At 69.3% G+C, this 57,671-nt stretch carries 40 protein-coding genes and 1 pseudogene (2 of these 41 cut by a window edge); 20 read left to right on the top strand and 21 right to left on the bottom strand.

Going from position 1 to position 57,671, the window contains the following annotated elements; translation table 11 throughout:
* The 4 genes in view from G406_RS0115190 to G406_RS0115175 are tightly spaced (at most 48 nt apart) and all read left to right on the top strand, a layout consistent with a single transcriptional unit that may run on beyond the window.
* Positions 1-131, top strand: the 3' end of a protein-coding gene (locus G406_RS0115190) for a 2,3-dihydro-2,3-dihydroxybenzoate dehydrogenase (protein ID WP_028934518.1). The gene continues 643 nt to the left of window position 1, outside the view; 131 of the gene's 774 nt are visible here — the last part of the coding sequence; its start codon lies beyond the left edge, outside the window; its stop codon occupies positions 129-131.
* Positions 132-179: 48 nt separating this feature from the next.
* Complete coding sequence (locus G406_RS0115185) at positions 180-806, top strand: isochorismatase family protein (protein WP_028934517.1); 627 nt, start codon at positions 180-182, stop codon at positions 804-806.
* Positions 800-2,704 (top strand): anthranilate synthase family protein, encoded by a 1,905-nt coding sequence (locus tag G406_RS0115180; protein ID WP_245607121.1) that lies wholly within the window; start codon positions 800-802, stop codon positions 2,702-2,704. Before G406_RS0115185 ends, G406_RS0115180 begins: the two co-directional genes overlap by 7 nt.
* 13 nt (positions 2,705-2,717) lie before the next feature.
* Positions 2,718-4,328 (top strand): class I adenylate-forming enzyme family protein, encoded by a 1,611-nt coding sequence (locus G406_RS0115175; RefSeq protein WP_028934515.1) that lies wholly within the window; start codon positions 2,718-2,720, stop codon positions 4,326-4,328.
* A 144-nt stretch (positions 4,329-4,472) separates the two neighbouring features.
* Here the strand turns inward: G406_RS0115175 and G406_RS0115170 are convergent, their stop codons facing one another.
* From G406_RS0115170 to G406_RS0115145, 6 genes are all read right to left on the bottom strand, one after another.
* Positions 4,473-4,829 carry a hypothetical protein gene (locus G406_RS0115170; protein ID WP_028934514.1) on the bottom strand — a complete coding sequence of 119 codons (357 nt, stop codon included), beginning with the start codon at positions 4,827-4,829 and terminating at the stop codon, positions 4,473-4,475.
* On the bottom strand, positions 4,822-5,568 hold the full coding sequence (locus G406_RS0115165; protein ID WP_169736701.1) for an SDR family NAD(P)-dependent oxidoreductase: 747 nt from the start codon (positions 5,566-5,568) through the stop codon (positions 4,822-4,824). The genes G406_RS0115170 and G406_RS0115165 overlap by 8 nt, the downstream gene beginning before the upstream one ends.
* 233 nt (positions 5,569-5,801) lie before the next feature.
* Positions 5,802-6,956, bottom strand: coding sequence for a uroporphyrinogen decarboxylase/cobalamine-independent methonine synthase family protein (locus G406_RS0115160; protein ID WP_028934512.1), 1,155 nt, complete (start codon positions 6,954-6,956; stop codon positions 5,802-5,804).
* Positions 6,957-7,002: 46 nt separating this feature from the next.
* Positions 7,003-7,875: a TSUP family transporter gene (locus G406_RS47030; RefSeq protein WP_245607120.1), complete on the bottom strand. Its 873-nt coding sequence runs from the start codon at positions 7,873-7,875 to the stop codon at positions 7,003-7,005.
* A gap of 121 nt (positions 7,876-7,996) precedes the next feature.
* Positions 7,997-8,695, bottom strand: coding sequence for a FadR/GntR family transcriptional regulator (locus tag G406_RS0115150; protein ID WP_028934511.1), 699 nt, complete (start codon positions 8,693-8,695; stop codon positions 7,997-7,999).
* 145 nt (positions 8,696-8,840) lie between these two features.
* On the bottom strand, positions 8,841-9,533 hold the full coding sequence (locus G406_RS0115145; protein WP_281172435.1) for a 7-cyano-7-deazaguanine synthase: 693 nt from the start codon (positions 9,531-9,533) through the stop codon (positions 8,841-8,843).
* A gap of 112 nt (positions 9,534-9,645) precedes the next feature.
* Between G406_RS0115145 and G406_RS47025 the strand changes: the two genes are divergently transcribed.
* Complete coding sequence (locus G406_RS47025) at positions 9,646-10,404, top strand: FadR/GntR family transcriptional regulator (protein WP_169736700.1); 759 nt, start codon at positions 9,646-9,648, stop codon at positions 10,402-10,404.
* Here G406_RS47025 and G406_RS55660 read toward each other — a convergent pair.
* Positions 10,305-10,868 (bottom strand): PPC domain-containing DNA-binding protein, encoded by a 564-nt coding sequence (locus G406_RS55660; protein WP_028934509.1) that lies wholly within the window; start codon positions 10,866-10,868, stop codon positions 10,305-10,307. The genes G406_RS47025 and G406_RS55660 overlap by 100 nt on opposite strands.
* Here G406_RS55660 and G406_RS57795 point away from each other — a divergent pair.
* The gene (locus G406_RS57795) at positions 10,867-11,043 is read left to right on the top strand and encodes a hypothetical protein (RefSeq protein ID WP_169736699.1); all 177 of its coding nucleotides are present in this window, start codon (positions 10,867-10,869) and stop codon (positions 11,041-11,043) included. The genes G406_RS55660 and G406_RS57795 overlap by 2 nt on opposite strands.
* Positions 11,044-11,258: 215 nt before the next feature.
* On the opposite strand, the gene G406_RS0115125 is transcribed toward G406_RS57795, so the two are convergent.
* A complete protein-coding gene (locus G406_RS0115125) occupies positions 11,259-12,728 on the bottom strand; it encodes a SigE family RNA polymerase sigma factor (protein WP_156934889.1) in 1,470 nt (489 codons plus the stop codon).
* Between the two features lie 308 nt (positions 12,729-13,036).
* The gene (locus G406_RS47020; RefSeq protein WP_169736698.1) at positions 13,037-14,356 is read right to left on the bottom strand and encodes an MFS transporter; all 1,320 of its coding nucleotides are present in this window, start codon (positions 14,354-14,356) and stop codon (positions 13,037-13,039) included.
* A 253-nt stretch (positions 14,357-14,609) separates the two neighbouring features.
* Here G406_RS47020 and G406_RS47015 point away from each other — a divergent pair, with 253 nt between their 5' ends.
* The 9 genes from G406_RS47015 to G406_RS0115080 all read left to right on the top strand — a co-directional run bounded on the left by G406_RS47015 (position 14,610) and on the right by G406_RS0115080 (position 32,992).
* Positions 14,610-15,401 carry a phytanoyl-CoA dioxygenase family protein gene (locus G406_RS47015; protein WP_169736697.1) on the top strand — a complete coding sequence of 264 codons (792 nt, stop codon included), beginning with the start codon at positions 14,610-14,612 and terminating at the stop codon, positions 15,399-15,401.
* A gap of 85 nt (positions 15,402-15,486) precedes the next feature.
* Positions 15,487-16,320 (top strand): class I SAM-dependent methyltransferase, encoded by an 834-nt coding sequence (locus G406_RS54030; RefSeq protein ID WP_028934507.1) that lies wholly within the window; start codon positions 15,487-15,489, stop codon positions 16,318-16,320.
* Complete coding sequence (locus G406_RS0115105; RefSeq protein WP_028934506.1) at positions 16,317-18,035, top strand: AprA-related methyltransferase; 1,719 nt, start codon at positions 16,317-16,319, stop codon at positions 18,033-18,035. Before G406_RS54030 ends, G406_RS0115105 begins: the two co-directional genes overlap by 4 nt.
* Before the next feature lie 7 nt (positions 18,036-18,042).
* Complete coding sequence (locus tag G406_RS0115100; RefSeq protein ID WP_028934505.1) at positions 18,043-20,619, top strand: non-ribosomal peptide synthetase; 2,577 nt, start codon at positions 18,043-18,045, stop codon at positions 20,617-20,619.
* Positions 20,616-21,944 carry a beta-ketoacyl synthase N-terminal-like domain-containing protein gene (locus tag G406_RS54025; protein ID WP_051342132.1) on the top strand — a complete coding sequence of 443 codons (1,329 nt, stop codon included), beginning with the start codon at positions 20,616-20,618 and terminating at the stop codon, positions 21,942-21,944. Before G406_RS0115100 ends, G406_RS54025 begins: the two co-directional genes overlap by 4 nt.
* Positions 21,941-26,161, top strand: a complete 4,221-nt coding sequence (locus tag G406_RS54020; RefSeq protein ID WP_169736696.1) for a MupA/Atu3671 family FMN-dependent luciferase-like monooxygenase — start codon at positions 21,941-21,943, stop codon at positions 26,159-26,161. Before G406_RS54025 ends, G406_RS54020 begins: the two co-directional genes overlap by 4 nt.
* Complete coding sequence (locus tag G406_RS0115090) at positions 26,154-30,404, top strand: non-ribosomal peptide synthetase (protein WP_028934504.1); 4,251 nt, start codon at positions 26,154-26,156, stop codon at positions 30,402-30,404. The genes G406_RS54020 and G406_RS0115090 overlap by 8 nt, the downstream gene beginning before the upstream one ends.
* Before the next feature lie 182 nt (positions 30,405-30,586).
* Positions 30,587-32,062 carry a ketol-acid reductoisomerase gene (locus G406_RS0115085; protein ID WP_037076725.1) on the top strand — a complete coding sequence of 492 codons (1,476 nt, stop codon included), beginning with the start codon at positions 30,587-30,589 and terminating at the stop codon, positions 32,060-32,062.
* Between the two features lie 84 nt (positions 32,063-32,146).
* Entirely contained in the window at positions 32,147-32,992 is an 846-nt protein-coding gene (locus tag G406_RS0115080; protein ID WP_051342140.1) for an aldo/keto reductase, read from the top strand.
* A gap of 120 nt (positions 32,993-33,112) precedes the next feature.
* Here the strand turns inward: G406_RS0115080 and G406_RS0115075 are convergent, their stop codons facing one another.
* From G406_RS0115075 to G406_RS0115060, 4 genes are read right to left on the bottom strand one after another with little or no spacing between them, the layout of a single operon-like run.
* Positions 33,113-33,484, bottom strand: coding sequence for a nuclear transport factor 2 family protein (locus tag G406_RS0115075; protein ID WP_211241158.1), 372 nt, complete (start codon positions 33,482-33,484; stop codon positions 33,113-33,115).
* Positions 33,485-33,509: 25 nt separating this feature from the next.
* Positions 33,510-34,259, bottom strand: coding sequence for an HD domain-containing protein (locus G406_RS47000; protein WP_156934888.1), 750 nt, complete (start codon positions 34,257-34,259; stop codon positions 33,510-33,512).
* The gene (locus G406_RS0115065) at positions 34,256-35,005 is read right to left on the bottom strand and encodes an SDR family NAD(P)-dependent oxidoreductase (protein ID WP_028934500.1); all 750 of its coding nucleotides are present in this window, start codon (positions 35,003-35,005) and stop codon (positions 34,256-34,258) included. Before G406_RS0115065 ends, G406_RS47000 begins: the two co-directional genes overlap by 4 nt.
* Positions 35,005-35,985, bottom strand: coding sequence for a Gfo/Idh/MocA family protein (locus G406_RS0115060; protein WP_028934499.1), 981 nt, complete (start codon positions 35,983-35,985; stop codon positions 35,005-35,007). The genes G406_RS0115065 and G406_RS0115060 overlap by 1 nt, the downstream gene beginning before the upstream one ends.
* A gap of 166 nt (positions 35,986-36,151) precedes the next feature.
* Here G406_RS0115060 and G406_RS46995 point away from each other — a divergent pair, with 166 nt between their 5' ends.
* Positions 36,152-37,636: an MFS transporter gene (locus G406_RS46995; protein WP_211241157.1), complete on the top strand. Its 1,485-nt coding sequence runs from the start codon at positions 36,152-36,154 to the stop codon at positions 37,634-37,636.
* Positions 37,637-37,709: 73 nt separating this feature from the next.
* Positions 37,710-38,750, top strand: a complete 1,041-nt coding sequence (locus G406_RS46990) for a serine hydrolase domain-containing protein (protein ID WP_245607119.1) — start codon at positions 37,710-37,712, stop codon at positions 38,748-38,750.
* Positions 38,751-38,773: 23 nt separating this feature from the next.
* Here the strand turns inward: G406_RS46990 and G406_RS54015 are convergent, their stop codons facing one another.
* The 6 genes from G406_RS54015 to G406_RS0115020 all read right to left on the bottom strand — a co-directional run bounded on the left by G406_RS54015 (position 38,774) and on the right by G406_RS0115020 (position 47,077).
* Positions 38,774-39,964 (bottom strand): glycosyltransferase, encoded by a 1,191-nt coding sequence (locus tag G406_RS54015; protein WP_051342128.1) that lies wholly within the window; start codon positions 39,962-39,964, stop codon positions 38,774-38,776.
* A 285-nt stretch (positions 39,965-40,249) separates the two neighbouring features.
* Positions 40,250-40,507 carry a hypothetical protein gene (locus tag G406_RS0115040; RefSeq protein WP_028934498.1) on the bottom strand — a complete coding sequence of 86 codons (258 nt, stop codon included), beginning with the start codon at positions 40,505-40,507 and terminating at the stop codon, positions 40,250-40,252.
* A 37-nt stretch (positions 40,508-40,544) separates the two neighbouring features.
* Positions 40,545-41,684, bottom strand: a complete 1,140-nt coding sequence (locus G406_RS0115035; protein ID WP_084216081.1) for a radical SAM protein — start codon at positions 41,682-41,684, stop codon at positions 40,545-40,547.
* A gap of 148 nt (positions 41,685-41,832) precedes the next feature.
* Positions 41,833-43,095: a condensation domain-containing protein gene (locus tag G406_RS0115030; protein WP_028934496.1), complete on the bottom strand. Its 1,263-nt coding sequence runs from the start codon at positions 43,093-43,095 to the stop codon at positions 41,833-41,835.
* Complete coding sequence (locus G406_RS0115025) at positions 43,092-46,220, bottom strand: non-ribosomal peptide synthetase (RefSeq protein WP_028934495.1); 3,129 nt, start codon at positions 46,218-46,220, stop codon at positions 43,092-43,094. Before G406_RS0115025 ends, G406_RS0115030 begins: the two co-directional genes overlap by 4 nt.
* On the bottom strand, positions 46,217-47,077 hold the full coding sequence (locus G406_RS0115020; protein WP_169736695.1) for an alpha/beta fold hydrolase: 861 nt from the start codon (positions 47,075-47,077) through the stop codon (positions 46,217-46,219). The genes G406_RS0115025 and G406_RS0115020 overlap by 4 nt, the downstream gene beginning before the upstream one ends.
* Positions 47,078-47,442: 365 nt before the next feature.
* On the opposite strand from G406_RS0115020, the gene G406_RS0115015 reads away from it, so the two are divergent.
* The 3 genes and pseudogenes from G406_RS0115015 to G406_RS46980 all read left to right on the top strand — a co-directional run.
* A complete protein-coding gene (locus G406_RS0115015) occupies positions 47,443-49,008 on the top strand; it encodes an amino acid adenylation domain-containing protein (RefSeq protein WP_169736694.1) in 1,566 nt (521 codons plus the stop codon).
* The gene (locus G406_RS0115010) at positions 49,008-50,132 is read left to right on the top strand and encodes an FAD-dependent monooxygenase (RefSeq protein ID WP_028934492.1); all 1,125 of its coding nucleotides are present in this window, start codon (positions 49,008-49,010) and stop codon (positions 50,130-50,132) included. Before G406_RS0115015 ends, G406_RS0115010 begins: the two co-directional genes overlap by 1 nt.
* 105 nt (positions 50,133-50,237) lie before the next feature.
* Positions 50,238-54,149: pseudogene (locus tag G406_RS46980) on the top strand (type I polyketide synthase); the annotation flags it as partial.
* A gap of 237 nt (positions 54,150-54,386) precedes the next feature.
* Here G406_RS46980 and G406_RS0115000 read toward each other — a convergent pair.
* On the bottom strand, positions 54,387-55,574 hold the full coding sequence (locus tag G406_RS0115000) for an acyl-CoA dehydrogenase family protein (RefSeq protein ID WP_037076720.1): 1,188 nt from the start codon (positions 55,572-55,574) through the stop codon (positions 54,387-54,389).
* Between the two features lie 36 nt (positions 55,575-55,610).
* Positions 55,611-57,671, bottom strand: partial view of a non-ribosomal peptide synthetase gene (locus G406_RS0114995; protein WP_084216077.1) — the 3' portion only. 1,665 nt of this gene lie beyond the right edge of the window; the window shows 2,061 of its 3,726 coding nt (coding positions 1,666-3,726); its start codon lies beyond the right edge, outside the window; the stop codon is at positions 55,611-55,613.

Below are 57,671 nucleotides of genomic sequence, written 5' to 3'. Positions count from 1 at the left end.
TTCCGTTGCGGAAGCTGGCCCAGCCCCGGGACATCGCCGAGGCTGTGGTCTTCCTGCTCGACGACCGGGCCGCGCACATCACCATGCACTCGCTCACCGTCGACGGCGGCGCGAGCCTAGGAGTGTGCTGACGAGGCCCCGTCAGTCTCACACCGAACCGAGCGACCAAGGTGAGGTCCGTGACCGGAATTCCCGTTATCGATCCCTATTCGATGCCGACCAGCGCCGATCTGCCCGCAAACACCGCGCGGTGGAAAGCGGATCCGGATCGGGCGGTGCTACTCATCCACGATATGCAGAAGTACTTCCTGCGCCCCTTGGCCACGACATTGCGCGACGAGCTCGTGGCCAATACCGCCGAACTGCGCGATGGTTGCGTGTCGCGCGGAATTCCGGTCGCCTACACCGCGCAGCCAGGTGGTATGACACCACAACAGCGCGGGCTGCTCGCCGAGTTCTGGGGCGCCGGCATGCGAGTGGCCCCAGCCGACCGGCAAGTAGTGAGCCGGCTCGCGCCCGGCGAGAACGACTGGGAGTTCACCAAATGGCGTTACAGTGCATTCTTCCGCTCTACTCTCCTCGAACGAATGCGAGCGACCGGCCGGGACCAGCTGATCGTCTGCGGAGTCTACGCACATGTCGGAGTGCTGATGACCGCGGTCGAGGCGTTCACCAATGACATCGAGACATTCCTGATCGCCGACGCGGTCGCCGACTTCTCCAAGGAATTCCACCAGTTGGCCATCGACTACGCGTCCGGACGGTGCGCGGTGGTCACCACCGTCAAAGAGATATTCACGTGCTGACGGCAGGTAGCCAGGACATCGCGGCGGAGAAGCTGCTGGATCGGGTGCTGGCGCCGAACCCACCCGCGTTCGCGCTGATCCAGCGACCTCGGGCCACCGGCCCAGCGGTACTCGACCTGCTCGTCGGCACTGTGTCCACCCCGGCGACCATCGCTGAGATCGCGCTGGGCAGGGAGACCGAGGAGGACACCACCAGACCTCGACACGAGGTGCTGGCGATCATCCCGTACCGACAGATCGCCGAGCGCGGCATGGCCTGCGTCGACGACGGCTCACCACTGCTCGCCATGACCATCACCGATCAGGGCACGCTACCCGTCGCGCAGGCCTTGGCCCGGCTACCGGGGGATCCCGTCACGCTGACCGACGCGCGGTTCGACGTCGAGGACGACGCCTATGCCGACATCGTCCGTAGGGTCGTCGCCGACGAGATCGGCACCGGCGAAGGCTCGAACTTCGTCGTCAAACGCACCTTCACCGCCACCATCACCGACTACTCGGCTGCCAGCGCGCTGGCCTTCGCCCGCCGTCTTCTGGAACAGGAGTCCGGTGCCTACTGGACGTTCGTCGTACACACCGGGAATCGCACATTCGTCGGAGCGACTCCGGAACGCCATGTGAGTCTGCACGATGGCGTGGCTGTCATGAATCCGATCAGCGGCACCTATCGCTATCCGCCGGCAGGCCCCACCGTCCCCGGGGTCCTCGACTTCCTCGCCGACCGTAAAGAGGTTGACGAGCTGTACATGGTGCTGGACGAGGAACTCAAGATGATGGCCCGGATCTGCGGTGCGGGTGGTCGGATCGTTGGCCCATACCTCAAGGAGATGACCCGGCTCGCCCACACCGAGTACTTCATCGAAGGGCATACCTCCCGCGATCCGCGCGAGATCCTGCGCGAGACGATGTTCTCGCCCGCGGTGACCGGAAGCCCGCTGGCGAGTGCCTGCCGAGTGATCACCCGCTACGAGCCGGAGGGCCGGGGCTATTACAGCGGCGTCCTCGCTCTCATCGGCCGTGACGGGCACGGCGGCGCCACGATGGACTCCGCCATTCTCATCCGCACCGCTGACATCGATCACGCGGGCAGGATGCGAATCGGTGTCGGCGCCACACTCGTGCGTCACTCCGAACCATCCGACGAGGTGGCCGAAACCGAAGCCAAGGCAGCCGGTCTGCGCGCGGCATTGGCATCGGGAACGAAGACGCGGCTGAGTGACCATCCGTCCGTGGACGCCGCGCTGCGGGCGCGTAACGGCGGTCTCGCTGAATTCTGGCTGGCTGAGAACGACGCCGAGGACGAGCCACGCACAACGCTGTCCGGTCGCACTGCCCTGGTCGTCGACGCCGAGGACTCCTTCACCGCGATGATCGGCCATCAGTTGCGCTCCCTGGGGCTGGTGGTGACGATGCACCGGTTCGATCAGGAGCACTCGTTCGACGACCACGACCTCATCGTCATGGGCCCGGGGCCCGGCGATCCGCGCGACGTGGACGACCCTCGGATCAACCGCGTGCGGACGGACCTGCGCACCCTGCTTGCCAGACGGAAACCGCTGCTCGCGGTATGTCTGAGCCATCAGCTGCTCAGCCTGGAACTCGGCTTCCCCGTGCTGCGCAGAACCACCCCGAACCAGGGTGTGCAGCGCAAGATCGACCTGTTCGGCTCACGAGAGCTGGTCGGCTTCTACAACACCTTCGCCTGCACCAGCGGGCTGGACCAGGTCGCCTGCGCCGGTGTAGGTGCGGTCGAGGTGAGCAGAGACACCCGGTCAGGAGAGGTACACGCGATGCGTGGCCCGAACTTCGCCTCGGTGCAGTTCCACGCGGAGTCGGTACTCACCCAACACGGTGTGCGGATTCTCAACTCGCTCATCGTGGACATACTCAACGGCTGAACGAGGTGCACGCATGATTCTTCAGCGCATCGGAAACCGGGGAATCCAGCTGGGCTCCCTCTTCGACAAGGCGGCCTCCCGGTACCCGGCAGGCGTCGTCGTCCTCGATCATGACCTGCACATCGTCCCCGAGCTGGGCCGCACGCTGATCATGTCGAGTCTGGCCGATCTGGTCGATGACTTCGCCTCCCGGCTGTGGGCCGCGGAAGTCCGACCCGGTGATCACGTGGTCATCTACAAATCGGACAGCTTCGACATCCTGCTGCTCGCGGTCGCCGTCGCGCGGATAGGCGCGATCCCGGTGCTGTTGTCGCCGAAGCTCGACGGTGCGACGGTCGCCGGACTGCTGCCCCGCACCGGGCGGCCGTACCTGCTCAGCGACCAGGAGAAACTCGACGCCGAGCTGCCCGCCTCGGTATTCGATCTCGCCGAGACCGTCCTGCTCGCATCGGGCAGCCACCCGAACGCCATCGAGCTAGCCGGTCTCGCCGGGGTCACGCGGGTCGACCCGGTGCTGATGCCGCCGGACCACCCGACACTGGTGACACACACGTCCGGCACCACCGGAACCCCCAAGCTCGCGGTGCACACCGGGCGCAGTCTCCAAGCGCGCTACCGCCCGCAGGCCTCGGCGTTCGCCCTGTTGCGCCGCCGCGAGACCGTGGCCATGCACGTGTCCTTCGTGCACTCTCGGATCATCACGGCGACGGCCATCGCGCTGTACCGAGGCCTCCCGCTCCTCGTCCTCGCTGACGACGATCCAGACCACGTCGCCGGCATCTTCGCCGCGCTGCGCCCCGGCGTCATCGAAGCGCATCCGAACTCGTTCATGCGCTGGGAGGAACTCGCCGACGATCCGCGTCGGCCGCTGGCGAACGTGAAACTGTTCAGCAGCACCTTCGACGCGATCCATCCGCGTACCGTGCAACGGCTGCTCCGGGCCACGGAGCGCAGAGCACCGCTGTTCGGGCAGCTCTACGGACAGAGCGAGACCGGTCCGATCGTGCTCCGCACCTACAGCAGGCGCCGGTCGCCGGACGCGGACGGCCGCTGCGTCGGGTTTCCCTTCCCCGGCATGACCGGTATCCGGATCACCAGCAGGGACGGCCGACCGACCGGCAAGTCCTCTCCTGGCTACATCGAGGTGCGCAGCGACGGTCGAGCGGTGACGTTCCTAGGTGAGCCCGCGCGGTACGCCGAGCAGGCGAATGGCTCGTGGTGGCGGATGGGTGACCTGGGTTACCGCTCCAGATGGGGATGCCTGCATCTGCTCGACCGGGAGGTCGACGAGATCCCGGGATTCGGCAGTACCCTCGCGGCCGAGGATCTGCTGCTCTCGAAGCTGGCGGACCTCGCGGAGGTGGTGATCATCCCCGGTCCGGACGGCAGCGTACTGCCGGTGATCTCCACCAAGGACGATGCACCGCTCGACCCGGCAGCATGGCGGGCCGCCGCCGTCGACCTGCCGCCCATGGCGGACCCGGTGCACAAGCCTCTCGCCGAGCTGCCGCACACCGCCACGACGAAGATCAAGCGGCTCGAGCTGGCCCGCACGCTGGCAGACGAGTTCGCGCGGTCATCGAGCCCGACCGAGCGTGCTCATCCTTCGCCTCGGAGCACCTAGTGGTCACGACCGGACGAACCTCCGGTCGCAACCACTCACACCGCCCAAACCGTTGCCGCGACGCCGCGACGTCACATGAAAAGCTGCCGGGCGCAGCCAGCGCACCGCCGGTCACAGCGGCAGGACCAGCGCCGATTCAGGACACTAGCCCGTCATTCGGGCCGCAGCCGCAGCCGCTGACAGAACCCAGCTCACTTCACGCCGCTCGTCGGCCGCGTCCGGTAGCTCGGACACCACGTAGTACTCGCCATCGCCGAAAGCGAGGACGAGGTGGTCGGCTTCCTCCACCGGTGGGCTTCGGCGCGAGGACAGGACGCACCCGTACCGCCGTGCGGTGACAGTGATCAACTCCCGGGCCGAGCTCAGCACGGCCGCGGGTGGCGAACCGGGGAGGGCCGCGACGAATCCGCAGACTCCTTCCAGTGAGCGCACCGCACGTCGACGCCGGTTGATCAGCGTCAGTACTTCGTCGTAGTTCGTGCTCTTGGTCATGTCACTCATACCTGTTGAGGGTCAGTGTCTGGCCGGTGGTTCCGGTCGGAGGCAGGTCCAGCAGAAAGCCCGCTGCCGCCGCGACGTCCTCGGCCGTCTTGATCCATTCTCGGCCGAACGCCTTTCCGATGCCGCTGAGCAGGCTCGCCGCCACGCTGTCCTCACGACCGCCGAGCAGGGAGGTATTGGTGGGGCCGGGGCGCAGCTCGTTGACGGCGATTGCCTCTTTGTCCAACTCGCGACTCAGTGTGCGCATCAACGAGTGCAGCGCGGCCTTCGTCGCGTTGTAGGCGGCGAAGCCGGTCGGTGACCGGACCGAGGCATTGGATCCGATCAGCAGGATGTGACCGCCTGCCGGATTCGCGGCCAGGTGTGGGATGCAGCCGCGAATCAGCTGGGCAGGCGCGACGACGTTGATCGTGAGCGCTTCCGTCCACTCCGCCGTGGCCAGCTTGGCCACGGGCGCCTCCGCGCCGTGCACACCCGCGCAGGCCACCACCGCGTCGAGCCGCCCGCACCTGGTCAGTACCTGGTCACCGACGGCGCCCATCGAGTCCGGCTCCGCGCTGTCGGCGAGCACCGTCGTGATCCGTCCGCCCCCGTGGGCGACCGTGTCCGCGAGACTGGCTTCGGTCCGACCGACCGCGACCACGTGCCTGCCCCGGCCGACCTGATCGAGGGTGATCGCCCGGCCGATCCCCCGGCTCGCGCCGGTGACGACGACGACCCGCTCGCGCTGCTCAGGCATGGTCACTGTCGACACTCCTCATGGGTTCGTCCTCGACCACGTTGGCGGTCTGACTGCCCTGCGCATTCGGCATCGGCGCACACCGGGGTAGTGGCGGGTACCGATGGTGTCGGTGAGATCGCGCCCATCGTGGCGACCCGATCGTCGACCACGAGTCGATGCTCCCTCGTACCGCGGGAGGTGACACGAACGTAGCACAGAGTTCGGCAATGGTAATACCATAGTGCAGCTGATCAGGCCCACACCTCCTCAGCGATCCGGCAGACGAGTTCCAGCTTGCGCCACTGGACGTCCTCGCTGAGGACGTTGCCCGGTGCCGAGGACGCGAACCCGCACTGCGGGGCGATACCGAGCTGGGAGATGTCGAGGTAGGCGCTCGCCTCCTCGATCTTGCGCAACAACGCGGAGCGGGTCTCGAGCTCGGGGTCCTTGCTGCTGACGATGCCGAGCAGGACCGTTGGACCTGGCGGCACGTGGCGCAGGGCAGAGAAATCGCCTTCCCTGGAGGCGTCCTCCCATTCGACGAGGAACCGGTTGTAGGGCAGGTTGAAGACCTGCTCCGCCACCGGTTCGAGCGAGCCCTCCCAGATCCAGCGGGACTTGTAGTTCCCCCGGCAGATGTGCAGTGCCGTGGTCACCCCCTCGGGCAGGCCGGTCAGGATGTCGCGGTCGGCCCGCAGGCAGCGGGCCACCATCGTGGCGATGTCGATGCCCTGGCCCTCCAGGCGCCGCCGCCAGGTCTCGTCGCCGACCACGACGTAGGGCGGGAAGTCGAACTGGACGTGTCCTGCGCCACTGGCGATCGTCTCGGTGATCAACGACTTCTGGATGGCGTGGACGTCGGCGACGAACTCCTCGCGGTCCGGGTACGCCGAGGTCGTGGTGCCCTCGACGTATCCGAACGGGCCGGGCCACCACGATCCAGCCGGGAAGCTGACCTTCGGGGCGCGCGCGGTGATCGACGTCAGGAATTCGATCTCAGCCTTGGCCGGATTGCCGATCCGGCGGAGCCTACCGATGACCTCCGGAATTCCCGGGTAGTAGATGTCCTCGCCTCGGCCGGTCGGGTCCGGATACGGAATCGGTGCCGTCGGTGGACCGGTTCCCTCGACGGCGTCGTAAACCGAGTTGAGGAACAGCATGCGGCGCAGTTCGCCGTCGGTCACCAGTTCGATGCCCGCGGTTTCCTGTTGGGTGACCACCTCGCGGATGCAGGTGTCCTCCACCTCGTGCAATTCGGTGAGATCGAGGGTTCGTTCGTGTTCGAGCATGCTGGTATGGCCAGGTGCGTAGACCTTGTCCAGCGCCGTCTTGAGGGAGCTGGGTCGTAGCAGGCTGCCGACGTGTTCGGCACGGGGCAGTCCGAACGGGTCGCGAGGCAGACTCATGCGTCATTCTCCTGAGTGGGTATGCGGCGGTGGACTGGGCCGCCGATCATCGGTCGGCGCCCGTCGTGGAACTCTCCGCATGGTTCTGCACCGATGCGGCCCGGTCGGCTCGGATCATCGACACGATCTCCCGGATGCCCATCGCGAGGGCGAACGTACCGAACACGACTCCGAGGACGACGCTGTCGAGCGCGAGGGCGAGCAGCGCACCCGCGATGGCGCCGGGGACGGCGCCGACGCTCAACAGCCGGCCCAGCCGGGCGGATGCAGTGCCCTTGCGCAGGTGCATGTAGCCGCCGACGATCGAGTTGGGCACGAACATCAGCAGCGAGGTTCCCGCCGCGGTGTGCAGGTCCGCGCCGAACAGCAGGACCAGGGCAGGCACGGCGAGCAGTCCGCCGCCGAGGCCGAGCGCGGCGGCCCATGCCCCGATGATCACCCCCGTGACGATGGTTACCGGGAGCACGAACCACAGACTGGCGAGCAGGCCGGGGGAGACGGCCGCCTTGCCGTAGAGCGGGTCGAGGCCCGCCGCATCGAGGTAGAGCTTCGCGGCGGTGATCAGGACGATGGCGATGAACAGGATCCGCAGGATCCGCTCCGGGATGCGCGAGATGATCCCGGCTCCGAAGAAGCCGCCGATGATGCCGCCGATGATGAGCCCGGAGCCTGCCCGCAGGTCGATCGCACCGCCCGCCAGCGCGTAGACCGCGGCGCCGATCGCGCACACGGCGATGTTGGCGACGGTCGACGTGCCGTGCAGCACCTTGCGCGGCAGTCCGGCGAACCGGTCGAGCGCGGGGACGAAGAAGACGCCGCTGCCGCCGCCGAGCAGGCCGCCGACCGCGCCGCCGGTGACCCCGATCGCCAGTGCCCCTCCTGTGCTGAGCCGGTCCGCTGTTCCCGGATCGTTGATCACCGTGCACACTCCTTTCGTCGGACGTCTGATGAATCGGCCCAGTCGTGACCGCTGGTGGCCTCCGCTCCGGAGATCTCGGCACGCTGACTTCGGCATCGTGGATCCCGGACCCATCCGAGGGTCACCGGTCCAGCTCCGGTTCCTCGGCGCGCAGCTGCCGCATCGTCTGCTCCAGGTTGGCCACCGTGGCCGCGATCGCGGCGGCCTCGTCGCGCTGCTCGAGAGCGGTGACGAGGTCGTCGTGCGCTTGATCGGTGTCGAGCAGCGGACCGTCATGGGCGATCCGGTCGATCAAGGTCGCCTGGATGATCGGGCGTGCGTAGGCGAAGAGCTCGGCCAGCACGGAGTTGCCCGAGAGCGCCACGATGGCCTGGTGGAAGTCCAGGTCGGTCGCGACGAAGCTCGCGGGGTCGTCGGCATTGGCCGCACGCTCGGCGAGCTGCGCGCGCAGCTCGGTCAGGTCCTCCGGTCGGGCCCGCTGTGCGGCCAGCCGGGAGGCTTCGACCTCCAGCGACCGCCGGACCTCGTAGATCTCCAGCAGCCGGGCCCGGCGCAGGAGCTGGGCCACGGTTGCGGACGGCGCGCCGGGCTCGGCAACGAAGGTGCCGGAACCGTGGTGCACGGCGAGCAGACCTTCCCGGTGCAGCAGCCGGACCGCCTCGCGCACCGAGGAACGGCCAACGCCAATCTCGGCCGCCAGTGCACTTTCGCTTGGCAACTTCTCGCCCGGTGCCCAGCCGCCGGTCCGCAGGCGCTCTCTGAGCAACGCCTCGACCTGCGGGACGACTGGCCCGCGTTCGAGCTTCCGCCATGTCGGCACGCATGTCCTCCCCGCCGCGGGCAGAGTGACCGCAAGTCGTCTGAGGTCTGAGGTCTGCCTCGCGCAGCGTATCGGAAGACCCGATCGATCGGTACTACCATTTGGCGTACTGCTCAGTCCGGCGTTACTCGCCGGCCGCCCCCGGTCACCGGCGCGGCAGCGCCGGATCCGGTGCGCCCGCCGCGGCGAAGGCCGCGGCACGGGCGGTGCAGTCGCGGCAGGTCAGGCAGGGCGACGGCCCCTCGGTCCGGCAGCTCCAGGTAGCGGCGAAGTCGACCCCGAGTTCGAGCCCGGCGCGGATCACGTCCATGGCCGACCAGTCGCGGAACGGCAGCTCGAAGGAGAACGGCTCATCCGGGGTGACGGTGCCGACCGTGCAGCGCACAACCTCCTGCAGCGCGATCATCGAGTCTGCCAACGCGGGCTTGGTCGCCAGGTCGTCGCCGTGCAGTCCGACGAGCAGCGACCGGCCGCCCGCGAGCACGACCCGAACCGCGGTGATCAGCAGGCTCGTGTTGAAGCTGGTCATCGCCGCCAGGTTGACGAGTTCGGGCTGCTCTCGCAGAGTGTGCAGTTCCACATCGAACGGGTAGGGGTCGGCGGTCGGGCGGAATACGGCGCCGAGGTCGACGACCTCCAGCCCGATCCCCAGACCGTCGGTGATCGCACGCGCGCAGCGCAGCTCCTGTGCGCTGTTTCGTTCCCGCGCGCTGATGAACAACCCGCGCTGGTGGTAGCCCTCCCGGGCAGCCCACGCCGCGAGCGTTGCGGAGTCGGCGCCGCCGGAGATCAGCGTCCCGACCGGGCCCCGCACCACGTCTCGCATCGCTCTCCGCACGGATGAGGGCAACGGACGGGTCCGCCGACGGTCGCGGGGCGGCCACACTACCCGCGCGTATGGTAACACCACTGCGGCCCGGAGCGTCGCGGCCAGCTGAGGGGTGGAGACCGTGGTTCCGGACGATCAGGAGTTGCAGTCCCCCTACGGCTCCGACCCGATCGTCGAGCAACTCGCCGAGGTCATACGCGAGGCCGGGCCCGGCGGCAGATTGCCGAGCGAGCGGCAGCTCGCTCTCATGCTCGGCGTCAGCCGCACCGCCCTGCGCGACCGGTTGCAGCAGGTAGAGGCGCTCGGGGTGCTGCGGCGCACCGTCGGAGCCGGCACCTACGCCCAGGACATAGACCCGGCCGGGCTGGCGGTCGGGCTCAGCGTGGCCGTCACGACCTCACAGTTGACGCTGCGCTCGCTGCACAGCGTCAGGATCGCACTCGAGCGCCAGGCCGCCATCGAGGCCGCCCGGCTCGCCGATCCCGTCTTGCTGGGCTATCTGGCGCGCGCCGCGCAGCGCATCGACGAGGCAGACGAAGGTGAGGACCTCATCCGTGCCGACGCCGAGTTCCACGAGGCACTACTGCGGGCCGCGCACAACACGGCGATCAATTTCTTCGCGGTAGCGCTCAGCGGGCCGCTGCGCACGTCAGTCGTGCGGCGGCAGGAGCAACTCAGCACGATCATCGGCTGGCGTGACTTCATGACCATGGTCCATCGCGACATTCACCTGGCCGTCGCCTCGGGCGACGTGGTGGCGGCGGCACGGAGCGTGGATGATCACTTCGCCGCCTTCGAGGCGGCCACCGACGGGGTGTTGACGCCCGGGGCCGCCGGAGGCAGCAGCACGAGGTCGAGCTCTCGGCCGGTCAGCGAGTAGGCGGGTACCGGGTCCAGTACGGGCAGCCCAGGATGACGCGGATCGGTACTGATCGTGCGCCGCCAGCCCACGTCGGACGGGCAGAGCAAGCCGATCTCGATCGTGACCAGCACCGTGGCGGAGTGAACGTGCCCGGCGACGACTCGTCCGTCGGCGGCGGCGAATACACCATGCAGATGGATCTGCGGCTCGTCGTCGTCGGTGCGGCCCAGGTGGCCCTGTAGCGAGGCGATCTCGATCAGTCCGCGCTCGGTCCGTGCGGGTGAGTAGGTGGGTCGGCCGGCCTGGTCGGTCTCCGCGTAGGAGTAGCGAAGCTCCGACAGACTCCCGATGGCGGAGGCCAGCACCGCCGAAGGCCAGCCGGACCGCGTCATGAGATCGGTCAGCGAGCTGTGGAGGTGTTCGCCCGGATGGAGCCGGACGAGGGTGACCGCTGTGCCCGAGCGGCTCTGCTCTGCGTGCATGGAATCCAGTGATCTTTCGTTTGCTCGAGCTGTCGCACTCGGGGTGACCGGCTCGGGACTCGCACGCATCGCCGATCGTGTCTCCGACGCGCGTGACGGGCAGTGGATCGTGCGGGTGATCGAATGGGGACTTCATCGAATCAACCACGGCGGCGGCCGTCGCGCAACGGAATGATCGCGGCCCTGGTCTCTGCCGCCGCGGTCGTCGGGTCCGCTGTGCCAGCCTGCCGGCAAGCGGTCGGTGACAATTCGGGTGACACCGCGCACCGGACGTCCACGGCGCTTGATGTGCACATGGCGCGGCGTGAACGTGCGGTGCGCGGTGTCGAGCCGAAGGTGCGCGTTCCGGCTCCACCGTCACGACGGCCGCGGCTTCAGCGGAGGACACGCTCACCAGGCCGGATCGCCTGTGTGGGTCGGTTCCGCACGATCAAGGTCCTGTGGTGCTTGGCTCGGCTGATCAACGGATCGGTGCTCTGAGCCACTCGGCACGGTGCGCGACCCGGAGGCCCACTCGTGGTCGTTGACGCCGTTCGGTGTCGACCACGGAGCCTGGTAGGGATCGGAGCGATGGTACGGGTCTGCGGGCTGGTCCAGGTCAGCCACGGGTCCGGGCGGGCTAGTAGGGGCCGGTTCGGGTGCCACTGCCTGCTCGGTGCTCGACGGCTGGACGCTGGTGAACCGGGATTGCGGGTAGTCATCGGGCGCTGACGGGTAATGCCGACGCTCCGGTTCGCGGGGGTAGCCGTAGGTCGAATCGCGCGACACATCCGCATGCCGCTGTTCCTCGATGACACGGGACCGACGCCAGTCGTCCGGCTCCGGATGATCGCTTGGGGAATCGTGGTCGTTGGGGTGGTTCGATTCCGAGTGCGCCCGGTCGGAATGGCTGTGGGTCGGCGTCGAGGGTTTGCGCGCTGGGGTCCGCTCGGTTCCGGCAGTTGGTCGCTCACCGCTGGAGGGCGCCCTGGACCGAGCAGGGGCCTGGGCGACCGGCGCCTGGGTCGCTGCGGGAACGGCCGAATTCGGGGCAGCGGGAACGGGTGCGGACGGGACTACCGCGGGGGGTGCTGGAAGGGCCGTCCGAGAAGTGGGGATGGTGGCGCTCAGCCTGGGCGGAGCGCTCGGGGCGTAGCTCGACGCGCCCAGCTGGGTGGTGACGCCGATCCCAATGGTGACTACCGCGAGCACCCCGGCAACCACTCCGATCGTGGCATTCGTCGACCACCGTCGGTGGGACACCGTCGGGATCGGCTCGGTTCCCGGGGTAGGTCTCAGCTGGTACGCCAGGTGGCTCAGCTGTCGATGGGCCCAATCGTTGATCTCGGTGGTTGCCCAAGGCTCGGAGCTGACCTCGCCCCGTTCCGCGCTGTCGTAGTTGAGCCGGTGCCCCAGTGCTGCTGTGCCATAGGCCAACCGGCTCAGGACCGTGGCGTGGTTGATGTGCTCTTCGAGCGCCAGCTGATCCACGGACAACCGCCCGAGGTGGATGAAGATGAGCGCGCGCCGCTGAACATCCGGCAAGCTCAGCAAGGCGTCGAGCACTGCGATGTCGGACCCCGGCTGGGCTGGTGACGATGTACTGGTGCGTCTTCCGGCGAGGTTGCGGATCAAGCTCAGCCGGGCTTGCCGACGAATGGTGGCGTTGGCCCGCTGCCGTACCCAGCTGGCCGGGTTGGCCAGCTCGCCGACCTCGTTCCAGCGCCGTGCAGCGTGACGCAACGCCAGGTAGGCGGCACGGTGCGCCTCCTCGCGATTACCGAGGACGGCGTGCAGCTGGATGGCGAGTGGCGGATAAGTGGCACGGAAGAAGTTTTCGTAGGCGCGTTGCGAAGCCAGCAGCCGCTGGTCGGCGCTCATCGGGTCGATCTGCGGTCGCTGTTCCGGCGGCACGGGGGGCCTGTCGGCATATGTCTGGTGAAGCATCGCGACGACCCTTCTCCGTACGTCAGCAACAATGCACGCGACGTGGATTTAGCATTTCATTAGCATTCGCCTCAGTGCACCTCGCAGTCCGCTGAGATTACTCTAATCAGCGCGCTGGTCACGGTCCGGGCAATATGAATAGCATCCACTGTTGCGAACGAATATATTTGATTCGATGTGCAGACAATGAGTCAAGGGGGCTGATTGTGACAAGTGGGGATGATGGTCGACGAGTCGTCGAGCTACCGGAGGTCGTCGGGTCCGCTGTGGCGGCCTGCCAGCAGTACGGCTGAGGCGGCGACTGTGATCAGGCACGCGCCTACTCCGTAACCGGCCACGCCGGTCGTGCCGAGGGTGGCGAACAGGGCGGTGGTGACGAAGGGCGCGGGTCCGGATGCGATCAGACCGGCTGTGTTGATCACGACGGAACCACCGCTGTAACGCCACGCCGGTGCGAACGCGAGTCCGAAGATCGCGCCCTGGTTGGCGAACATCATCGAGTACGTCGTGAGGCTGACCAGTATGAGCAACACGGTGCCGAGCTCATTGCCCGCGTTGAAGACCGGGAAGTAGCAGAGGCACACGAGCGCGGCCGCCACCGCGCCCGCCACGGCCACCCGCAGGTGGCCGAGGAGGTCACCGAGCATTCCGAACAGTGGTGTCGCGAGGCCGAGGACGGCCGCGCCGATCGCCACCGAGAGCAACAGGAAGCTCTGGTCGTACCCCACGGTCGGGCCGTACGCGAGGATGAACACCGTGAACAGGTAATAGACGACCATGTCGCCGCACTTGAGCAGCGTGCACAGAACGACCGTCGCGGGCTGGTGCCGGACCAGGTCCAGCAGCGGCCACCGGGATGTCGTCCCGGCCTGGACCATCCCGGTGAACGTGGCGGTCTCCTCCACCCGCAGCCGCAACCACATGCCCAGGGTGATCAGCGCGGCGCTGAGCAGGAACGCGATCCGCCAGCCCCAGGCGAAGAAGTCCATGTCTGGCAGCAGGCGCAGCACCAGCAGGACGAGGGTGGCGGCGCTCATTCCGAGTAGGTTCGCGGCCTGCGGGAAACCGGTCCGATAGCCGACCTCTCGGCGCGAGCCCGACTCCATCGCCAGCAGCGCGGCGCCGGTCCACTCGCCGCCGAGTGCCAGCCCTTGACACACGCGCAGCGCCACCAGCGCCACCGGCGCGGCGGCGCCGATCTGGTCGTGGCCGGGCACGAGCCCGATGCCGGCGGTGCCGACCCCCATGAGCAGGAGCGTCGTGAGCAGCGCGCGCTTGCGCCCGTGACGGTCGCCGATATGGCCGAAGAACAGTCCACCCACCGGCCGCGCCACGAAGGCGACGAAGTAGGTGGCGAACGACAGCAGCACACCTGAGGTCGTGCTCTGGCCAGGGAAGAAGACCGAGGGCAGGACGACGGTCGCCATCAGCGCGTACAGGATGAAGTCGTAGGACTCGATGACGTTGCCGACGGTGCTGGCGAACACCGCACGGTTGAGTCGCCGGGGCGGGGGACCGGTCGAGACGGCTGCCGGTATCCCGTGCGCTGTGGGGTCGGCCATGGTGTCCTCTTTTGACGAGAGTGGTAGTACCAATAGCGGAAAGCTTGTCCGGCTGACTCGGAGATGGCAAGCGGCGGGCGCGCGGCGACGTCGCGGAGAGTCGACCGGACAGCAGCGTTCGCGCCAGGAAAATGCCTGGTCAGTGACCAGATTTGGATATGTTCGGACGGTTGACGCTCCCAGGGGACCGCTGCTACCGTTCAACGGTAGGACCATTACCTTATTTGGTAGTATCAATGTGGTAGGGGACACCGTGCCGGACTCTGTCAGGGTCGATCAGGCTGGAATCGATCAAGCCTTGGTCGACCGGTACGTCATCGAGGGCTATGTCGTCATCGATCCGGTGATCGGCACCGAGGAGATCGACACCCTGCGCCGCGCGGCCGTCGATGCCGCCGGCGCCCGGCCGGAAGCCACCCTGTGCAACACCGGGGACGGCTCGCTCCGCATCGTCTACGGCGTGCACGACCGTGCGCCGGTGTATGCCCGCTTGACCAGGATGCCGAGGATCCTCGCGCTGGCGCGGCGACTACTGGGCGGTGACGTTTACGTACACCAGACCAAGGTCACCCTGAACACGCCGATGGCAGGCGAGGGCTGGCCCTGGCACCAGGACTACGCCTTCTGGAGCAGACGCGATCACCTGCCACGCCCGGATGTGCTCAGCGCCGCGGTCCTGCTCGACGACATGCTGGCCGTGAACGGGCCACTGCTGATGGTTCCCGGTAGCCACCGCGCGCCGGTTCCGCTCACTGACGATGGGGTGCTCGGCGCCGAGCAGATCGCTGAGCTCTGCCACAGCAACGGCATCGTCGCCACCACGGCGCCCGCGGGTTCGGTCGTCTTCTTCGCGGGCACTGTCGTCCACGGCTCGTCGCCGAACGTGACGCCGTTTCCCCGGCGCGTCCTCTACATCACCTATAACCGCGTCGACAACCTGCCCGAGCCCGGTGGCGACGAACCGCCGGACTACGTCTGCAGCCGCGACACCGCCGCACTCGCCCCGCTGCACGCCGACGAGCCGCTGCTCGCGGGCGCGGCCTGACCGCGGCTCGCTCTCGGCGAGCGTGCCCCATCCGCGAAACCCGATCCGGCCGACAGCACCCGGCAACCAGAGGAGCCACGCCACCGTGTCCACATCGACCACCCCGTCGGCGACGTCCCAGGAACTGGCCAACGACTTCGGCGACGGAGTCGCCATCGGCGAGCAGCACTACCGTGCCTGGGTCGGCCCGCCGGAGTACTACGACCGGATCGGCGCGCTGCAGTTCCGCATGCTCACCCAGCTCGGCATGCGTGAGACCCACCGGCTCGCCGATGTCGGGTGCGGCTCGCTGCGCGGCGGCCGACTGTCGATCATGTACCTGCGGCCGGGGAACTACTACGGCGTCGAGCCCACCTCGTGGGCGCTGCACGATGGGATCGCCGCCCACCTCGGCACGGAGTTCGTGGGAATGAAGCGGCCCACCTTCCTCGAGGACGCGGACTACTCACTGGAGAAGTTCGGCGTCCAGTTCGACTTCGTCAACGTGCACTCGGTCTTCACCCACGCCCCTGGCAACCACATCCGCCGCTGCCTGCAGCAGGCCAGGGCGTGCATGCACGAAAAGTCGATCTTCGCCGCGACCTACCTGGAGAGCGACACCGACCATGTGGGCGAGGAGTTCGTCTACCCGTGGGTGACGCAGTTCCGCCGGGACAGCATCGAGAAATGGGTCACCGACGCCGGTCTGCGGTGCATTCACCTCGACCTCGGTCACCCCTTCGACCAGCGCTGGTTCCTCGCCGTCGACCCGGCCAACGACATCGATGCGGCCGCACTGCTCGCGGGTGAGGTCTACAGCTACGAGACCTACCTGCAGGACGAGATGGAGGCCTTCGGCGGCAGCAGGCGCAGCTACGCCGACTATCTGCGCGAAGACCTGGCCCGGCAGTCGGCAGGAAAGCGGAACCTGCCCCGATGATCCGCTCGACCACCCGCGCGTGGCGGGCGGGCGACGCGCTCGGCACCCGGTACCTGAACGGGTTCGTGCTCGTCCCCACCCTCCAGGTGCTGGGGTCTCGCGGCGTGCTCGACACGATGCGGGACGGACCGGTGGACCTGGCGGGGCTGCTGCGGGCCGCCGGAGTGGACGGGGCCGCCGGCGGGCTGCTCGGCGCGCTGCGCACGCTCGCACTGCGCGGGTGGGTCCGGTTGACCACGACCGGCGCACCCCACGAGGTCACGGCCACGCTGACCGCCCCTGGCCAAGACATCCTGCTGGCCTGGCGGGCAGCCGAGCCCGCGGTGGCGCCGGCGCTGGGACTCCTCACCGCGACCGTACCCGCGTTGGCGGATCCCTCAGCCCCGATCGGTCCCGAGCTCGACGACCTGCTCACCTCGGTCACCGACGCCATCGGCCGACGGTGGGGCATCCGGCCAGGCACCGGGCCGTCGGGTTGGGCAGACCACCTCGACGGCGTCGTCGCCTGCCCGGTGCTCGTGCGCGTGGCCCGCCGAGCCGCCGAGGGCCTGCCGCCCGATCCCGAGCTCGTACCGGTGCTGCGTGCGCTGGGCCACCTCGACGAGGCAGGCGAACCGACCCCCGTCGGCGTGGAGCAGCGTGAGCTCGCCGCGAACCTCGGCGTCGTCGTCTCCTACGTGGCGACGATCGCCGACCTGGACCGGGTCGTGTTCGGTGGCGGCTCGCGCAGCAGCCGGGACGACGACAATGTGCTGCGCGAGGTCAATATCTGGGGCAGCTCACAGAACACCGCGCTCACCGCGCTACGCACCGAGCTGCTGCGCGGAGTCTTGCTGCCCGTCTTCGACGACCCCGATCTGGCAGCGCAGCCGAGGGGGATCGCCGACATCGGCTGCGGGTCCGGCGAACCGCTGTCCTCGGCTGTCGAGCTCGTCGTCCGCGAGACGCTGCGCGGCCGTCACCTGGGCACCCACCCATTGCACGCGGTCGGTGCGGACATCTCACCCGCGGCGTGTGCCAGGGCCAGGGCCACGCTCGACGAGCGGGCCGCGCATCCGGGTGTGGTGACCACGGTCCTTCAGGCCGACGTCGTGGACCCCGACCGGTTCGCCGCTGACCTGCGCACGGCCGCGGACGTCGAGCTCGGCGACCTCATTCACACGCAGATGTTCCTGCTGCACGACCGCGAGCTCGCCGATGCCGATCCCGTCGCCGCGGTGGCCGGGTTGGAACGAGCCCGTCTCCGCTGCCACCCAGACCTGTTGCACGACATGCTGGCCCGCTTCGGCGACGACGCCTCGCGGGTGGCGCTGCCCGACCGGTTCACCACCGCGCACGCCGTGCAGGGGCGGACGATCCCCGCGGTCGTCGGCGCGGCCGACCTCGTCGGGCTCGTCCAGCGGTGGGCGCCCTACCTGGGACACGGGCTGGTGCTCGTCGAGGCACACGCCCCCGTGCCGGACGCGAGCGCGACGGGAGCCGCGCGCGGCGATGTCGATCCCGCACCCGCGGTGTGGGGCGTGCATGCCGCATCCGAGCAGTTCCTGATGCCCTACCTGGAGCACGAGCTCGCGATGGTGCTCGCCGGACTGGCCCCCACCTACAGCGTCACCACCGGGACCCAAGGGGTGAGCGCCGCGCACTGGATCCTCGCCGATCGCGTCTACACCGAACCCGGACTCCCGCACTTCGACCTGGCGTCGTCTTCGAGGTGATCGCCCCGTGACCAGCATCCTGATCAGGCATCCCGGTGCCGGCCCGGCAGCCGGCGTCACCGACCCGGCCTGGGTGAACGACCGCGACTACCCGACGCTCGCCGCGTTCTGGCGCGGCGTCGCCGACGCTGACACCGGTGCCCTGCGCGGGCTGTTCGGCGAGTCGGGCACCGCGACCCGGCGGCCGTCGCAGCGGTCCGTCACGGTGACCGCCGCCGCGCGTACCCGTCTCACCGGGGACGAGCCGATCCTTGAACGGCTGCTGGCCGGGGTGCTGCTGGGCTGGGTGCTGCGGGTCTGGACCGGTGTGCACGCCGACATCGTGCGGGTGCACGTCTGTGCGGGCGAGTGCGCCGCACCGGTCCCGGTCGATGTCTACTCGGGTCCAGCGACTCCGGACGACGCCCCCTCCGTCCGAGCAGTCCTGCTCGACGCCCACCGTACGTTCGGCGAACGCCGCACCCGCATGCGTGGCTGCCCACCGGGGATCGCCGCGCCCGCCGTGCTCGTGAGCTGCGCGGACTGCCCGCCATCAGGCCCGGACACCGCCGTCGAGCTGTGCGTGCCGGTACCCGGCAGGCTGGTTGTCCGGGTGTCTTCCTCGGGAGTCGCCGGCAGCGCCCCCGAGTTCCTGACCGGGCTCGTCGACGTCGTTGCCGCCGCGGTGCTGCGTGCCGTGTGCGACCCGGGGACCGCCGTGGCGACTGTCGTCGCGGGTGCGGTCCGTGACGCCGGGCTGGCGTTGTCGGTGCTGCACGGTGAGCACACCGAACCCGGTGCCGACCTGCTCGAGCTGTGGGAACGCCAGGTCGCGCACCGGCCGAGGGCCGTCGCGGTCATCGATGGGCCGCGGTGGCTGACCTACGAGCAGCTGGACGCGCGCTCCGACGCCGTGGCCACCATGCTGGAACAGCTCGGGCCGCGCACCAGGGGTCCGGTGGCGGTGACCCACGACCGCGGCCTGGCCGCCGTGGTGGCGGTGCTCGCCGCGATGAAGGCGGGCCGGGTGTGGGTGCCGGTCCCACCCGACCTGCCGCACGCCCGGCGCGCCGAGATGATCCGGGCCACGAGCGCGGTCGCTGTGCTCGGACCCGACGACGGTCTCGGGCTGCCCGCCGTCCCGACCGATTCAGTCGACGCCGATTCGGTCGGTGCCGACCGGGCACGCAGGCGAGGGCGGCCCGCCGGGCCGGACGCGGACCTGTGCATCCTGTTCACCTCGGGTAGCACCGGCGCCCCCTCGGGGATCCGCGTCTCGCACGGCTCGGTACTGAACCGGCTGCGGTGGATGTGGGAGCGCCACCCGTGGTCGGCGTCGGGCCGCGGCGTCTGGCTGAAGTCCCTCGGGCTCGTCGGCTCGCTGTGGGAGGTGTTCGGCGGTCTGCTCACCGGGCATCCGACGGTGATCGCATCGATGGCCGACCTCGTCGACCCGGCACGGTTGTGGGACCTTCTCGACCGGCACCGGGTCACCCGGTTGCTCACCTCTCCTCCCGTGCTGCAGCTGCTGCTGGGACATGCCCAGCGCCCCGGTGTCGCGGTGGGACGGTCCCTGTCGCTGGTGACCTCCAGCGCCGAGCCACTGACCACCACCCTGGCCCGCGCCTGGCTGCGCCGCTTCCCCGACCATCGGCTCCTCAACCTGTACGGGCTGACCGAATGTGCGTCCAACGTGGCCGTCGCGGACGCCGCCGAGCAGCTCGACGGTGCCGCCCAGGTGTCGATCGGGCGCCCGATCGACAACTGCCTTCTCGCCGTCGTCGACGCGGCCGGTGTATCGCTGCCGCACGGGATCGTGGGTGAGCTGGCCGTCGGGGGCCGCTGTGTCGGGGCGCCGCTGGAGGCAGGAGGCACGGCTCGGTTCGGCACCGACGGGTCCGGCGCGCCGCTCGTCCGCACCGGTGACCTCGCCCGGCTGGGCCCCGACGGGCGGATCGAGCTGCTCGGGCGCCGCGACAACCAGGTGAAGCTGCGCGGCCACCGGATTGCGCTCGAGGAGGTCGAGGCCGCCGTCGTTCGGGCGGGCGGGGCCGCCGAGGTCGTGTGCGGCCTGGTCGGGGACGGGTCCGACGCCGCACTCGTCTGTTGGTACACCGGCGCAGGCGACGCACACTCCGCCCTGCTGGAGCACTGCCGCACCGTGCTGCCCTCGGTGATGGTGCCGTCGCGGTTCGTCGCGGTGGATGCGATTCCCCGGCTGCCCGGCGGCAAGATCGACCGGGCCGCGCTGCACACCCTCGACACCGGCCGGCGCGGGCGGTCCGGACGATCCGACCCTGCCGAAGGACCGTTGGCCAGGGCGCTCGACGACGTCGAGGAGCTGGTCGGGCACCCGGTCTCACCCGGTGACCGGCTCGCCGGACTCGACCTGCACTCGCTGCGGATGGTCGAACTGCATGAGCGGCTGCGCCGGTGGGCACCGGTCGAATTCGACGTGGTGGACCTGTTCCGCTGCGCGACCGTCTCCGACGTCGCCCTGCTGACCGTCGGCACCGCTGAGCAGGTGGCCGGACGCGGTGTCGAGCGGGCCGGGCGCTACCGCGCCGCGCTCGCCAGAGGCCGGCGCGGAAGGACCGGACGGTGACGACCTCCTCGGCCGTATCGACCAGCACACCTGACCCCGACGAGACCGCCGTCGCGGTCATTGGAATGGCGCTGCGCGTACCGGGGGCCGATGACGTTGGGCAGTACTGGGAGAACGTGTGCGGCGGCGTCGAGTCGATCAGCCGATTCACCCCGGATGAGCTGCGCGCCGAGGGAGTGCCCCAGGAGCTGCTCGACGATCCCGATTACGTACCCGCCAAGGGCGTCCTCGACGGTGCGGACCGCTTCGACGCCGGCTTCTTCGGCTACTCGCCCTACGAGGCCCGCTCGATCGATCCGCAACAGCGCGTCTTCCTGGAAGCCTGCTGGACCGCGTTCGAAGATGCCGGCTATTGCCCGGACGACGTCGCCGTTCCGGTCGGGGTTTTCGCCGGAGCTCGACTGAGCCAGTACGCGTTCAACCTCTACTCCCATACCCGCCTGCACACCGAGCTGGACGAACTTCCGTTGCTGCTCGGCAACGACAAGGACTATCTGACCAGCCGCGTGTCCTGGCAGCTGGGTCTCACCGGGCCCAGCGTCTCGGTGGCGACCGCGTGCTCGACGTCGCTGGTCGCTGTGGTCACCGCGGTGCAGAACCTGCTGATGTTCCAGTGCGACATGGCACTCGCGGGCGGCGTCCGGGTAGGGCTGCCGCTGCGCGCGGGCTACCGATACACGCCCGACAGCATCTGTTCGCCGGATGGGCATTGCCGCACTTTCGCCGCCGACGCCGCGGGCACGGTCTTCGGTGACGGGGTCGGCGCTGTCCTGCTCAAGCGGCTCGGCGATGCCCTCGCCGACGGCGACCACGTCGACGCCGTCATCCGAGGCTGTGCGGTGAACAATGACGGCGCCGCCAAACCCAGCTGGACCGGCCCTGCCATGGACGCCCAGGCGGAGGTCATCGATCTGGCGCTCGTCTCGGCCGACGTCGACCCGGCCAGCATCGGCTATCTCGAGGCACACGGCACCGGCACGCTGCTCGGTGACCCCATCGAGCTCGCCGCCAGTACGCGCGCGTACGGGTTGCCACCCGGCGAGCGCACGGTGATCGGCTCCGTGAAGCCCAACATCGGCCACCTGAGCGCGGCCGCGGGGGTTGCGAGCCTGGTCAAGGCGGTAGTCGCGGTCCGCGAGGGGGTTGTCCCGCCGAGCATCAACCTGGGTGACCCGAACCCGGCGCTACGGCTGGCGGAGACGCCGTTCGCGCTGACCACCGAACCAGGGGAATGGCGGACCGCACCCGGCCCGCGCCGGGCGGGGGTCAGCTCGTTCGGGATGGGTGGCACGAACTGCCATGTCGTCATCGAGGAGGCACCGTGACTTCCCCTGTGGTGACTCCCACGACCCTGCTGCTGTCCGCCGCGACCGCCGACGCACTCGACGAGGTCCGTGCCGCACTGGCCGACCACCTGGAACGCCATCCGGACCTGGATCTCGGCGACGTCGCGGGCACGCTGCGCCGCGGCAGGCGCCGCCATGTGCACCGCCTCGCCGTGCCCGCCACATCGGTGGCAGACGCAGTGACCCGGCTGCGTGCAGCCCGGGTCGACCCCGGCCGCATCGCCGGGCCGGGCAGAGGCGTCGCGCTGCTGCTGCCCGGGCAGGGCGTGCAGCGCGCAGGCGCGTACCGCCATCTCTACGCGCAGGAACCCGCGTTCGCCCGCGCCGTCGACGCCTGCGCCGAGAGCTTCGCCGCGCACCTCGACACCGACGTGCGCGAGCTGCTGTTCGACACCGCGGCCGCCGACCGAACGGAGAGGCTGAGTCGCACCGAGTACACCCAGCCTGCCGTGTTCACCTTGGGGACGGCGTTGGCCGCGCTGCTGCACGACCGGGGCGTGGAGCCCGTGGCCCTGTTGGGGCACAGCATCGGCGAGCTGACCGCCGCGCACCTGGCGGGGGTGTTCGACCTGCCGACCGCGTGCCGGGTCGTCGCAGAGCGTGGCCGCCTCGTACAAGGCATGGAACCCGGTGTGATGGCACAGGTCCCGCTGGCCGAGGCAACCGTGCGCGAGCTGCTCGAGGATGTCGCGGGAGTCGAGATCTGCGCGGTCAACGCGCCGCTGCTCACCGTCGTGGGCGGCCGGCGGGCCGCCGTACTGGCCTGGCTGGGCACGGTGGACGAAGCCGAGGCCCCACTGCTCGCTGTCTCCCACGCGTTCCACACGGCGACGATGGATCCGGCGGCGCTGGCGTTCGCCGACGTCGTCGTGGCCGCGGCACCGCGCCCGCCGCGGTACGCCGTCGTGTCGAACGTGACCGGTCGCCTGCTCACCGATGCCGAGGCAACCGACCCTGGCTACTGGGCCCGCCAGCTGCGCTCCACGGTGCGGTTCGCCGACGGACTCGCCACCTTGGGCGCGCTCACCGACCCGAGCGTCGGATTGCTCATCGACGCGGGATCGCGCGGATTCGCCGCTCGGGTCGCGGCCAGCACGATCCGAGACCAGCCCATCGTCCAGATAGCAAGTGCCGCCGAACCCAGCGGACAGGCCGCGGCATTCGCCGCGACACTGGGCACGCTGTGGGAGTACGGCGCTGCCGTCGATCCTCCCGTGGGTCCCCGGGCGGCGCGGCAGCCGCGCAGGCTGCGGCTGCCGACCTATCCGTTCGCCCGCGACCGGCACTGGATCGACCCCGCCGGGTCTGCCGCTGTGCCTGCCGCCGAGGTGACGGAGAGCGCCGCGCCTCGGCTCGACCCGGACCGCTGGTTTTGGGCTCCGTCCTGGTCGGCCGTCGACGCCACGGGCGACCCGCCGCCGACCGGGCCGTGGGTGGTGCTCGCCCCGGACACCGCGCTGGGCCGCACCCTCGTCGCGGCGCTGCGCGAGCACTACACCGACGTCCGAGTCGCCTGGTCGGGTGCCGAACTAGAGCTGGGCGCCCGGGAGTGTCGCGCCGACCCCGGCGAGCGCGACCATCACGAGCAGGTGCTCCGCAGTCTCGGTGCGGGCGTGACCCCGGCCGGTGTGGTGTACGCGTGGGGACTCGACGGGCCCGGTTTCCACGACACCCTGCGGTTCGCGCAGGCGTGCGGGGCCGTGCTGGCCGACGGGCCCGCCGTGCGCGTGCATGTGCTGACCCGGGGCGCGATCGCGGCCACCCCCGGCGACGATGTCGTCGCCGAGCGAGCGATGGCGCTCGGGGTGGCGCGGGTGCTGCCGCTGGAGGTCGCCACCCTCGACACGCAGGTGGTGGACCTCGACCCGGCAGGCGACGCCGGGTCCGGCCTGGCCGCGACGTTCGCGCTGGCGGAGGCGACGGTCGCGCTGCGCGGCGGCGTGCCGCACATCCAGCGGTTCGACCCGGTGCCGGTGCCCGACGGCCCCGCACCCGTCAGGGCCGGTGCCACCTACCTGGTGACCGGTGGGCTCGGTGGCGTCGGCACGGCCGTCGCGCGCTGGCTCGGCTCCCACGGCGCGCGCGTCCTGTTGATCGGGCGCCGCGCCGCCGAGGACGTCGCCGACGCCCTCACCGCGCTCACCTCGGCGGGTGTCGACGCGACGTACGCACAGGCCGACGTGACCTCGTCGGCCGACCTCGCCCGCGCTGTGGCGCAACCGGTGCACGGGGTGTTCCACTGCGCCGGGTTGGCGGGGGAGGCCCTGATCGCCACCCTGCAGCCCTCGCTCGCCGATCGGGTGCTGGCACCGAAGGTCGCCGGGACCCGCGCACTGGACGCCGCGGTCGTCACCGAGGACACCGATTTCGTCGTGCTGTGCTCCTCGCACAACGCGATACTGGGCCGGTTCGGCCAGGCCGACTACTGCGCCGCCAACGCGTTCCTCGACGCCGTCACCGCGGAGCGCCGCCCGGGCCGAACCCGCTGGATCAGTGCCGACCTGGACGTCTGGAGCGGTGCGGGCATGGCGGTCGACACTACGCTCCCGGACGCGCTGCGCATCTGGCGGGAGACGACGTTCGGGCACGCGCTGCGCCCCGAGGACGCCGCCACGGTGTTCACCGGAGTGCTCGCCGCCGGACCGGCGCAGGTGGTGGTGTCGACGCGGGACTTCGGCGAGGTCGCGGTCGGACACACCGCCGACGAGCAGGACCGGTTGCGGCACGCGCTCGCCCACGTCCGGCAGAGCAAGCCCGTCCGCGCCGTCGTGCGCTCCGGGAGAGGGCCGGGCGATGGCCTCGCCGTGCGGGTGGCCGACGTGTGGCGAGACCTGCTCGGGATCGATGACATCGCCCCCGACGAGAGCTTCCTCGACCTCGGCGGGCACTCGCTCGTCGCGACGATGATGCTGGCTCGGCTGCGGTCGGACCTGGGGGTGCGGTTGCCGTTACGCGACTTCATGGCCCGGCCCACCATCGCCGCGATCGTCGAGCGGGTCGAAGGGGCGGCAGACGAGCCCGTCGACGACCCGTTCGCGAGGTTGGCACCGGTGTCCCGAGGGACAGCTGCGGTACCGCCGCCCGCCACGGTCGCGGTCACCCCGGCGCTCGCCACCGCCGTCCGGGAGCCTCGGCTGAGCCTGATGTTCTTCTCCGCCGTCGCCCCGGCCGACCCGGCCGCCGACCCGTACGCGCTGCTGATCGACGGGGCCCGGTTCGCCGACCGGGCGGGGCTGCACGCGGTCTGGTTGCCCGAACGACACTTTCAGGCCTTCGGCGGCCTCTTCCCGAATCCGGCGGTGCTCGCGGCCGTACTGGCCAGGGAGACCACGACCGTCCGGCTGCGCGCGGGCAGCGTGATCTCCCCGCTGCACGCCGCGACCCGCATCGCGGAGGAGTGGGCGGTCGTCGACCGGCTCAGCGGCGGGCGGGTGGACCTGTCCTTCGGATCCGGCTGGCACATCGACGACTTCGTGCTCGCCCCCAGGTCCTACGCCGACCGCAAGCCACGGATGTGGGCCGACATCGACACCGTCCGCGCGCTGTGGCGTGGCGAGCAGATCACCCTGCCCAACGGCGCGGGCGTCGACGTGGCGGTGCACACCTATCCCGCGCCGATGCAGCCCGACCTGCAGGTATGGGTGACGGGAGAGTCCGAGGGCACCTTCGAGGATGCGGGCAGGCGCGGGTTGCACATCCTCACCGCGACCATGCACCAGACCCGGGAACAGCTCGTCGAGCACATCGGCGCCTACCGGGCGGCGCGGGCCGGGGCCGGGCACGATCCCACCACCGGCACGGTCACGCTCATGCAGCACACCTACGTCGACCCGGCTTTCGACGCCCGTCATGCCAGGGTGCGCGACAGCTACACCGACTACATCCGCGCGAACGTGGCCCTGCAGACGGCCGGGGTGCGCGGATTCGGCGCGGCGCGGGCCGATGTCTCCGAGGAGGACGTGCGGATACTCGCCGACCGCAACCTCGACCGGCTGATCGGCGGCGGCGGGTTGATCGGCACCCCGGACGACTGTGCCCGTACCGTCGCCGAGCTGGTCGACGCAGGGGTGGACGAGATCGCGGCGTTGGTCGACTTCCTGCCCGACGCCGAGTTGGTGCTCGGCGCGCTGACACACCTGCCCGAGATGTGGTCAGCGGCACGTGCGCTGACCGGGGTGGGGGCGACTCGTGGCTGAGCCCGCGCCAGATCGCCAGGCCGTCCGGTTCCCCGTCTCGTTCCCGCAACAGCGGCTGTACTTCCTCGACGCGCTCGACCCTGGCACACCCGCCTACAACGTCCCCATGACGGCGGTGACGATCAGCGGTCCGCTCGACGTCGCGGCGCTGGAGAGGGCGTTCGCCGACCTCGTCGCTCGCCACGAGGTCCTGCGGACCACTTTCGCCGATGACGACGCGGGCGTCCACCAGCTCATCGCCGCGCACGGCCGGATTCCGCTCGACCGGCGGGACACCGGCGCAGACCCTGACCCGTTCGGACGGGCGCGAGTGTTCGTGCAGCAGCTGCTCGACGGCCCGATGTCGGTGCACGACGGCCCGCTGGCACGGGCGCTGCTGGTGACGACGGCCCCGGACTCGGCCGTGCTCGCCGTGGTCATGCACCACCTGGTGTGCGACGGCTGGTCCACGTCGGTGTTCCGGGGGGAACTCTCGACCGCCTACGCGGCGCGGGTGGCCGGGCGGGCACCGGAGTTCGCGCCGCTACCACTGCAGTACGCCGACTTCGCCCACTGGCAGCGGCAGGAGGCTCGCTCGCCCTCGGTCGCAAGCGAGCTGCGCTGGTGGACCGATCGTCTGGCCGGCTTCCCGATGCAGGTCCGGCTCGCCGCGGCTCGCCCCCGGGACCCCGACGCCGGGCGCGGCGGCGACCGGATCGTGCGCAGGCTCCGGCCGAGGGCCGCCGACCGCATACAGGCCTTCGCCCGGCGCCAGGCCACGACGCCCTACTCGGTACTGCTCACCGCGTACGTGCTCGTGCTGGCGTGGTTCACCGGGCATGACCGCCTCTGCATCGGTACGCCGGTCGCCAACCGGGGCGATCCGCAGCTGGAGGGGATCATCGGCTACTTCGCGAACACCGTCGTCGTGCCCGTCGACCCGGCGGGTGCGACGGGTGCCGAGGTGCTCGCGGCCGTCGCCGACCAGTCCGGCCTCGCGATGGCGCACTCCGATGTTGCCTTCGAGCAGCTCGTCGAGGCGCTCGCGCCGCCCCGCGACCAGCACACCAACCCGGTGTTCCAGTACCTGTTCGCGCTGCACAACTTCCCCACCGCGCCGTTGCGGCTCAACGGCGCGACCGTCACCGAGCTGGCCGTCACCCGCGCCACAGCCCGGTTCGAGCTGGCGCTCGACGTCACCGCCACCCCGGACGGGATGCGCTGCGTGTGGGAGTACGACACCGCGGTGCTCGACCGGGTGCTCGTCGAGGCGGTGGCCGAGGCGTTCGAGCGGGTCCTCGTCGCGGTGCAGCGTCCCGGCAGCACGCGCGCGCAGCTGCGCGCCGCCGCGGTGCACGCGCGGGCACCGGTGCCGGGCCCGCCGGTCGTCGACGAGACCGAGCTGGCCACCGCCCTGCGTGCCGCGGCGCGGGATCGTCCCGAGCAGACCGCGGTCGTCTCAGGACCGGACACCGCGACCTACGCCGAGTTGATCGATAGAGCGGACCGGTGGGCGGTGTGGTTCGCGGCGGCGCAGCGAGGGCCTGTCGCGATCTGTCTGCCCCGCGGTGTCGACGCCGTCGTGGCGATGGTGGCCAGCCAGCTCGCGGGCCGCACCTACCTGCCGCTCGAACCGAGGCACCCGGCGGCGCGGCGCGTCGAGTTGCTCCGCCGTTCCGGTGCCGCGATCGTCGTGACGACCGCGGATCTGGTGGGGGAGATCGTGGCCGAGCTGGACCTAGCCGTTCGCACGCCGCGCGACCTCGACACCGACCCGGCACCTCGACCGGCGCCCGATCCGGATCCCCAGGTCGCGGCCTACCTGATGTTCACTTCCGGCTCCACCGGTAGCCCGAAGGGCGTCGTCGTCGGCCAGCGGGGAGTCCGCAACCTCGTCGCGGCCTGCCGTCAGCGGTTGCGCTGGGCCGAGGGCGCCGTGTTCACCTGCGTGCACTCGTTCGCCTTCGACCTGTCGGTGTGGGAGATCTACGCGCCGCTGCTCAGCGGCGGGACGCTGGTGGTGGCCACCGAGCGCGAGCAGGGTTCCGTCGCCGCGTTGGACACGCTGCTGCGCAGCCACCGGGTCGACGTGTTCAGTACGACCCCGACGCTGCTCGCCGAGCTGGCCGCGGTGTGGGCCCGTGTGGGCCCGCCCCCGCCGCTCACAGTGGTCGCGGGCGGCGAGGCGCTGTCGTCGGCGACGGCGCGCGCGAGTGTCGCGCACGGCGTCGCGCTGTGGAACTTCTACGGCCCGACCGAGGCGACCGTGTGGAGTACCGTCGGGCCGGTCGATCCAGCCGGGCTGCGTCATCCGACGGTGCCGCTGGGCACCGCGCTGGCAGGGACGGCGGTGGCCGTGCTCGGCGACGACCTCGAGCCACTGGGTCCGGGGGTGGCCGGAGAACTCGCGATCGCCGGCGTCGGGCTCGCCAGCGGTTACCACGACGCCCCGAAGCTGACCGAGGCCGCGTTCGTCGAGCGCGATGGCGTGCGCTGGTACCGCACCGGAGACGTCGTGATCGACGACCCGGTGGCCGGCCTGCGCTTCCTCGGCAGGCGGGACGGGCAGGTCAAGGTGCGCGGGTATCGCATCGAGCTGGCAGAGGTGGAGGCCGCGCTGACCGCGTTGCCCGAGATCGCGGCCGCGGCCGCGGCGGCGGCCGCCGGGCCCTCGGTGCTGCTCGCCGATGTCGTCGCGGCGTCGGGACACGACCCGCTGTCGGCGCCGGAGCTGCTCGCCCGACTGGGCGGGCGCACACCCGCACACCTGGTGCCCGACCGGATCCGCTGGGTCGACGCGCTGCCGCGTACCCCGAACGGCAAGATCGACCGGGCGGCGGTCACCGCCGCCACCGGATCGGAGCCGAGCGGCGGCGGTGACCGCCGCGCGCCGAGGGACGCGACCGAGGCCGCGGTCGTCGCGATCTGGCGCGAGGTCCTCGACCGTCCCGACGTCGGCCCGGACGACGACTTCTTCGCCCTCGGCGGCCATTCGTTGCTGACCATGCGGATGCTCGACCGGCTCAACGGCCGGTTCGGCCTTGACGTGGCGCTGAGTGAAGTGTTCGGCACGCCGACCCCCGCGGCGACGGCTTTCGCCGTGCGCCGTCGGATCATCGACGGCACCTCCGCCGCCGTCGATCTGCCAGCGGAGATCCCCGCGGTCCCCACCGGCCCCTACCAGCGGGTCCGCCAGGGGAGTGATTCGTGGCTGCTCACCGGCGTCACCGGGTTCCTCGGCGCGCACGTCCTCGCCGAGCTGCTGGCCCTCGGCGTGCAGCGGATCCGCTGCCTCGTCCGTGCCCGGGATGCCGGCCTGGCCCGGCAGCGGGTGCTCGACACCCTGCGTCGCTACCGGCTGGACGGCCTTGACCTGGCCGAGGACCAACGGGTCGAGATCGTGGTCGGCGATCTCGCGGACCCGGACCTCGGCCTGGGTGTAGCGGGGCTGCGTGACCTCGGTGCCGACCTCGACGTCGTCGTGCACGCGGGGGCGTGGGTGAACCTCGCCTACCCCTACGGCGTCCTACGTCAGGTCAATGTCGGGGCGACGGCGCGGCTGCTCGACGTCGTCGCGGCCTCGGGTGCCCGCTTCACGCACATCTCGACACTGTCGGTGTTCGGCGGGCGCGGGGAGCCTGAGCACCTCGTGGTCGGCTCCGAACCGGCCGCGTCGGGCTACGCCAGGTCCAAGTGGGTGGCCGACCGCCTCGTCGCCGACGCGGTCGCGGCAGGCCTCCCGGCCGCCATCGTGCGCACCGGCAGGCTGTTCGCCGGAGCCGAGGGCACCCCGAACGAGGACGACCTGCTGGTGCGCGTTCTGCGCCTGTGCCGTGAGGTCGGCAGCGCCCCCGAGCTCGACATCGAGGTGCGCCTGCTGCCCGTTGACCAGGCCGCCAGGGCTGTGACGGCGCTGGCCGCCTCGCCGTCGGCCGTCGGTTCGGCCTACCACCTCGTCGGCTCGCAGCCGCGGCACTGGGCCGATCTGGTCGAGGCGCTGGCCGGGGTCCCCCTGACAGCGGCCACGACCTGGTTCGAGGCCGTCCGGGCCGTGTCCCAGCAGGGCGGGGCACCCGCCGCTGCCGGGTTGCTGGAGGTGCTGGAGACCATCGAGGGCTGGGTCTCCGACCCGGCTCCGGGCACGGAACGGGCCGACCGAGCGCTGGCCGGGATGCCGCGCGGTGACCCGGCCGCGGTGGCCGCCGCCCTGTCGGCGCTCGCCGCGCGGACAGGGCAGGTGGCCGCGGAGGAAGGGGCGAGATAAGCTTGGTGAGAATTGGTACCACCACTGACCCTGTGGAGCGATCCCGCAGCGGGACACCTGGTGGCGGTGCCGAGCTGCGTGCCGTGGCCCCACCCGGGAGCGGTGCACCGGCGTCCCCCGTCCGCCGGTGTGGGCCTCGACGCCCGACCGGACCGTGTCGCTGTATCAGGGAGTGTTCGATCGTGCAGGAGCTGGACTTCGAATCGTCGGTGTTCACCAAGGAGCTGATCACCGTCGCGGACCACACGGAGGCGATCATCCGGGGCGGCCGGGACCTGTTCCCGAAGCTGTCGGAGGCGTTCGCCGGCGTGGACCAGATCGGTGTCGTGGGGTGGGGCCCGCAGGGCTCCGCGCAGGCGCAGAACCTGCGTGACTCCCTTGCGGGCACCGAGGTACGCGTTGTGGTGGGTCTGCGGGAGGGGTCCAGGTCGCGCACCGAGGCCATCGACGCCGGATTCAGCGAGGCTGACGGTACCCTCACCACCGTCGAGGACGCCGTGTCCGGATCGGACATGGTGCTGCTGCTCATCTCCGACGGCGCGCTCGCCGGCCGCTACCAGGAGATCTTCGCCCTCCTGCGGCCCGGCACCACGCTCGGGCTCTCACACGGCTTCCTGGTCGGCCATCTCGCCAATGTCGGCGGCTCGTTCCCGGCCGATGTCGACGTCATCGCCGTGTGCCCCAAGGGCATGGGCAAGTCGGTTCGCGCGCTGTACCTGCAGGGCGCCGACGTCAATGGTGCGGGCATCAATGCGAGCTTCGCGATCCACCAGGACGTCACCGGCAAGGCGACCAACCGCGCGCTCGGCTGGTCGGTGGCGCTCGGCGCGCCCTACACGTTCCAGACCACGCTGGAATCGGAGTACCGCTCCGACGTCGCGGGTGAGCGCGGCATCCTGCTCGGGGCCGTGCACGGCATCGTCGAGAGCCTGTTCCGCAGGTACATGGCCGAAGGCGCGGGCGAGCGTGAGGCCTTCACCCGTTCCGTCGAGTCGATCACGGGTCCGATCTCGCGGACGATCTCGCACGACGGCATCATCGGCGTGTACGACGCACTGGGCGTCGCGGGCCGCGAGGTGTTCGCGCGCGCCTACTCCGCCGCGTATCCGGTGGGCCGCGAGGTGTTCGCGGAGATCTATGACGAGGTCGCGTCCGGTAACGAGATCAACAGTGTGGTCGTCGCGGGCAGCCGGCTCGAGCAGTACCCGATGGGCGCCATCGACAGCACGGGCATGTGGTCGATCGGGCAGAAGGTGCGCGCTGACCGCAACGAGGATCAGGTCTCGATCGATCCGTTCACCGCGGGCGTCTACTGCGGTGTGATGATGGCCCAGATCGACCATCTCCTGGAGGCGGGCCACCCGTACTCCGAGGTGGCGAACGAGTCGGTGATCGAGAGCGTCGACTCGCTGAATCCGTACATGCACGCCCGCGGGGTCGCGTACATGGTCGACAACTGCTCGGTGACGGCCCGGCTCGGCGCACGCAAGTGGGCGCCGCGATTCGACTACCTGCTGTCTCAGCAGGCATACCCGGCGCTGGGCCCGGACCGCACCGTGGACATGGCTCCGTTCCACGCCTTCGACCAGCACATGATTCACGACGTCCTGCGTACCTGCGCCCAGATGCGACCGGAGGTCGACATCTTCGTCGAGTGACCGTCCGTAGTCGTTGGAGGATTCCGCGTGATCCCACCACCCGCCACCGCTGTGCCGACGCTCCGGCTCCGCCATGGCACGTCGATGCCCCAGCTCGGTCTCGGTGTCTGGCAGATGTCCGACACCGAGACCGAGGCCGCCGTCGGCGCCGCACTCGACGCCGGTTACCGGCTCGTCGACACGGCGGCCGCCTACCGGAACGAGGAGGCGGTGGGCCGCGCCCTGCGGACCAGTGGGGTCTCCCGCGACGAGGTGTTCGTGACCACGAAGCTGTGGCTCGACGATTACGGTGCCGATGCCGCCCGGCGGGCCTGTGCGGCGAGCCTCGCTCGCCTCGGGCTTGATCGCGTCGATCTGTTCCTGGTGCACTGGCCGGTCCCGGCGGAAGGCCGGGCGGCGCTCGAGGCGTACCGGGTGCTGGAGGAGCTGCACGCCGACGGGCGGGCATCGGCGGTCGGGGTCAGCAACTTCTCGATCGAGGATCTGGAACGACTCCGGGTCGACGGGCGCACGACTCCGTCGGTCAACCAGGTCGAGCTGCACCCCTATTTCCCGCAGCGGGAGCTGCGGGAGTACGCGTGGAAGCGAGGGATCGTCGTCCAGGCGTGGTCGCCGATCGGGGGCAGCAGCGGCTCAGGTGGGGGCGCGGGCATGGGCAGGGGGGCCACACTGCTCGCCGAGCCGGTGCTGGCTGGCATCGCTGAGCGGGTCGGCCGGTCGCCTGCCCAGGTGGTGTTGCGCTGGCACGTGCAGCGGGGAGTATCGGTCGTCCCGAAGTCGGTCCGGCCGGAGCGCATCGCGGAGAACCTGCGGATCTTCGACTTCACGCTGAGCGACACCGATCTGGCTTTGGTGGACGGCTTGGATTCAGGTCGCCGAGGAGGGCCGGATCCTGCCGCCGTCAATTTCTCGACGTTCAGGCGCGGATGATCCAGAACCCCCGGTTTGCATGATCACCACCCAGAAACAGCTACCAGCCCGTGGTGATCATGGGTTGAGGAGTTGTCGGGCGCAGCCCCCGCGCCGCAACCTGCTCACGAAGAGCCGGGGCTAGAGCGCGGGCGCCGCGCCGAAGAAGCCGATGACTTTCCCGAGCCGCCAATCGGAGGCGGTCTCGGCGAAGTCGATCGAGGTATCGCCATACGTCCCGTCGGCCCGGACCAGCCGCCACAGGAAACGCGCGACAGTGTGGTGGATGTCGATACTGCTCATGAACTCGAGTCGCGCACCTGGACGTTCAGTCTGAATCTTCGAGATGTGGCGGTCCAGCGCATCGCGTCCGATCAGTTCGACGTGCGGATCGATGTAGACACCGCCATCAGCCCAGCATTGCTCCAGCAGCACCCGCCGGGCCGCGACATCGGTCTCGTTCCATGCCGCCAAGTACTGCGACACCATTGTGGCGATGCTGGCCGTATCCACGAGTCACCCTCCGGTCGCGCGAAGGCTACCGCGTCCGGGGTCGGCGCGGTGCCGGCCGGTTCTCGGCGTCGCCCCACTCGAGATGAAAGCGCTGGAGAAATAGTTCCAGGAACTCGTGGCGCTCCGTGGCGAGCTGTCGTGCGGTCGGAGTGTGCAGCTCGTCGCGGAGGTGCAGCAACTTCTCGTAGAAGTGAGCGACGACCGAACTCGTCCGGCCTGAGCGATAGCTGCTCTGCAGCGAGCTGGTCTCGTCCCACATCGGTTCCCCCAGTGTGCCGCCGTACAGAAAGGCTCGTGCGATCCCGATGGCGCCCATGGCGTCGAGCATGTCCGCGTCGTGGAGGCACGCCGCGACCAGATGGGCCGGCGTGGCGTACCGGTCGGAGAAGGAGAATCGGCCGGTGGCGTCCACCGCGCTCACGATGGTCGGGCGCTGGGCCGGGTCTACCCGGGCTCGCTCGAGGGCCTCATCGATCAGGTCGGTGGTGTCCGAGGTGGTGATGCCCGCGCGCCGTCGCTGCTCGACGAGGCGGTGGTAGTCGTGCACATACGCCGTGATTCCCGCGATGGCGGGGTCGGCGCGCTCGCCATGAGCGATCACAGCGGCCAGCCGTGCGACTCGGTCGAGGTGACTGATGTCGTGGGCGCTCTCAACGCCCGCGAAATCGGCGCGGACGGCTTCGCGAGCGGTGGCGATCCGTTCGCGGGTGGTGTCGTCGAGCACCAGGTACGCCTGAGCCTCGGTCGGTCCTCGGAGATCCCTCGTCTCGGTCACCACGGCACCTCTTCTCCGGTTCGGCTGAGGAACCGGCCGTTGTGCCGCACGTCGAGGGAGTCCAGGAGCGCGATCAGGTCGCGGCCGGCCTCGTCGGCGCCGACAGGTGCGTCCTCGCCGCCCATGTCAGTGCGGACCCATCCTGGATCGACTGTCACGACGCACCCGGCACGCCCCGCGAACGCGAACGACATCTTGCGGGTGAGCATCGTCAGGGCCGCCTTGGTCACGGCATAGCCGATCGACTTCTCGTCGTCGACGAGCGCGAGCGAACCTCGACTCGTGCCCAGGTTCATGATCGTCGGAGAGCCGGCACCGTCGAACAGGGGCAGTATCGCCTGCACGACTCTGAGTGTGCCGGTGACGTTGATCCGGAACATTCGCTCCACCGCATCGGGGACGAGCAGTGGAAGGGGGCCTTTACTTGCGCTGCGTTCATGGCTCGGGCTGATGTTGATCCCCGCGCAATGCACCAGGGCAGCCACGCTGTCGAGCGATCGTGCGATCTCATCGCCGGCGGCCGTGATCGAGTCAGGTTCGTCGAGATCGAGCCGCACCGGGATCGCACGCGAGCCGTACCGTTCGGCGAGCGAGCGCACCGAGGGCGATTCCGGGCGGCGAACACCGAGCACGACGTTGTCACCGCGGTCGAGCAGGTGGGTGGCGACGGCGTGGCCGATGCCCCGTCCAGCACCGGTGACCACAACCCCGTGCGAGCCGCTCCCGCGGCGGGTGATGATCGTCATTACGCCACCGCCCGGTCGTAGATGCGGTCGATCAGACGCACCGCGGCGAGTTGTTCGGTCAGGTGGCGACTTCGAGCCTCCGGCTCATCGAGGTGGTCGAAATAATATTTGTACATCTGGTCGACCATGATGTTTTTCGGGTGTCCGATTTTGGCATAGCCGAGTTGCTCGCCACCGAGAGAGTACAGGGCTGCCTCGTGCGGAGTGACCGTGAGGATTCCGCCAGACCCGTGGACGACAAGTCTTTCAGACTTCTCGTGGCTGTGCCGAGATACGGTCATCTCTCCGGCGAAGTTCTCCACATCGAACCTGAACCTGATGTTAGCCATATCTTCCAGTCGACCTTGCCGCATATGTTCGTAACAGTACAGGAACGTGGAATCGACCTCCGAAGGCTCAGGGAAGAGCCGGCTGATGACGTCGACCAGGTGGTATCCCATATCTAGTACGACACCCCCGCTGGCGAGGGCAGTGTTCGCACGCCAGCCGCTGGTCGGCGAGCCGAGATTCATGTGGTAGTCGTAGGAGAACCAGTAGGGTCGACCAATTCGGTAGATGTTCTTCTCGGCGAATTCAAATGCTGGACTGAACTGTCGCTGCACGAGCGTGAATATACTGAGCTGTTGCTCGACCGCGAGTTCCACGAGTTTTTGCGCAGAATTCTCGTTGACTGCGAATGGTTTCTCCTTGATCACGTGTTTGCTTGACCGGAGAAGTTCCTCGCATACTTCAAAGTGTACCTGGTGTGGAACGGTGACGATCGCCACATCGAAATCCACGGCGGCGACCGCGGCCTCGACCCGGTCGAAGAAGGGAAATCCCATCTCGGCCGCGACCTGTTGAGCGGCAGGGTTGGTGTCGACCCCGCCGACGACAGTCGAGTACTTCGCGACGGTTGCAATGTTTTCGCGACCTTGTTGCCCGGCGAAACCAATGAGAATGGCCCGTGGATCACCTGACGGGACGAAGAGCATGTCCATGACCTTACCTCGATGGAGTGGGCGACCGCGGAACTTCCGCGGTCGAACATCGGGGCAGCGCGATAGCAGGACTCTCCGTATGTTTTTTTACGCACTTGCTGTAATGCTGCGGTCATGCTGTTATGAACAGCTGAGTGGCGGATAAGAGAAAGGGAGCCAGTAGAAAGTGGTTGCCGGTGAGCCCCTCCAGGTCTCGCTCAACCCACGTCGCTGGCGATTGCTCACGTTCGTATCCTTGGCTCAGTTCATGGTGTTACTGGACACCACCGCGGTGAATCTCGCGCTACCCTCGATTCAGCTCGGTCTCGGTGCCGGGGCCGGCGCGGTGGAATGGGTACTCACCGGCTATGTGCTGTGCTTCGGTGGCTTGATGCTTCTCGGTGGGCGTACCGCGGACCGCTGGGGACGCCGACGCACCTTCCTGCTCGGTGCCGGGATGTTCATCGTGAGTTCGGCGGTCTGCGGCGTGGCTCCCGGAGTCGGCTGGTTGATCGCGGCCCGTGCTGTCCAGGGTGTGGCGGCGGCATTTCTCTCCCCCGCGGCCATGTCCCTGGTCACCTCCACTTTTCCGGATGGTCGGGAACGCGCTACCGCGCTGGGAGTCTGGGCGGCGCTGGCCGGGCTGGGTGCCACGGCAGGCGTGCTCGTCGGCGGCTTCATCACCGAGAGCCTGAGCTGGCGCTGGATCTTCTTCATCAACCTGCCGCTGGGGATCGTGGCTTGCGTCGGTGCGCTGATGTTCGCTCCCGGCCGCACCGCGGTCGCGGCCATACCGGGGAAGCCCGACCTCGCCGGAGCCCTCACCTGCACTCTGGGGCTGGGGTTACTCGTCTATGCCATCGTCGACATCCACGTCGACGGCGCCGGCTCGCGCTTCGTGCTCGTCCCCGGTGCGCTGGCCGTTGCGGTACTGGCGCTGTTCGTCGGCATCGAACGCCGGGTCAAGGATCCGCTGATCCCCACGCATCTGTTCACCACCAGATCGCTCGCCGCGGCGGCAATCGGTCGGGTGCTCACCAGCGCGGTTCAGGCAGCCCTGCTGTTTCTCATCAGCTTCTATCTGCAGCGAGCCCAGGGCTACAGCGCCGACGAGGCCGGGTTCGCTCTCCTTCCGTTCGCGGTCATGGCCGTCGTCGCCACCACGGTGGTGATCAAGATCGTGCACCGGGTCGGACCTCGTCCGGCGTATATCGCGGGCGCAACCGGCACTGTCCTCGGCATGATCTGGTTGGCCCAGATCCCGCCGCACGGCTCCGCCCTCCGATTCATGGTGCCCGCCCTGGTCCTGCTCGGTCTTGCGATGCAGGGTTGCGGTATTTCGGTCAATGTGCTTGGACTGTCCGAGATGCCGTCGCACCAACAGGGTATTGCGGCCGGAGCACTCACCGCCGCGTTTCAGATCGGTGCCTCACTCGGAATCGTGGTGGTGGCGGCGACGAGCGCGATCAGCGACACGACCCGGGCGGTGGAAATCGGCACCGACCCGGCTATCGCGTGGAATAATGATTTCACGCTGGGCTGTCTGATCACCGCCGGCATCGCTTTCCTCAATCTGCTGAATGCATTGATCGGTGTGCGTTCCGCGGTGAGCGACTGTTCCGCATCATCCGGCACACCGACTGGGTCCCGGCCAGGACCGACGTTGCGGTAGCTTCGGGGCGATCGGCCGTAGGGACATCGACAAAGGGACACCGGCAGGGGCGACTATGGTGGCGAATTCGACCATGAGCGGTTCGGGCGCGGTTCTGGACGAATTCCGATTGGCCGAGGCCATCGCGGCCAGGACAGGCCGGTGGACCCGAGCAGCGGCCGACATGCGCACCTATCTCGCGGCGCAGGTCACCGACACCGACCACACCGAGGTGGTCGGTCCGCTGCTCGATGCGGGCGGCGGTAGCGGGGTCGTCCGGTTCGCCGGTCGTGAGGTCGCCACGTGGGGCGATCCGTCGGTGCCTGAGATGGCGTTCAGCGCGACGAAGAGCGTGGCCTCGGTGGCGGCCGGAATCGCATACGACGCTGGACTTCTGATCCCCGAACAGCGGGTGTGCGAGGTCCTTGACCTGCCTGAGTTCGCCGGGCGGGACATCACCTGGGAACACCTGCTGCAGCAGACCAGCCAGTGGGTCGGAACACTGTGGGGCAAGCCCACCTCGGCCGACGCCCAGAGCTATCGCGAGGGAACCGAGGTGCATGGCACACCGCCGGGAGAAGGCTGGGCGTACAACGACGTCCGGATGAACCTGCTCACCTACGCGCTCACCGTTCTACTCGGGCGATCACTCGAGGATGTGTTGCGCGAGGAGGTGATGACCGGGCTGGGCGCGTCGTCGTCATGGTCCTGGCACGGGTACCGCGACTCGTTCGTCACCGTCAACGGTGATTCCGTTCCGGTCGTTAGTGGTGGCGCGCACTGGGGTGGCGGCTTGTTCATCAGTGCGGCGGACCTGGCCCTCGTCGGTCAGCTCTACCTGGACGGCGGGAGCGCGGGTGACAACCAGCTCATCAGTGGCGAGTGGATCCGCCGTTCGTGGGCGCCGTGCGTGGTCAAGCCCGAGTACGGCTACCTATGGTGGCTCAATGACGAGGCCAAGCCCTGGCCGGCTGCTCCATCGACCGGTCGAGGTGCCCGCGGCAACCTAGGGCGCCATCTGCTCTGGATCGATCCCGCGCGCGACCTCGTGCTCTGCTCCCGATGGACGGAGGACGTCCACCGGCTGCTCACCACGGTGTCGGCGGCCATCACCCCGGGGCCACAGTCAGCGTGACCGGGAGGGCGAACGGGCCGACCTCACCGTCCGAACGCGGGATTCAGCACCGGCCGGTGCGTGCGCGCGAGCTGTTCGACCAGCGGTGCGGCGCAGCCGAACGGCGGCAGCTCGCGCACCGACCGCGCCACCAGCCGGGCGGCGTCCCGATAACGGAACTCCGTCAACACCGAGGTCACGGCGTCCGCGATCGCGGCCTTGGTCGCGTTCTGTTCCGGTAGTACGACCCCCACGCCCAGTCGCTCGATGCGCGTCGCGACCGAGGCGCTGTCTCCAGCCGCAAGCGGGAGGAGCACCATCGGTACGCCATGGCACAGCGGGCCCATCAAGGTGCCGTAGCCCCAATGACAGATCACCATGTCCACGTGCGGCAGAACCAGCGGTTGCGGGACGAACGACTCGACTCGCACGTGCGCGGGTAACGCGTCGAACCGGTCCGTGTCCGTGCCCGGCCCCAGCGTGGCCAGCACCTGCAGGCGCGGTTCGTCGGCCAGCACGTCGAGGAGGGCGTCGAACACACCGGGTGTGTCGTTGTGCACGGTGCCGAGCGTGACGTAGACGAACGGGCGAGCGGGATCCAACTCCCGTAGCCAAGGCGGCTGCTCCCGGGGAACCGGCATGTCCAGCGGTGGCTGGAACAGGTGTGTCGTCGGCCCGAACGAATGCTGGGTGAACCAGCGTGGCGGTGCGCCCAGCAGATGCAACCAGTGGTTGAGCGACCGCAGGTGTGGGTCCGGAGACAGCCCGGCGTCGCGGCGGGCGTCGGCGAACAGGTCCCCGTTGGTCGCCGCAAGCAACCGGACCGGGGTACCCGCGTGGTCGAAGACCGCCACCGGCACGTCGAGTTCCTCGCCTGCCAGCCAGGCGGCGAACGCGGTGGCGTCCCGCACCAGAACGTCCGGCCGCCAGTCTCGGATCGCCGCGCGCAACGCGGGCAACTGCGCCACCGAGTCCGCCAGGAATCGACCGAGCACCAGCCGGCCTCGCCGGTAGGGCGGGCACGCCCGCTGGGCTGCCTTGGTCTCCGGGCTCGGCGTGGACACACCGGGAGCCGAGAGGGCGATCACCGCCAGCCCGAGTCGTGACGCCGGGCCGACGGAGTGCTCGGGCACGGCCAGCACGACGTCCACTCCCGAGCTGCGCAGCTGGTAGGCAAGAGGCAGAAGCGGGTACAGGTGCCCGAGACCTCCCGCCGAGACGATCATGACCCGCATGTCGACCTCACCGCACTAGTGGTCGTGACAACTAGATGATCGATTCCCATTGGATGATCGATTCCCATTGGCTCGGCTGTCCACCCACCGGCGAGTCGCTAGATTCCGCGGCGCGAGTCGGGAGATTGTGCAGCGCGAGTCGCGGGATTCTGCTGTGCGAGTCGGGGGTTTCGCTCGGCGAGCCAGGGATCGGCGGCCGGCAGAATCTAGCGACTCGCGCCGCACAATCCAGCGACTCGCGGTTCTGACCAGCTCTGACCAGCACCGACTTAAGGAATCGATCATCTAGGTGCGGGCCCCCGGCGCGATATGCGCCTCGTAGATGCGGTCCATCGTGTAGAAGGTGGGCAGGAGATCTCCGCATAGTTCCAGCGGCCTACCTACCAGGACCTCCAGGCGTTCGATGGTCTCGAGCATCCCTATGGAATCGAGATAGCCCCTCTCCCACAGATGGGTGTCGGGCTCGAGACCGCTGAGGTCCAGGTCCGACCTCAGCTCCGTCAGCAGCGCGGTGAACAGGGTGTAGAACTCTTCTCGCGTCACGCTTTCAGGACCTTTCTGCCGTGGCGAGCGGACCGGATCAGATGAAGGCATCCTGCGGTCGGGCGGACGAGAGGCTGACCGGCAGCGTCCGCCCGGTCGTGGCGAGGTCGATCAGGAAGTCGTTCTGCGCGTCGTAAGCGCATCGGCGGGTGCAGGGTCGGCCAACGAGCTCGACGCGCCGCTGACCGCGCAGGATCGTGCGCAACGACTGGGTGAGCACATCGCCGAACCGGCGCTCGGATTCGCCTCGGTAGGGGGTGCATGAGTAGCAGCCGTGGCTGGAGACGACCATGCGCAGTGCGGAGGTCAGGCACGGGCGGGGGTCTCGTTCGAGCCGGGGTTCCTCCTGGCCGTCCAGGAGGCCCGATATCTGATTGTTCAGAACCACCCGGGGCCCCCAGTTCTGCTGGGCCACTGTGATGGACTTTTCGATGATCTCCGCATGGTCGGCGAGGAACTCGGTGTCGACGGTGTAGTTGGGCAGGTACTTGGGCTTGTACTCGATGAAGTGCGCACCCGCGCTGAGCAGGATGTCCGCCGCCTGCCTGATCTCGTGCACGTTCAGCGGGTCGAGAATGAACGAGACGCCGACGTCGGGAACGGTGTCGGTGAGCGCACGCAGAGTCTTCTGCAGCGTGGCGAAGTCGTCGCGTTGATGGGTGTAGGCATGCATCTTGCGGTGTGTCTGCGCGGTGCCCGCGTCGGCCGAGACCCGGATCCAGGCCATCGAACCGACCGCCTTCACCAGCCTGGGAGGCAGAATGGAACCGTTCGTGTACATCCCGAGCTGGATCGGGCTCCGGGCGAACCGGTCGAGCACTCGGGCGATCCCGGGGTGCATGAGTGGCTCACCTCGGTCGCCCGCGAGCACCACCGCCAGCACACCGAGCTCCTCCATCTCGTCGATCAGTTCGAGGATGCGCTCGGTAGAGATGACCGCCCGACTGAGCGGCCGATGAAATCCGTCACAGAAGGTGCAGTTGTGATTGCAGATGTCGGTGTTCACATCAAGGTAGACGACCGAGAGTGCGGACTCCAAGTCGCCGCGCAGCGCGGCCTCCACCTTGTGCGGGTATTTCCCCAGCTTCTCTTCGAAATTGAATCTGATGGATTGGGAGAGTGGTGACGGTGTCCTCGGGCCGGGATATTTCTCGGCGATATCGGCCGATTTGCTCATGATTGATCGTAGAGACCGATCCGCTGTGTGCACAACAACGATCAAGATTGACAGGGTGTGTTCGATACGAATCCGGTGACTATTACGCTCAGACCCGGAGGAATGTATGGTCGCCGAACTCAATGACACCGGTGTCGGGTGTGGGTATTCACCCCAGTGGTGAGTAAGCCAGGCGATCGAGAACCTCGTCGACCTGGTCGACCAGCCGCGCCGCCATCGCCGCCGAATAGTGCGCGGGCGGGTGGCGCAGGGTCAAACTGATACCGGTGCCCACCTCGCTGAACCAGAACTCCAGCCCCGCGCTGCCCGGATCGACGGCATCGGGTACCACCCGTTCGACGTCCAGCCCCGGTAGCCGCAGGTCCGCGCCCCACTCCCGGCCCAGAACCACGTAGGTCAGCGCGCACTCCGGCGTCTGGGTGCCGTGCTCCTCGGCCAGCCACGAGCGGACGACACGGAACGGGGTGGCGGCGTGACTCAGCACGGTCAACAACGTGTCGCGGACCCGGCGCAGGAGAATGCCCAGCTCCGCGCCGTCGTCGTCGATCCGCACCAGCACCCGGTGGGTGAGGCAGCCGACCGTCGTCTCAGCGTCAGCGTCATCCCGGTTGGCGACGTTGACCGCGTAGGTGAGGTCGTGAACGTCCTGTTCGGCGGAGCGGACCAGATGGACGGCGGCCAACAGCACGACGTAGAGCGAGACCTCATGTGCCGCCGCCAGCCGCCGCAACGCTCGCACGGTCGCGGCCCTCAGATACCGGGCAGGGGCGATGATCGAGCTCCGTGGGCTCGGCAGTGCGGGTGGCAGGCGAGCACCTGGTGGCGGGCCGGGGAACTGCCGTGTCCAGAAGTCCTGGTTCGCCCGCTTCACCTCGATGAGGTGTCGGGTGCGCCGCCGGGCCCAGGCGGCGAAGGCCGGCGCCCGACCCGGCGGTGTTCGCGCGTAGAGAGCCGCGAGGTCGTTCATGATCAGGTCCATGCTGTGGCCGTCGACGACGTTGTACGTACCGGCGACGCACAACAGATGCTCGGTCGGCCCGAGTCTGGCCAGCCCGAATCGGCTGGTCGGCCCCAGGAGCAGGGGGAACGGGGCATGCACGGCATCGCGGAACCACGTCAGCGCCTCGCCTGCGCGGGGGAGGTCCCGTACCTGCAGCTCCGGGCCCTCGCCGGGTGGCAGGAAGCACTGCCAGGCCCGCTCATCGCGGAAGGTGAAGTAGCTGCGCAACGAGTCGCGACGCTGGACCAACCGCCGTACCGCCACGTGCAGCCTGACGACGTCCAGCGGTCCCCGCACCCGAAACGTCGTGAACAGGTGCATATCCGGCTCGCCCGATTCCCGAAGGAACCGCAATCGGATCGACTGGGTCACATAGGCAGGCTGCTCGTTCACCTGCCCGGCGATGATCACAGCTGTACCGCCTTCTCGGACAGTCGTGTGCTGGAACCGCGAATCGCCCGCGCGAGTCTGGCGGGGGTCGGGTGGTGGAACACGTCGGCCAACTCGATCGGTACCTTCTGGGCGGTCAGTCTGGCCACCAAGCGCATCGCGGACAGTGAATTCCCGCCGATCTCGAAGAAGTTGTCCTCGAGGCGCAGATCGGCGACGTCGACCAGCGTGCTGATCTCCGAGACGAGTAACAGCTCGAGGTCGTCGCGGGGGTCGTCGGCCGCCGTACGGGGCGTCCGAGTGAGGTGGGATGCCACCGATCGGTAGTGCTCGTCCAGCCGGCCGCCGTCGAGTTTGCCGTTGGCGGTGACGGGCATGGCGTCGATGGCGACGAAGTCCGCCGGGACCATGTAGTGCGGCAGGTGTTCGGCGACCCAGGCGGTCAGCTCGTGGCGGTCGAGCGGCAGCTCCGGCTCGGTGGTGACGAGGTGGGCGACCAGCCGTCGGCCCGCAGGGTCGTCCTGGGAACCCCACTGCCGCACGACGGCGCTGCGCACATCCGGGTGTGCGCGGATGACAGCCTCGACCTCCGAGGGCTCGATCCGATAGCCGCGCAACTTGATCTGGCGGTCGATGCGACCGAGGTACTCGTATTCTCCGGACGTCAGCTCCCGAGCGAGGTCGCCGCTACGGTAGAGGCGCCGGACTCGCCCATCCACGGCGATGTCGATGAACCGCTCGCGGGTCAGTTCCGGCTGATTCAGATACCTCAGGGCCACGCCGACCCCTCCGATGAGCAGTTCGCCCACCACTCCGGGTGGCACGAAGGCGTCGTTCCGGTCGGCGATCGCCAGCTCGCAGTTGGCCAATGGGCGGCCCAGGGTGACCGGCTCCTCGGGTCGAGGTATCGACGCTGAGACGTAGACGGTTGCCTCGGTCGGGCCGTAGAGGTTGACCAGTGGGGCGTGCCCGGCCAGGTAGGTCGCCAGCCGGTCGTTGAGCGGCTCTCCGGCACTGAGCAGGCGGATACCCGGTGCCGGGGGCCGCCAGTCCTGTTCCAAGAGAAGCGTCCACGTGCTCGGTGTCGCCTGGGCGATGGTGACCCCGCGTTCGGCGATGAACTGGGCGAACACCGACGCGTCGCGCGCCGCGACCGGGGTGAGGGCGACCCGCGCTCCGGTCAGCAGCGGCATGAGGAGTTCCACGGTCGAGATGTCGAAGGACAGTGACGTGCGCGCCGAGACGACGTCGGCGTGACCACACCCGACCAGAGTGGCCACTTCGGTGAGCACGTTGCCGAGACCGCCGTGGCTCACGCACACCCCTTTGGGGCGTCCCGTGGAACCCGACGTGTACAGGACATAGGCCAGGTCGTCGGCGGCTATGACCGGGTCGGTCCACCCGAGGGCCGGTTCCGGGAGCGCGGCAGGCTCGGTGGCGGTGATGCCGAGACCATCCAGCGCGATGGTCGAAGCGGGATCGGCGAGGATGAGGTTCACGTCCGCATCGGAGATCATCTGCCGTAGCCGCGAAGCCGGTAGGTCTGGATCCAGCGGAAGATACGCCGCGCCGCGGCGCAGCACGCCGAAGAGGGCGGCGAGCAGCTCAGGTGACCTGGCGAAGGAAAGCCCGACCACGTCCCGGCGGGTCACACCCGCGGCCTGCAGCGACGCGGCGATGCGCGCGCTGCGGTCCGCCAGCTCCCGGTAGGTGGTGATGGCCCGGTCGCTGTCCACGACGGCCGGAGCGTGTGGCCGCTCGGCGACGCGCCGCAGAAACAGCTCGGTGATCGGACGGCACTGCTCGGGCCGGTCCGGTCCCGCAACGAGGTGTCCCAGCGACAGCTCGCCGGGAGCCGCTGACGTGTCGGAGACCGCCGCCCGTAACGTCGTCAGGTATGCCCGGCCCAGCCCCGCTGTCTCGGCGCTGTCGAAGTACCTGTCGTCGGCGCGCAGCGTGAGACCGCTGTGCGAGGCGGTGACTGTCAGCGGCAGCTCGGTACGACCCGCTTCGTGGTGATCGGCGTGATCAATGCTGTCCGGGTCACGGTAGGTGAACCAGGCATCCAACGGGAGCTGTGTGGGTGCGGCGTCGCGGATCACGGTGAGCGGCACCCACCGGTGTGGTTCCGAGGCGAGGTGCGCCGCGTGCGTGATCCGGATCAGCTCCGCCCAGGTGTCGGGGAGTCGTTCGACGACAAGGGGAGTGGTGTTGAGGAACAGCCCGACGGCGTCGTCCGGGGCCAGGCCGTCCGGTCGGACATCGCGGCCGACGCCTACGGCGATCGCTCCCTCGCGGACCCACATCGACATGACGCGCACGTGCACGGCCAGTAGTACCGCCTCCACCGAGGTGCCGAGCCGGTGCGCCGACTCGATCACCTCACGGACCAGCGCAGGTTCCAGCGTGACGTGGTGGATGTGCTGTTCCCCTGACCCGGGAAGCAGCCGAGGCGGCAATCGCAGTCCCTCGGTCCCGGCCAACTGGCCGCGCCAGAACCGCACGGATCTGGGGTCGGTCGCCGCCGTGCGTTCCCGGGCAACGAGTTCCGGCATCCAGTCAGTGGCGCCGTGCACCCGCTTGCCGTCGAGTGCGTTGGCCAGATCACCCAGGATCCGGCGCGCGCTCGGTGCGTCCAGGATCGCGTGGGAGTAGGTGAGAGCGACGTAGCCCGCTGACTCCGACAGTCGATGGAAGCCGAAGCCCGCCTGAGACGGCCGCCGGTGGTCGATCGATTCTCTGACCTCCGCCTCGACCTGACCCGAAATCGCGCCGAGGGGCTCCCGCAGGTGTCGCCGGTCGGTGAACGCGACGGGCGGCGAGGCCGACCGGTGCACCAGCTGCAGCGGTTCGGTGAACCCGGTGGGGTGTAGCGAGGTCCGCAGGGCGGCATACGCGGTGACGACCTCCCGCACGGCGCTGTGCGTGGTTTCCTCGGTGAACTCGACCTCGGTGTCCACCGGCATCGCTATGCAGTTGTGGTACGGGATCGGGCCATCGGCCCGCGCGATCTCCCAACAGATCCCCTGCTGCAGAGCGGTCATCGGGTAGGCGTCCGCCAAGCCAGGCGGAAGCTCGGCACGGTCGGCCGGGTCGAGCAGCGCGAACGGTGCGACGGTCGGACCGCGACCGGCGGGTCCGGTCATGGCCGGCTGTGCGCGCCGCTGAGCGAGACCACCTTCTGTAACGAGGGAACGAGCACCTCGGCGAACGACTCGGGGTTCTCGAAGTAGCCGGCGTGGTAGCCGGGGAAAACCACCAGCTCGGCGTCCAATTCCTTCGCATAGCAGCCCGGAGTGCGGGCGAAGGCGAACGAGCTGCCGATGTTCTCCCTGCTCACACCGACCACAAACGCGGAACCGCTGTTCCGTATCGACCGCAGGTCCGGCACGTACTCCACCATCGGCCGAACCTCGTGGGCGAAGATGAAAGCGGCCCGTTCAACCGGCTGTGCTCGTGACGCCACGTTGTACGGAATCCTGTGGAGTTCGTGGAACTGCGCGCGCGCCGCGAGTGGCCCGATCTCGCGAGCCTTCCGCACCCAGCCGGAGTAGTACTCGTACACCTCGGGCGCGTCCGGCAACACCGACGCCGTCAGGGGCTCGTGCGCGATCATGCCCTGCACCCGGTCGGGGAAGCGGGTGAGCAGATCGAAGGCGATGGAGGTTCCGCCACAGGTCGCGAACACCGTCACCGCGGCGAGGCCCGCGTGGTCGAGGACGGCGACGATGTCGTCTGCCTGCTGCTCGATGTACCGCGTCAGGCTGACTTCGCCGGTGCTGCGCAACGTGCCTCGGCGGTCGTAGTTCACGACGGTGAAGTAGTCGGACAGCAACGGAGCCAAATTGGCGAACGACATCGACGTGCTGCCACCGCCACCGACCAGCAGCACTGGCGCACCGGATCCGGAGATTTCATAACATACGCGGGCACCCTCGCCGCTCATGGCGAAATGTTCCTCGGGAAGGTGCTCATCGTTCGCTACGGCGTGCCCCTGGCTCATACAGCGCGATAATACGTGACGGTCCGGTACCCGAGAATGTTCAAGCGAGCCGCGAAACACGCGATGAGCGCGTGTACAACCAGGTCTAATGACATGGTTGAACATAGCCGGAGCCGTGCCAAGGAGATCAGGGGGCTCGAGCAGCCAATAGTCCTGTCAAGCTTCTGAGTCAAGGTGTGTGGTATTCAGAAATATCAGGTTCGCTCAGCACACTTGCGCGTTCTCGGTGTCGGTCTGCATCATTCCGCTGATCCGGCTCGACCTCGCCCCATTCGCGGTCCGGCCGCGCTGAAACCGAGATATCGAGTCGAGGCAAAGGCTGACGCCCCGCCGATTGGGGAATGTTGAGAACGGGTGGTCTTTGCGTGGGTCATTCTCAGGTCACTTCAGCGCACCGAGGTCCGGCGCCCGGCCCGGTCCTTTCCGGCGCCGTCCGGGAGCTGCCCGGCCGATCCTTGACCCATCTGATGGAACGCGCCGTTCGCCGCGGTCCGCACGCCGAGGCCGTGCGGACCGCGAACGGAGTGCTGAGCTTCCAGCAGCTGTGGGATCGGGTCGCCGACCATGCGGCAGCGCTGGTCGAGTCAGGGATCGGCCCTGGCGAGTTCGTGGCGCTCTGGGCGCACCGAACCGAGGAGATCGTCGCCGCGGCTCTGGCCACGATGGCGGTCGGCGCCGCCTACGTGCCGATCGACCCCCGGTACCCGGATGCGCGGGTGGCGGCGATCCTCACCGAAGCCGACCCCGCCGCCCTGTTGGTGGACGACGAGCTGGACGGTCCGCCGAACGACGGAGCCGTGCCGGTGATCTCGCTGCGCTCGGTCGCCCGGACACGTCGTTCGGCGCCCCTCGAACCGGGACCTGCTCCGGACGACGCCGCCTATCTGCTGTTCACCTCCGGATCCTCCGGCAGACCCAAGGGCGTGGTGGTCGAGCACCGGTCGCTGGTGAACTACTGCACCTGGTGGTCCGAGGTTGTGGGACGCCACCGAGGCGGCACTCCGGTATTCGGCAGCCTCGGTTTCGATCACACCATCACCACCCTCTGGCCGACACTGCTGTGTGGCGCGCCGATCACCCTGTGCAACGGCCTGTGGGACACCGCGCCCTTGCTGACTCCACCCGGCTCGCCCCACGCGGCGATCAAGTTCACCCCGTCACAGCTGCGTTTCCTCGAACGCACCGCCCGGCCGGACTACCGTCGTGCGTGCCGCATCCTGGTCCTCGGCGGAGAGGTGCTGGAGCCGTCGCTGATCGACGGCATCGCGGAGCGCCTCGCCGATGTCCGGCTGGTCAATCACTACGGGCCGACCGAGACCACGGTCGGGGTCTGCCGGCACGAGTTCACCGCCGACGAGACCGGCGACGGGTCGTCGGTGCCGATCGGCCGTCCGATCCACAACACCCGCCTCTACCTCACTAGACCCGATCTCGGGCCGGTGGCCTTCGGTGAGCCGGGGGAGCTGGTGGTGGCCGGGACCCCGGTCGCGCGCGGCTACCTGCGCGGCGGCCGTGGCGGCTTCCTCGACGAGGCCGAGCTGGGCGGGCCGCCCGGTCGTGCCTACCGAACCGGTGACCAGGTGCGGCTGCGGCCGGATGCAACCGTGGAGTATCTCGGGCGCTTGGACCGACAGGTGAAGGTCAACGGACACCGGATTGAGCTCGACGAGCTGCGCCACGGCGCACTCGCCGTCGACGGCGTCGCGGACGCCGCGTTCACCGTGACGGACGAGTTCATGCAACGGGTGGAAGCGTTCGTCGTGTGTGCGCCGGGCACGGATCCCGGGCAGGTGTCCACCCAGGTCCGGGCCCTGATCGCTCGACGGGTGCCCGCCGCGGTGGTCCCCTGGACGGTGACCGTCGTGCCCGAGATAGCGATGACCGTTCACGGCAAGCACGACCTGGCCGCTGTCCGAAGGTCGCAGAGCTAGTGGTTGTGAACGTCGACGCCGACGTCGGGATCGTCGGGGCAGGCATCGCCGGGCTCACCGCCGCGAACACGCTCACCGCCGCGGGGTTCACGGTGGAGGTCCTCGAACGGGCACCTCGGCTTCGAGTGACCGGCGCGGGTGTCATGCTGCACCCGAACGGATCCCTCCTGCTCGCCCGGTATGTCCCCGGGTTCGCCCGGCTCGGTCTGCCGATATCCGAACAGGTGATCACCGATCCCGACGGCCACCGGACCGTCGTGCGGTGGGATGAGGTGTGGCACGGCGGTGAACGCCCCCTCGCCGTCCACCGCCGCGCGATGGCCGAGGCTTTGCTCGAACAGCTGCCGGACGGCACGGTCCGATGGGACCAGACCCTCGACCAGCTGACCGAGGGCGACGACGCGGTCGGCATCCGGGCCGAGGACGGTTCGGCCCGCCGCTACCGCATCCTGATCGGCGCGGACGGGGTCTCGTCCCGGACTCGCGAACTGCTCGGGATACCGGGTCATCAGGAGGCGCTGGGTACGACCTACTGGCGTACCACGGTTCCGCTTCCCGCTCGCCATGTCGGGTCGCGGTGGCGGGTGTGGCGGGCCGGAAGCCGGTTCTTCGGGCTGATGCCCATCGGTCGAGGACGCGCGCACGTCTTCGTCCAGGATGCGGCTCGCCGTGCCGGGCTGGACCCGGCCGCCGAACTCGTCCACCTGGCTCGCGAGATGGCCGGTGAGGTACCCGAGATACTGCGCGGGCTGGAGTTCGACGAACCGGTGTACCGCACGTCGGCGGTGGTGACGTCGGCGGTGTGCTGGACGTCAGGACGGATCGCGCTGATCGGCGATGCCGTGCATGCGGTCGCCCCGGCGACCACTCAGGGCGCCGCGCTGGCGGTTGAGGATGCGGTCGTGCTCGCGGCCGAGTTGCGCACCCATGGCCTGCACCCCCGCGGGCTCACCGCCTTCGCCGAGCGCAGGCAGGGACGGGTCACCGCGTTCGTCCGCCGGGCCCGGCTGCATGCCCGGCTCATTCCGGTCCTCCATCGGGAGAACCCCGGATACCGAGGGGATTCGACGGAGGCGTCGGGATGGTTCCGTCGACTCTACGAACCGCTGATGGCACCGCCCTGACTTCTCGACGCGCCGCCGCACGTAGCCCATGCGGGCCTGCCCCGCTCACCGCGACCGGAAGGGTGTCGACCCCGGATGACCACATCCGACCGTGCTGAGGATCGTGCCGATGGTGACCCGGTGGCCGTGGTTGGCATGGCCTGCCGTTACCCCGGCGGCATCACCTCCCCGGAGAAGCTGTGGGAGGTCGTGGCCGCCGGCCAGGACACCACCGGAGACTTCCCCGGCGACCGGGGCTGGGACCTCGCGACGCTCTACGACCCGGACCTGTCCAGACCGGGTACGACGAACGCGCGCGCCGGATCGTTCCTCTACGACGCGGCGGACTTCGACGCGGCCTTCTTCAAGATCAGCCCACGCGAGGCGGTAGCGATGGACCCGCAGCAGCGGCTCTCGCTGGAGACCGCATGGGAACTGTTCGAGCGGGCCGGAATCGACCCCGCGTCCCTCAGGGGAAGCCGCACCGGTGTCTACAACGGGCTTGCCTACCACGATTACGCGCCGCCGACGTCCCTGCTGACGAGGGAGCTGGAGGGAGTGTCACTGACCGGCACCACCGGCAGCGTCGCTTCGGGTCGGATCTCCTACGTCTTCGGGTTCGAGGGACCGTCGGTGTCGGTGGACACGGCGTGCTCGTCGTCGTCGGTCGCCCTGCACCTGGGTATCCGGGCGCTACGCCATGGCGAGTGCGACCTCGTGGTGGCCGGCGGTGTCACGGTGATGTCGCAGCCCGGGACGTTCGTCGAGTTCGCCCGCAGGCGCGGCCTGGCGCCGGACGGTCGCTGCAAGTCGTTCTCGTCCACCGCGGACGGCACCGGGTGGTCCGAAGGTGTGGGTTTCCTGTTGCTGGAAAGGCTGTCCGATGCCCGGCGCAACGGTCACCGGGTGTGGGCACTGCTAGCGGGCTCGGCGGTGAATTCCGACGGCGCGTCCAGGGGGCTCACCGCGCCCAGCGGTCCCTCGCAGGAGCGGGTGATCCGGGCGGCACTGGCCGATGCGGGCATCGGCACCGACGACGTCGACGTGGTGGAGGCGCATGGCACCGGGACTGCGCTCGGCGACCCGGTCGAAGCGGGAGCGCTACTGGCCACATACGGCAAGGACAGGTCCGGGGACCCACTGTGGCTGGGTTCGCTGAAATCCAACATCGGGCACACGCAGGCCGCCGCCGGGGTCGGCGGGGCGATCAAGATGATCATGGCGCTGCGTCACCGAACGCTGCCCGCCACTCTGCACATAGCCGAACCCAACCCGAGGGTGGACTGGGATTGCGGCGCGGTCACCCTGCTGGAGGAGCCGAGGGAATGGAAACCGGTCCCTGGCCGGCCACGCCGCGCCGGAGTGTCGTCTTTCGGGCTCTCCGGCACCAATGCGCATCTGATCATCGAAGAGGCACCGGCAGCGTTGCCCGACCCGACCCCGGCATCCTCGGCATCCGGGGTCACGGCCTGGCTCGTGTCCGGTCGGGGTGCGGACGCACTGCGTGCTCAGGCGGCGAAGCTGGACGACTGGCTGGACCGCAATCCGCGGGTTCCGGTCGCGGACGTCGCCTGGTCACTGTCGTCCACCCGATCGACGTTCGAGCACCGGGCCGTGGTGCTGGGCAGTAGCCGTGCCGAGCTGCGTGCGGGTGTGCGGGCGGTCGCCGAGGGGACACCCGACACCCCGATCACTAGTGGCACCGTGATCTCCGGCGTGGTGCGACCGAAGACCAAGGGCAAGGTGGTCTTCGTCTTCCCTGGCCAGGGGTCTCAATGGGCAGGTATGGCGGTGGAGCTGCTCGAATCCTCACCGACGTTCGCGCAGCGGCTGGCCGAGTGTGACCGCGCGCTGGCGCCTTGGGTGTCATGGTCGGTCGTGGACGTGCTGCACGCGCCGGAAGACTCGCCGCTCTGGCAGCGGGTGGATGTCATCCAGCCGCTGCTGTTCGCGGTGATGGTCGCGCTGGCCGCCCTGTGGCGGGCGCACGGGGTCCAGCCCGATGCCGTGGTCGGCAGCTCCCAAGGTGAGATCGCCGCCGCCTGCGTCGCGGGCGTACTGTCGCTCGACGACGCGGCCCAGGTGGTGGCGCTGCGCAGCCGAACACTCGGCAGGCTCAGCGGCACCGGTGCCATGGCGTCGGTCGCCCTGTCCGTGGACGATCTAGGAGAGCGGTCGGCCATGCGCTCGGGCGCGTTGTCGGTCGCGGCGGTCAACGGAGCCCGGTCGACGGTGGTCTCCGGCAGTGCAGCGGCGCTGGACGACCTACTCGCCGAATGCGCCGCCGATCACGTCTGGGTCCGTCGGATCCCGGTCGACTACGCGTCTCACTCGGCACACGTCGAACCTGTCCGCGACGCGTTGCTCGACGACCTCGCCGGCATCACACCGAAGACCGCGGACATCGCCTTCTACTCCACGGTGAACGCCGCTCCGATGGTCACTGAGCGGCTCGACGCCGAGTACTGGTATCGGAATCTCCGCGAGACCGTCGAACTGGCGCGCACCGTGGAACGGCTCGCCGCTGACGGGCACCACATCTTCGTCGAGTGCAGCCCGCATCCGGTGCTCCTCCATGAGCTGGCCGATGCGGCGGCCGAGCATCGAGGGGTCGCCGTCTGCTCGCTCGACCGAGAGACCGACTCCAGCACGCGGTTTCTCATGTCGCTGGCCGAGCTGCACGTCCACAACGTCCCCGTGACCTGGGCGCCGGCCATTCCCCGCGCGGTCACGGTGGACCTGCCCACCTATGCCTTCCGTCGCACGCGGTACTGGTGCACCCCGCAGATGAACGCGCGCGCGGGCAGGGCACCGGGGATGGTCGAACTCGACCACCCGCTGCTCACCGCCGAGCTGGACCTCGCCGACGACGGGGGAGTGGTGTTCACCGGCAGGTTCTCCTCGACAGGGCGGCACTGGTCGGTCGACCACGCCGCCGGTGGAATCGTCGAGCTGCCCGGGGCCGCCTTCGTCGAAGCAGCCGCCTACGTCGGTCGCAGGCTCGGCTGCGGCCGCATCGAGGCGCTCACCGTCGAGTCTCCGTTGGTCGTGCCGGCAGGTTCGGCTGTCGAGATACAGCTCGTGGTCGGCCGGGACGACGGCGGACGCCGGGCACTGCGGGCGCATTCACGGCCCGGGAACACCGACTCCGCTGAGTGGGTCCGCCACGCCACCGGGGTGCTCCTAGCCGCTGTGCCGGAGACCGCTGTGCCAGAGACCGTCGAGCTGGGCGAATGGCCTCCTCCCGGAGCCGTCGAGGTCGAGCTCACCGACGCTGACCCGCGCCTTCCGCCCCGGCACGGGCTCCGGGCGATGTGGCAGCGGGGTGCGGAGGTCTTCGCTGAGGCCGCCGCACCGGACGGCGGTGTCGGCGACACCTTCCAGACGCTGCACCCGGCACTGCTGGACTCCGTTCTGCACGCGGTGCTGCTCGCTCGGACAGCGGACGGGGCGAGCGCGCGGCAACTGCCGTCCTCCTGGAAAGACGTGACGTTGCCCGACACCTCGGCGTCGGCGGTGCGGATCCGGATCTCGCCGTCGAGTGCGGGCGCCTTCTCGGCGGTCGTCACCGACCGGAACGGGGTGTCCGTCGCCTCGATCGGTTCCCTCGCGCCGGGCATGGACTCGCGGACCGGGTTGAGACGGTTCGACGCCGCCCTCGGCAGCGGAGGGGCAGTGGTGGCCACGGCGGGACTGGGATCGCCGCCGATGCGGGAACCGGCACCGGACACCGCGCGGCAGAGCAGGGAGACCTGGGCTCGGCGCATCGCGGCGGTCTCCGCGCCGGAGCGCGAACGCCTGTTGCTCGAGCTGGTGTGTACCGAGATCGGGGATGTCCTCGGTTACCAGGCCGCCGAGGACGTCGAGCCGGACCGATCTCTGCAGGATCTGGGGTTCAGCTCGATGAGCGCCGTCGACCTGCGTAACCGGCTCAGCGCGAGCACCGGCCTGCGTCTGCGGACGACACTGGTCTTCGATCACCCGACCGCCGCCGAGCTCGTGAGCTACCTGGCTGGGCGATTCGAGCCAGCAAGGTGACCACGCCGCACTAGATGATCGATTCCCATGAGCTCGGCTGTCCGGCGAGTCGCTGGATTGTGCAGCGCGAGTCGGGAGATTGTGCAGCGCGAGTCGCGGGATTTTGCTGTGCGGGTCGGGGGTTTCGCTCAGCGAGCCAGGATCGGCGGCCGGCAGAATCTAGCGACTCGCGCAGCACAATCCAGCGACTCGCGGGTCTGGCCACCTCTGATCAGCACCGACTTAGGAATCGATCATCTAGTCGCGCAGGCCAGCGGCGACGAACGGGTCGTCGTCAGGGAGCCGGGCGAAGGTCGCGTTGGCCAGCTGCAGGCGGTCCGCGCTCATCATCACGCGGGCGGAGACGACGTCGCGCAGGTGCCTGCTCAGGCTGAATCGGCTCGCTTCTCTCTCCCGGTAGGCGTCGATGCCGATCACCTCCAGCGCTTCGAGGACGACGGTGGACGCCGTCTCCGCCACTGACAGCCGCAGATTGTTGACCTGCAAGGCGCCGGACGATTCCCGGGTTCCCGCCTCGGCGTCGAAGACGTCGGCCAGCGCCACCGCTTCGCTGCGGATCTGGTCGTTCAGCCGGGTCAGCCGGGCAAGCCGGACCGCCTTCACCGCGGCCAGCTCGCCGGCGGACCGCGCCGGCGTCTGGAGGTAGCGGCGGCTGCGGTCGACCGCGGCACGGGCGATTCCCCACCAGCAACCTGCCCAGCCGATATGGGTCAGCGGGGTCGTGGTGTGCGCGGAGGTCTCGCTGAAGGTGTCGGGAAGGATGTTGGCGCGCGAGGTGCGGATCACGGCTGAGCAGCCGCCGCTCGCCGTGCCGCGCATACCGAGAGCCAGCCACGGGGTGGGCTTGGTGACCTCGACCTCGCTCCGGTCGGCGAGCACCAGCAGCTGGTCGGTGAGCGGGGCGTCCGGGGACCGGCGGGCCACGACGAGTGCGGCGTCCGCGCGGTCGAGGTACGACGCGACGGAGACGTCCTTCTCGATGACGATGCGGCCCGGGCCGTCGTCCGTGCACGCCGCGTTGCCGTGGCGCGGGTTCACCGCTCGCCGCTCGGACATCAGGCTGGCGACCAGCGGCTGGGAATGCCATGCCGCGTCGACGAACGACCGGGCGGCCTCGGTAGCGGTGCGCTGGCGGGCGACGCTGAGCAGCTGGCCCTGGTGCATGGCCCAGATCATCGCGGTTGATGCGCAGGCCTGTCCCAGTGTGGCCGACACCGCCAGCACCTCGCGGGCGCTCCAGTACCGGCCGGGCTCGGCGCCGGGGCCGGGCCTGAGCAGCCCCTGTTCGCGCAGCGCAGCCATCGCCTCCTCAGGGAAGGACGCGGTGCGGTCTACGTCGTCCGCCGCGCTCGCGGCCACCTTGGCCACGGTGTCGGTCCGGCGCTTGAGGTCACTCGTGTCGGAAGGGGGAAGGTGCAGAGACAACGGACGCCTTTCCTCGGGTTCGACGGGTAGCCCGGATCAGTGGGCTACCTCGGACACTCGGGTGAGGTGCTTGTGCAGCACCCCGGCCACCTCGTCCGCTATCGCGATCGGCGCCGCTCCGGCCGCCAGCTCGACCACGTGTGTCGCGATCGCCGCCCGCTCCACCCAGTCCCGCAGTTCGGCGCGCGAGGGATCGTCACCGGGAGCGCTGAAGACGACCAGCTCGGTGTGCCCGCGAGCGGTGTGCTCGCGCGGTCGCTCGTTCCCTGAGCCGCGCACGATGGTGAGCGGCACGGCTGTGTCTCGTCCGGCCAGCTCATCAGCGAGCTCGCAGGCGGTGACGGCCGCACCCTCGCCCCAGCCGACGAGCACGCACGGTGCGCCCTCGAAGGAGTCTTCGAGCAGGTCGGCGAATGCGGTGACCGGGTCGTCGTGGTACTCCGGGGTCACCTGTAGGCCGACGACCGCGAACTCCCTGGGGATCGAGGAGAGCAGCGCCACCGACTCCCAACAGGTCCCCGTCGACGAGGGCAGGAAGACGACCGGGAACGCCGGGGCCGGTGTCGGGCGGAGCGTGGCGAGGGCGTGCACGGCCGTCTCTCCGCGCCCCACCTGTTCAGCGATACGGCCGGCGAGGGCGAGGGGCGTGGGGGCGGCGGCGACGTCGGCCGGACTGAACCGCACCCCTACCAGCTCGTTGAGCCGTAGGACCAGCTCTACCGCGAGCAGCGATGTGCCGCCGATGGTGAAGAAGCCGTCGTCGACCCTGACGCCGTCGACGTTCAGGGTGTCGGCGACGAGCTGGCACACCGCGGTGACCAGGTCGTCGTCCACCGGAGCAGCGACGGCGGTGGGGTGGGTGGACGAGGCGAGCAGGGCCCGGCGATCCAGTTTGCCGTTGCCGGTCCTCGGCAGCTCGGAATGGTAGGTGTAGATCGCCGGTACCATGTAGCCGGGCAGTTGGGCAGCCAGCCAGCGGCGCAGCTCGTCGGCGGTGAGCGAAGCCTCACCGCTCGTCGTCGCGGTCAGGTGCGCGACCAGCTCGGGTGTGCCGGTGCCGAGATCGGCGAGCAGTACTGCGGCATCCCGCAGACCGGAGTGCCTGCGCAGATGCAACTCGATCTCGCTCAACTCCACGCGGAAGCCGTGCAACTTCACCTGACTGTCCGAGCGCCCCTCGAACAGCAGCCGCCCGTCACTGGACCACCGCCCTCGATCGCCGGTGTCGTAGAGGTGCACACCGTCGACGTCGATGAAACGGCGCGCGGTCTCCTCCGGCCTGCCCAGGTACCCGTCGGCCAGCTGCGGTCCACCGAGGTGGATCGTTCCGCTCACGCCGATCGGGGTGAGCGCGCCGTCCTCGTCCAGCACCCGCACCGTGCTGGCGCCGAACGGCCTCCCGAGGTCGTCGTGACGGAACGCCACCTCAGCCCCGCCGTCAGAGGCCCCGTCGTCCGAGGAAGGGGGGTGATAGCGGGTGACCGTGGCGTAGACGGTCGCTTCGGTCGGTCCGTAGAAGCTCCACAATCCCGCACCCGCCTCGCGAAGCCGATGCGCGAGGTCGTCCGGGGTCGCTTCGCCGCCGAGCATGATCTGAAGGCCGGGCGGCAGTGCAGCCCCTGAATCGAGAACGGAACGCCAGGTGGTCGGTGTGCCACCCGCCAGCGACAGCCCGGGGGTGGCCAGCGCCCGCCGCACACCGTCGATGTCGGTGGCGTCGCCGGGGCACAGCCGTACGGCGGCACCGCGCAGGAGCGGGACCAGGTACTCCAGCAGCGAGATGTCGAAGGTGTAGGTCGTGATGCTCAAGCTGATGTCGTCCGGCTGAGGGTCCACCACGTCCAGCGCCGCCACGCAGAAGGCGGCGAGCGCCCCTCGAGATACCACGACACCCTTGGGGATGCCGGTGGAGCCTGAGGTGAACATCAGGTATGCCGCACGGGCCGGATCCCTGGATGCCTGCCGAGCGAGCCCAGTGGGCGTCCACCCGGCCAGAGAGTCATAGGTGGTCACCTCGGTCGTGAGCTCGCGGGCGCTGTCGGCGAAGACCGCATCCGCGATGACCAGCGTTGGCCGAGCCCGGTCGATCATGAGACT

This window comes from Actinospineispora spinosispora DSM 44797 (assembly GCF_000429025.1).
GTDB classification, from domain to species: domain Bacteria; phylum Actinomycetota; class Actinomycetes; order Mycobacteriales; family Pseudonocardiaceae; genus Pseudonocardia; species Pseudonocardia spinosispora.
This window is presented reverse-complemented; position numbering and strand designations above follow the sequence as displayed.

Bases quoted from the DNA above. Each gene is read 5' to 3' on its own strand.
- G406_RS0115175 (WP_028934515.1), top strand. From the start codon at position 2,718: ATGATTCTTCAGCGCATCGGAAACCGGGGAATCCAGCTGGGCTCCCTC.
- G406_RS0115170 (WP_028934514.1), bottom strand. From the start codon at position 4,829: ATGAGTGACATGACCAAGAGCACGAACTACGACGAAGTACTGACGCTG.
- G406_RS0115165 (WP_169736701.1), bottom strand. From the start codon at position 5,568: ATGCCTGAGCAGCGCGAGCGGGTCGTCGTCGTCACCGGCGCGAGCCGG.
- G406_RS0115160 (WP_028934512.1), bottom strand. From the start codon at position 6,956: ATGAGTCTGCCTCGCGACCCGTTCGGACTGCCCCGTGCCGAACACGTC.
- G406_RS57795 (WP_169736699.1), top strand. From the start codon at position 10,867: ATGGAATCCAGTGATCTTTCGTTTGCTCGAGCTGTCGCACTCGGGGTG.
- G406_RS55660 (WP_028934509.1), bottom strand. From the start codon at position 10,868: ATGCACGCAGAGCAGAGCCGCTCGGGCACAGCGGTCACCCTCGTCCGG.
- G406_RS0115125 (WP_156934889.1), bottom strand. From the start codon at position 12,728: ATGAGCGCCGACCAGCGGCTGCTGGCTTCGCAACGCGCCTACGAAAAC.
- G406_RS47020 (WP_169736698.1), bottom strand. From the start codon at position 14,356: ATGGCCGACCCCACAGCGCACGGGATACCGGCAGCCGTCTCGACCGGT.
- G406_RS0115105 (WP_028934506.1), top strand. From the start codon at position 16,317: ATGATCCGCTCGACCACCCGCGCGTGGCGGGCGGGCGACGCGCTCGGC.
- G406_RS0115080 (WP_051342140.1), top strand. From the start codon at position 32,147: ATGCCCCAGCTCGGTCTCGGTGTCTGGCAGATGTCCGACACCGAGACC.
- G406_RS0115065 (WP_028934500.1), bottom strand. From the start codon at position 35,005: ATGACGATCATCACCCGCCGCGGGAGCGGCTCGCACGGGGTTGTGGTC.
- G406_RS0115060 (WP_028934499.1), bottom strand. From the start codon at position 35,985: ATGGACATGCTCTTCGTCCCGTCAGGTGATCCACGGGCCATTCTCATT.
- G406_RS46990 (WP_245607119.1), top strand. From the start codon at position 37,710: ATGAGCGGTTCGGGCGCGGTTCTGGACGAATTCCGATTGGCCGAGGCC.
- G406_RS54015 (WP_051342128.1), bottom strand. From the start codon at position 39,964: ATGCGGGTCATGATCGTCTCGGCGGGAGGTCTCGGGCACCTGTACCCG.
- G406_RS0115035 (WP_084216081.1), bottom strand. From the start codon at position 41,684: ATGAGCAAATCGGCCGATATCGCCGAGAAATATCCCGGCCCGAGGACA.
- G406_RS0115025 (WP_028934495.1), bottom strand. From the start codon at position 46,220: ATGACCGGACCCGCCGGTCGCGGTCCGACCGTCGCACCGTTCGCGCTG.
- G406_RS0115020 (WP_169736695.1), bottom strand. From the start codon at position 47,077: ATGAGCCAGGGGCACGCCGTAGCGAACGATGAGCACCTTCCCGAGGAA.